This is a genomic window from Pseudomonas sp. RC10-4-2, assembly GCF_050433085.1.
Taxonomy (GTDB): Bacteria; Pseudomonadota; Gammaproteobacteria; order Pseudomonadales; family Pseudomonadaceae; genus Pseudomonas; species Pseudomonas aeruginosa.
This window is the reverse complement of sequence record NZ_JBNPXX010000002.1, coordinates 1509468-1567138: the sequence shown is the minus strand read 5'-3', so window position 1 is coordinate 1567138 and position 57671 is coordinate 1509468. Positions and strand designations below refer to the sequence as shown.

Annotated in this window: 48 protein-coding genes (2 of these 48 cut by a window edge); 20 read left to right on the top strand and 28 right to left on the bottom strand. The window is 65.6% G+C overall.

The window, feature by feature from the left end; translation table 11 throughout:
* Together FHW81_RS15370 and FHW81_RS15365 are read right to left on the bottom strand one after the other, a co-directional pair.
* Window positions 1-2444, bottom strand: partial view of a cation-transporting P-type ATPase gene (locus FHW81_RS15370; RefSeq protein WP_003116553.1) — the 5' portion only. It extends 265 nt beyond the left edge of the window; only the first 2444 of its 2709 coding nucleotides appear in the window; its start codon is at window positions 2442-2444; the stop codon falls past the left edge of the window.
* Between the two features lie 165 nt (window positions 2445-2609).
* Complete coding sequence (locus FHW81_RS15365) at window positions 2610-3041, bottom strand: acetyltransferase (protein WP_003082981.1); 432 nt, start codon at window positions 3039-3041, stop codon at window positions 2610-2612.
* Window positions 3042-3300: 259 nt separating this feature from the next.
* Between FHW81_RS15365 and FHW81_RS15360 the strand changes: the two genes are divergently transcribed.
* The gene (locus FHW81_RS15360; protein ID WP_034054633.1) at window positions 3301-4890 is read left to right on the top strand and encodes an antimicrobial peptide ABC transporter ATPase; all 1590 of its coding nucleotides are present in this window, start codon (window positions 3301-3303) and stop codon (window positions 4888-4890) included.
* Here FHW81_RS15360 and FHW81_RS15355 read toward each other — a convergent pair.
* Window positions 4856-6472 (bottom strand): ATP-binding cassette domain-containing protein, encoded by a 1617-nt coding sequence (locus FHW81_RS15355; protein ID WP_073636995.1) that lies wholly within the window; start codon window positions 6470-6472, stop codon window positions 4856-4858. The genes FHW81_RS15360 and FHW81_RS15355 overlap by 35 nt on opposite strands.
* A 196-nt stretch (window positions 6473-6668) precedes the next feature.
* Here FHW81_RS15355 and FHW81_RS15350 point away from each other — a divergent pair, with 196 nt between their 5' ends.
* Window positions 6669-7004, top strand: a complete 336-nt coding sequence (locus FHW81_RS15350; protein WP_003100463.1) for a hypothetical protein — start codon at window positions 6669-6671, stop codon at window positions 7002-7004.
* Here FHW81_RS15350 and FHW81_RS15345 read toward each other — a convergent pair.
* Entirely contained in the window at window positions 6962-7573 is a 612-nt protein-coding gene (locus FHW81_RS15345) for a tRNA-uridine aminocarboxypropyltransferase (RefSeq protein ID WP_023090705.1), read from the bottom strand. The genes FHW81_RS15350 and FHW81_RS15345 overlap by 43 nt on opposite strands.
* Before the next feature lie 295 nt (window positions 7574-7868).
* Here FHW81_RS15345 and bdlA point away from each other — a divergent pair, with 295 nt between their 5' ends.
* Window positions 7869-9122, top strand: coding sequence for a biofilm dispersion protein BdlA (gene bdlA / locus FHW81_RS15340; protein ID WP_079278975.1), 1254 nt, complete (start codon window positions 7869-7871; stop codon window positions 9120-9122).
* A 3-nt stretch (window positions 9123-9125) separates the two neighbouring features.
* Here the strand turns inward: bdlA and FHW81_RS15335 are convergent, their stop codons facing one another.
* Entirely contained in the window at window positions 9126-10019 is an 894-nt protein-coding gene (locus FHW81_RS15335) for a LysR family transcriptional regulator (RefSeq protein ID WP_003082969.1), read from the bottom strand.
* Window positions 10020-10225: 206 nt separating this feature from the next.
* On the opposite strand from FHW81_RS15335, the gene speB reads away from it, so the two are divergent.
* From speB to FHW81_RS15300, 7 genes are all read left to right on the top strand, one after another.
* Window positions 10226-11185: an agmatinase gene (gene speB, locus FHW81_RS15330; protein WP_003082966.1), complete on the top strand. Its 960-nt coding sequence runs from the start codon at window positions 10226-10228 to the stop codon at window positions 11183-11185.
* A gap of 14 nt (window positions 11186-11199) precedes the next feature.
* A complete protein-coding gene (locus tag FHW81_RS15325; protein WP_003112430.1) occupies window positions 11200-11619 on the top strand; it encodes a YybH family protein in 420 nt (139 codons plus the stop codon).
* An 18-nt stretch (window positions 11620-11637) separates the two neighbouring features.
* Complete coding sequence (locus tag FHW81_RS15320; RefSeq protein ID WP_106120582.1) at window positions 11638-13149, top strand: purine-cytosine permease family protein; 1512 nt, start codon at window positions 11638-11640, stop codon at window positions 13147-13149.
* 93 nt (window positions 13150-13242) lie between these two features.
* The gene (locus tag FHW81_RS15315) at window positions 13243-14634 is read left to right on the top strand and encodes a sodium:solute symporter (RefSeq protein ID WP_003100479.1); all 1392 of its coding nucleotides are present in this window, start codon (window positions 13243-13245) and stop codon (window positions 14632-14634) included.
* 75 nt (window positions 14635-14709) lie between these two features.
* Entirely contained in the window at window positions 14710-16311 is a 1602-nt protein-coding gene (locus tag FHW81_RS15310; protein ID WP_003082958.1) for a 5-guanidino-2-oxopentanoate decarboxylase, read from the top strand.
* 13 nt (window positions 16312-16324) lie between these two features.
* Window positions 16325-17707: an FAD-binding oxidoreductase gene (locus tag FHW81_RS15305; RefSeq protein ID WP_060774261.1), complete on the top strand. Its 1383-nt coding sequence runs from the start codon at window positions 16325-16327 to the stop codon at window positions 17705-17707.
* A gap of 44 nt (window positions 17708-17751) precedes the next feature.
* Entirely contained in the window at window positions 17752-18480 is a 729-nt protein-coding gene (locus FHW81_RS15300; protein WP_003082954.1) for an MBL fold metallo-hydrolase, read from the top strand.
* A 59-nt stretch (window positions 18481-18539) separates the two neighbouring features.
* Here FHW81_RS15300 and FHW81_RS15295 read toward each other — a convergent pair whose 3' ends face one another.
* Both FHW81_RS15295 and ptrR read right to left on the bottom strand, forming a co-directional pair.
* Window positions 18540-18674 carry a PA1414 family protein gene (locus FHW81_RS15295; RefSeq protein ID WP_003087006.1) on the bottom strand — a complete coding sequence of 45 codons (135 nt, stop codon included), beginning with the start codon at window positions 18672-18674 and terminating at the stop codon, window positions 18540-18542.
* A 154-nt stretch (window positions 18675-18828) separates the two neighbouring features.
* Window positions 18829-19701 (bottom strand): putrescine utilization regulator PtrR, encoded by an 873-nt coding sequence (ptrR, locus tag FHW81_RS15290; protein WP_003082949.1) that lies wholly within the window; start codon window positions 19699-19701, stop codon window positions 18829-18831.
* Window positions 19702-19805: 104 nt separating this feature from the next.
* On the opposite strand from ptrR, the gene FHW81_RS15285 reads away from it, so the two are divergent.
* Window positions 19806-20999: an MFS transporter gene (locus tag FHW81_RS15285; protein WP_034041614.1), complete on the top strand. Its 1194-nt coding sequence runs from the start codon at window positions 19806-19808 to the stop codon at window positions 20997-20999.
* Here FHW81_RS15285 and FHW81_RS15280 read toward each other — a convergent pair.
* The 3 genes from FHW81_RS15280 to aphA form a co-directional block, all read right to left on the bottom strand.
* Entirely contained in the window at window positions 20959-21870 is a 912-nt protein-coding gene (locus FHW81_RS15280) for a DMT family transporter (RefSeq protein WP_003082945.1), read from the bottom strand. The two genes, FHW81_RS15285 and FHW81_RS15280, sit on opposite strands and share 41 nt — an antisense overlap.
* Before the next feature lie 210 nt (window positions 21871-22080).
* Complete coding sequence (locus FHW81_RS15275; protein WP_003082943.1) at window positions 22081-23172, bottom strand: extracellular solute-binding protein; 1092 nt, start codon at window positions 23170-23172, stop codon at window positions 22081-22083.
* A 10-nt stretch (window positions 23173-23182) separates the two neighbouring features.
* On the bottom strand, window positions 23183-24223 hold the full coding sequence (gene aphA / locus FHW81_RS15270; protein ID WP_003082940.1) for an acetylpolyamine amidohydrolase AphA: 1041 nt from the start codon (window positions 24221-24223) through the stop codon (window positions 23183-23185).
* Window positions 24224-24432: 209 nt separating this feature from the next.
* Here aphA and FHW81_RS15265 point away from each other — a divergent pair, with 209 nt between their 5' ends.
* The 3 genes from FHW81_RS15265 to FHW81_RS15255 all read left to right on the top strand — a co-directional run bounded on the left by FHW81_RS15265 (window position 24433) and on the right by FHW81_RS15255 (window position 28658).
* Window positions 24433-26856: a DUF3772 domain-containing protein gene (locus FHW81_RS15265; protein ID WP_023090709.1), complete on the top strand. Its 2424-nt coding sequence runs from the start codon at window positions 24433-24435 to the stop codon at window positions 26854-26856.
* A gap of 66 nt (window positions 26857-26922) precedes the next feature.
* A complete protein-coding gene (locus FHW81_RS15260) occupies window positions 26923-27864 on the top strand; it encodes a class I SAM-dependent methyltransferase (RefSeq protein WP_023088978.1) in 942 nt (313 codons plus the stop codon).
* Window positions 27865-27899: 35 nt separating this feature from the next.
* Window positions 27900-28658, top strand: coding sequence for a nucleotidyltransferase domain-containing protein (locus FHW81_RS15255; RefSeq protein WP_003122959.1), 759 nt, complete (start codon window positions 27900-27902; stop codon window positions 28656-28658).
* A 19-nt stretch (window positions 28659-28677) separates the two neighbouring features.
* On the opposite strand, the gene FHW81_RS15250 is transcribed toward FHW81_RS15255, so the two are convergent.
* Window positions 28678-30633, bottom strand: a complete 1956-nt coding sequence (locus FHW81_RS15250) for a UvrD-helicase domain-containing protein (RefSeq protein ID WP_015648466.1) — start codon at window positions 30631-30633, stop codon at window positions 28678-28680.
* A 170-nt stretch (window positions 30634-30803) separates the two neighbouring features.
* On the opposite strand from FHW81_RS15250, the gene FHW81_RS15245 reads away from it, so the two are divergent.
* Window positions 30804-31031, top strand: coding sequence for a hypothetical protein (locus tag FHW81_RS15245; protein WP_003082927.1), 228 nt, complete (start codon window positions 30804-30806; stop codon window positions 31029-31031).
* A gap of 130 nt (window positions 31032-31161) precedes the next feature.
* On the opposite strand, the gene FHW81_RS15240 is transcribed toward FHW81_RS15245, so the two are convergent.
* A complete protein-coding gene (locus tag FHW81_RS15240; RefSeq protein ID WP_003082922.1) occupies window positions 31162-31794 on the bottom strand; it encodes a TetR family transcriptional regulator in 633 nt (210 codons plus the stop codon).
* A gap of 92 nt (window positions 31795-31886) precedes the next feature.
* Between FHW81_RS15240 and FHW81_RS15235 the strand changes: the two genes are divergently transcribed.
* Together FHW81_RS15235 and FHW81_RS15230 are read left to right on the top strand one after the other, a co-directional pair.
* Window positions 31887-32552 carry an O-methyltransferase gene (locus FHW81_RS15235; RefSeq protein WP_003082920.1) on the top strand — a complete coding sequence of 222 codons (666 nt, stop codon included), beginning with the start codon at window positions 31887-31889 and terminating at the stop codon, window positions 32550-32552.
* 77 nt (window positions 32553-32629) lie between these two features.
* Window positions 32630-33037: an ester cyclase gene (locus tag FHW81_RS15230; protein WP_003118664.1), complete on the top strand. Its 408-nt coding sequence runs from the start codon at window positions 32630-32632 to the stop codon at window positions 33035-33037.
* Window positions 33038-33064: 27 nt separating this feature from the next.
* On the opposite strand, the gene FHW81_RS15225 is transcribed toward FHW81_RS15230, so the two are convergent.
* A complete protein-coding gene (locus FHW81_RS15225) occupies window positions 33065-36355 on the bottom strand; it encodes an acetyl-CoA carboxylase family protein (RefSeq protein ID WP_033980614.1) in 3291 nt (1096 codons plus the stop codon).
* A 204-nt stretch (window positions 36356-36559) separates the two neighbouring features.
* Here FHW81_RS15225 and FHW81_RS15220 point away from each other — a divergent pair, with 204 nt between their 5' ends.
* On the top strand, window positions 36560-37480 hold the full coding sequence (locus FHW81_RS15220) for a LysR family transcriptional regulator (protein ID WP_003082907.1): 921 nt from the start codon (window positions 36560-36562) through the stop codon (window positions 37478-37480).
* 15 nt (window positions 37481-37495) lie between these two features.
* Here FHW81_RS15220 and FHW81_RS15215 read toward each other — a convergent pair whose 3' ends face one another.
* Entirely contained in the window at window positions 37496-37837 is a 342-nt protein-coding gene (locus FHW81_RS15215; RefSeq protein ID WP_003082903.1) for a hypothetical protein, read from the bottom strand.
* An 80-nt stretch (window positions 37838-37917) separates the two neighbouring features.
* Window positions 37918-38550 (bottom strand): response regulator, encoded by a 633-nt coding sequence (locus tag FHW81_RS15210; RefSeq protein WP_003082901.1) that lies wholly within the window; start codon window positions 38548-38550, stop codon window positions 37918-37920.
* Window positions 38551-38695: 145 nt separating this feature from the next.
* Here FHW81_RS15210 and FHW81_RS15205 point away from each other — a divergent pair, with 145 nt between their 5' ends.
* Window positions 38696-40318, top strand: coding sequence for a two-component system sensor histidine kinase (locus FHW81_RS15205; protein WP_014603138.1), 1623 nt, complete (start codon window positions 38696-38698; stop codon window positions 40316-40318).
* A 26-nt stretch (window positions 40319-40344) separates the two neighbouring features.
* On the opposite strand, the gene FHW81_RS15200 is transcribed toward FHW81_RS15205, so the two are convergent.
* Window positions 40345-40761, bottom strand: a complete 417-nt coding sequence (locus FHW81_RS15200) for a hypothetical protein (RefSeq protein WP_003082897.1) — start codon at window positions 40759-40761, stop codon at window positions 40345-40347.
* Between the two features lie 15 nt (window positions 40762-40776).
* The gene (locus tag FHW81_RS15195) at window positions 40777-41031 is read right to left on the bottom strand and encodes a hypothetical protein (protein ID WP_009314835.1); all 255 of its coding nucleotides are present in this window, start codon (window positions 41029-41031) and stop codon (window positions 40777-40779) included.
* A 505-nt stretch (window positions 41032-41536) separates the two neighbouring features.
* Here FHW81_RS15195 and cysC point away from each other — a divergent pair.
* Entirely contained in the window at window positions 41537-42127 is a 591-nt protein-coding gene (gene cysC / locus FHW81_RS15190; RefSeq protein WP_017002019.1) for an adenylyl-sulfate kinase, read from the top strand.
* A 56-nt stretch (window positions 42128-42183) separates the two neighbouring features.
* On the opposite strand, the gene FHW81_RS15185 is transcribed toward cysC, so the two are convergent.
* The 11 genes from FHW81_RS15185 to FHW81_RS15135 all read right to left on the bottom strand — a co-directional run.
* A complete protein-coding gene (locus FHW81_RS15185; RefSeq protein WP_031771993.1) occupies window positions 42184-43428 on the bottom strand; it encodes a sulfotransferase family protein in 1245 nt (414 codons plus the stop codon).
* Window positions 43429-45186, bottom strand: coding sequence for a glycosyltransferase family 4 protein (locus FHW81_RS15180; protein ID WP_031771994.1), 1758 nt, complete (start codon window positions 45184-45186; stop codon window positions 43429-43431). It lies immediately after the preceding gene.
* Entirely contained in the window at window positions 45183-46397 is a 1215-nt protein-coding gene (locus FHW81_RS15175; RefSeq protein WP_170869669.1) for a glycosyltransferase family 2 protein, read from the bottom strand. Before FHW81_RS15175 ends, FHW81_RS15180 begins: the two co-directional genes overlap by 4 nt.
* A 5-nt stretch (window positions 46398-46402) precedes the next feature.
* Window positions 46403-47887 carry a glycosyltransferase family 4 protein gene (locus tag FHW81_RS15170; protein ID WP_023090713.1) on the bottom strand — a complete coding sequence of 495 codons (1485 nt, stop codon included), beginning with the start codon at window positions 47885-47887 and terminating at the stop codon, window positions 46403-46405.
* 96 nt (window positions 47888-47983) lie between these two features.
* Window positions 47984-48712 carry a glycosyltransferase family A protein gene (locus FHW81_RS15165; RefSeq protein WP_106120581.1) on the bottom strand — a complete coding sequence of 243 codons (729 nt, stop codon included), beginning with the start codon at window positions 48710-48712 and terminating at the stop codon, window positions 47984-47986.
* A gap of 17 nt (window positions 48713-48729) precedes the next feature.
* Window positions 48730-50286 (bottom strand): sulfotransferase, encoded by a 1557-nt coding sequence (locus FHW81_RS15160; RefSeq protein WP_031634569.1) that lies wholly within the window; start codon window positions 50284-50286, stop codon window positions 48730-48732.
* A gap of 146 nt (window positions 50287-50432) precedes the next feature.
* Window positions 50433-51701, bottom strand: a complete 1269-nt coding sequence (locus FHW81_RS15155) for an ABC transporter ATP-binding protein (protein WP_079278958.1) — start codon at window positions 51699-51701, stop codon at window positions 50433-50435.
* 19 nt (window positions 51702-51720) lie between these two features.
* Window positions 51721-52845, bottom strand: a complete 1125-nt coding sequence (locus tag FHW81_RS15150) for a glycosyltransferase family 4 protein (RefSeq protein WP_010895560.1) — start codon at window positions 52843-52845, stop codon at window positions 51721-51723.
* Between the two features lie 23 nt (window positions 52846-52868).
* Window positions 52869-53882: a UDP-glucose 4-epimerase GalE gene (gene galE / locus FHW81_RS15145; protein ID WP_016263724.1), complete on the bottom strand. Its 1014-nt coding sequence runs from the start codon at window positions 53880-53882 to the stop codon at window positions 52869-52871.
* 147 nt (window positions 53883-54029) lie between these two features.
* Window positions 54030-55835, bottom strand: coding sequence for a hypothetical protein (locus tag FHW81_RS15140; RefSeq protein ID WP_010895559.1), 1806 nt, complete (start codon window positions 55833-55835; stop codon window positions 54030-54032).
* 518 nt (window positions 55836-56353) lie between these two features.
* Window positions 56354-57671, bottom strand: partial view of a type II secretion system protein GspD gene (locus FHW81_RS15135; RefSeq protein ID WP_106120580.1) — the 3' portion only. The gene runs 962 nt beyond the window's last position; 1318 of the gene's 2280 nt are visible here — the last part of the coding sequence; its start codon lies off the right edge, out of view — the gene reads right to left on this strand; the stop codon is at window positions 56354-56356.

The window sequence follows — 57671 nt, the reverse complement described above, 5'->3', positions numbered from 1 at the left end:
AACATCTCGCACACCACCACGCTGTTCACCGCCATGGTCCGCGCGCTCTCCAGCCCGGTGCCATGCTCCAGCTCCCAGAGGAACAGGCCCAGGGCGCCCGCCATCATCAGCAGCGAGACCAGCAGCACCCGCCAGACGAAGAACAGCGACAACAGGGGCTCCGCCGGCGGACGCGGCGGACGCTGCATCAGGCCGCGCTCGGCCGGATCGAAGGCCAGCGCCAGGCCCAGGGTGCTGGAGGTGACCATGTTGATCCAGAGGATCTGCGCCGGCGTCATCGGCAGGGTCAACTGGAACAGGATCGCGGCGATCACGATCAGCGCCTCGCCACCGTTGGTCGGCAGCATGAAGAGGATGAATTTCTTCAGGTTGTCGTAGACCGCCCTTCCCTCGCGCACGGCATTGGCGATGGTGGCGAAATTGTCGTCGGCGAGGACCACCTCAGCCGCCTCCTTGGCCGCCTCGGTGCCCTTGTTGCCCATCGCTACGCCGACGTCGGCGCGCTTCAGCGCCGGCGCATCGTTGACCCCGTCGCCGGTCATCGCCACCACCTCGCCGCTGGCCTGCAGGGCCTGCACCAGGCGCAGCTTGTGCTCAGGGCTGGCGCGGGCGAACACATCGACGCCCGGCAGCACTTCGCGCAGGCGCTGGTCGTCGAGCAACTCGATCTCCGCGCCGGTCAGCGCCGGCCGGTCGATGCCGATCCCGAGCATGGCGCCGATCGCCCGCGCGGTGTCGACGTGGTCGCCGGTGATCATCTTCACCGCGATACCCGCCGCCTGGCATTCGGCGACCGCGGCCACGGCCTCCTCGCGCGGAGGGTCGATGATGCCCACCAGGGCCAGCAGGGTGAAGCCATGTTCCACGTCGGCGAAATCCAGCGTGCGCTGCTCCGCCGGCATCGCCCGTCGGGCGATGGCCAGCAGGCGCAGACCGCGAGCGGCGGTGTCGGTGGCCAGGCGCCGCCAGTAGTCCGGGTCCAGCGGCCGCACCGAGTCGCCCACCCGTTCAGCCTCGCACATGTCGAGGATGCGCTCCGGCGCGCCCTTCAGGTAGACCATCGCCTGGCCTGCGTGGTCGTGGTGCAGGGTGGCCATGAAGCGATGCTCGGACTCGAACGGAATCGCATCGCTGCGTGGCCGTTCCGCCGCCAGCGCCTGCGGATCGAGGCCCAGCTTGAGGCCGAGGCTGAGCAGCGCGCCTTCGGTGGGGTCGCCCTCCAGTTGCCATGCCTCGCCCTCCTGGTGCAGGCGCGCCTCGTTGCACAACAGCGCCGCGCGACCGATCTCCTGCAGATCGTCGCGTCCGGCGGGATCGAGGCCTTCGCCGTTGTGGCTGAAACCACCCAGGGGGGCGTAACCGGCGCCGCTGACCTCGATTACCTGGTCGGCGGTGACGATACGCTGCACGGTCATCTCGTTGCGGGTCAGGGTGCCGGTCTTGTCCGAGCAGATCACCGTCACCGAACCCAGCGTCTCCACCGCCGGCAGGCGGCTGACGATGGCGTTGCGCCGGGCCATGCGCTGTACGCCGAGGGCGAGGATCACCGTCATGATCGCCGGCAGTCCCTCGGGAATCGCCGAGGCGGTCAGCGCCACCACCAGCATGAACATGTCCACCATCGGCTGGCCCTGCCAGAGGGTGCCGAGGACGAAGGTGGCGCCGGCCAGCAACAGGATCGCCAGGGCCAGCCAGCGACTGAAGCTGGCGATCTGTCGCAGCAGCGGAGTGGCCAGGGTGCGGACTTCGCGCAACAGCGTACCGATCCGGCCCAGTTCGGTATCCCCGGCGGTGGCGACCACCACTCCGCGCGCCTGGCCGCTGGTCACCAGGGTGCCGGAATAGGCCATGCAACGGCGGTCGCCGAGCAGCGCGTCGATGGCCACCGCGACGCAGCCCTTCTCCACCGGCACCGACTCACCGGTCAGGGCCGACTCGTCGACATGGAAGTTCTTCGTTTCGAACAGCCGCAGGTCGGCCGGCACCCGGTCGCCGGAGGCCAGCAGCACCACGTCGCCCGGTACCAGGCGTTCGGCGTCCAGCGCCTGGCGCTGGCCGTCGCGCAGGACCAGGGCATGCAGCGAAAGCATGTCGCGGATGGCGTCCAGCGCGTTGGCCGCCTTGCCCTCCTGGACGAAACCGATCAGCGCGTTGACCACCACCGCCAGGAGGATTACCGCACTGTCCACCCAGAAGCCGAGCAGCGCGGTGACCAGCGAGGCGAACAGCATCATGTACAGCAGGACGTTGTGGAACTGCCGCAGCAAGCGCAGCAGCGGCCCCTGGCGTTTCGGCGCGGGCAATCGGTTGTAGCCGTGCGCCGCCAGGCGGCGGGCGGCTTCGTCCGCGTCCAGACCGGCGGCGGAGCTGTGCAATCGTTCCAGCACCCGTTGCGGCGGGCTGGCATGGGCGTCGCGGGAAGACAGGGGTGGGATGCCGTTCATGGGATTCCTGCGCCTCGTTCTGATGAACAGAACTATCGGGCAGGCCTGCGCCGCAACGTTTGACCTGTCTCAAACGGATGCTTGCAGTTGAAAGCATCTGGCCGGGGAAAACTTTTCCGGATGTTGCGCGGCACCTCGCTCCACAGGGCGAGGTGCCGCGTCCTCCTACAGGCTCATGTGCAGCAGCGGGAACGGCCGCCCCGCCGAGTCGGTCGCGGAGCGGCCGGTCTGGCGGAACCCATAGTGTCGATAGAAGCCGCAGGCCTGCGGGTTCTGCTCGTTGACATCGACGCTCAGGCGCGGCCAGGTCGCCCGCGCATGATCGAGCAGGCGTCGGCCGATACCCCGGCCGCGCAGCCCGGGTTCGACGAAGAGCATCTCGACATGCGCCTGGTTCAGGCCGATGAAGCCCTGGGCCACGCCGTCGTCGTCGACCAGCACCCAGACCTCGACGGCCGGCAGGTACAGGTCGCGGACCTGTGGGTAAAGCTCGACGATGTCCGCTTCACTGAGAAAGTCGTGGGTCGCGCGGACGGAACGTTCCCACAGGTCGACCAATGCCGTGTTGTCGGCGTCGACGCGCTTGCGAATGTGCATGCTGGATTCCTTTATCCGAAAGATTCCAGGTAGAACGAAAGGCAGCCGCGACCGCCAGGCCGGGCGCCACGCTGAGGTTCGTCGCCTGGATGCCCGTGGCGCGAATCAACGCATGGACGGTGCACAGCGGCGGCGACGAGGGAGGAAGGGAGCGCCATCCTAGAAGAAAACGACCGGTCGGAACAGCCGCTCTTCCCATGCTTTTCCCGAAACGACGAATGAACGACACTGCGCCCGACTCTTTTTCCCGGTATCGCCCATGCCCAACTCCCCGCTTCCTTCCGGCCGCAGGCTGCCCGCTTGCGCCTTCGCCGACATCGGCGAGCCCTACGCCGTGTTCCAGGCTCCCGGCGGCGCGCTCCTTGCGGTGGCCAGCGCCTTTCATGGGCAACACCCGGGCCGACAGCTCGACGTCTACGAACAGAGCCTGCGCCTGTACCGCGGCGGCGACCTCGAATGCATCGCCGTCCTGCCGGACCTGGGCTTTCCGCTCAACGCCATCGCCTGGCACCCGAGCCGGCCCGTACTGGTGATCGGCGGCGGACGCTACGACGGCGGCGCCTTCTTCGAAGGCGGTCTGCTGGCCTGGGACTACGCGAGCGGCAAGACCCAATCGCTGCTCGCCGACAACCGCGAAGTGCTCGCCTGCGACTTCGAGGACGACGGCCGGCGCCTGACCTTCACCGTCGCCCCCAGCGACGACCTGGAGGACCGACCGTTGTTCCGCCAGCGCCATTCGCTAGCCTTTCAGGTCGACGCCCCACTGGTGCTGGACGACTTGCCCGGCACCCGCCTGCCCTTCGACTGGGCCCTCTACCCTGCCTCGACACAACGCGAAGCAGCGCTGCCGATCCTGGAAAACCTCGCCCTGGGCAAAGATCGGCGGTTCCTGCATCGTCCACCGGTGTGGGACCTGTGCTTTCTCGACGGACAACGCCTGGCCATCGCCCGCGCCAACCCCCGGCTCGAGCTCTGGAATCTGGCCGACGACAGCCTGCGCAGCTTCGAACTGGCCGAACGGGGCCAGTGCCTGCAGGTCTTCCATAACGCCACGGACGACAGCCTGCTGGTCAATCTGCAACTCGGGTATGCCGCCCAGCGACTGTTCAAGGTGCCGCTGACACCGGGACAACCGCTGCTCCTGAGCGACTGCCGCCATCTGCTGGCGCAATCCGCCCAAGGCGGTTTTCTCGCCCGCCAGATCGCCCTCGAGGGCAAAGACCTGGAAGACCTCGTGCTCGACCCGGCCGGCCGGATCATCCACAGGCGCCGTCTCGGACACTACGACCTGTTCAACCATCATCTGCGCATCGACCGTGGCGAAGCCTTCTTCTACCTGGCCGGCAATCCGCCGGAGCAGCACCAGGACAAGGGCCTGTTCCGCCTCGACCCGCAGACCTTCAAGACCTGCGAAGTGCTACGCCTGGAGCGCCACCCGGAGCACTTCAACAATCTGCACGGCTGCCTGCTGGGCAATCGCCTGCTGCTCAACGCCAAGGTCTACAACTCGCCGCATCACGCCTACGGTACCCAGCGCCTGACCTGCTACGACCTGGAGAGCCGCGGCACGCTCTGGGGCGCGACCCTGTCCGCCCAGGTCAGCGCCTTCGCGCCGTTGCCCGGCGGACAATGGATCGCACTGGCGCTGGTCGATGGTCAGGTCGAGGTACGCGACCTCGCCAGCGGCGAATGTCGCTGGCGCTACCGCACGGCAGACGCCATACCGCTGTGCCTGGCAGTCAGCGACAAACTCCTCGCCATCGGTTTCAGCCACGGCGGAGTCAGCCTCCTGCAGGTCGCGGCGGATGGCCAGCTCATCGGTCCTCCAGGCGCCAACCCGCGGCAGTAGCCCGCAGTTCGCCGTCCAGCGCCAGGTGGCGGAGAAACACCGGGTCGTGGGACACCACCAGCAAGGCCCCACGGTACTGCCCGAGCATGCTTTCCAGGGCCTGCCGCGCAGCCAGGTCGAGGTGGTTGTCCGGTTCGTCGAGCAGTAGCAGCTGCGCCGGCCGGTCGGCGTAGAGCACCAGGGCCAGGGCCGCCTTCAGGCGTTCGCCGCCGCTCAGCGTCGCGCACGGCTGGGCGAGCCGTTCAGCCGGCAAGCCGAGTTGCGCCAGGCGCGTGCGCAGCCAGCTTTCGCCGCGACTGCGATTGACCTCCAGCAACTGCTCCAGCACGCCTCGCCCGTGGTCCAGCACGCTCAGCCGCTGGTCGAGATAGGCGGCGCCCACCGTCACCGCGCAGGTTCCCGCCAGCGGCGCCCGTTGCCCGGCCAGAAGCCGCAGCAGGGTCGACTTGCCGCTGCCGTTCGGGCCGACCAGCGCCAGCCGTCGCGGACCGCTCAGGAGCAGGTCGATTTCGCGCAACGGCCCGCACAGATGCGGCAGGACCGCGCCCTTCAACTCGACGATCCGGCGCTGTGCCGCCAGTTCGGCATCGGGCGAATCGAGCAGCAGCGGCGACGCCTCCTCGACCTCCCGGGCAGCCTCGCGCACCTCGCGGTCGAGACGCTCGCGCTCCGCCTGGTGGGCGTTGCGCAGCTTGCCGGCGCTGACCTCGCTACGTTCCCTGAACCCACCGAGCAGGATCTTCGCCTGGTTCGCCGTCTTGCCTTCGCGCCGGCCGCTGGCCTGGCGCCGCTCCTGGCGCTGCTGCTGTTCGCGCATGGCCAGGGTCTGCCGCTTGCGCTCCAGACGACGCTGGTCCAGGCGACGTTCGGCGGCCTCGCGCGCCTCCTCCCGGCTCTGCGCGTAGAAGGAATAGCCGCCGCCATAGCTGCGCAGGCCGAGGGTCGACAGCTCGACGATCCGCTGCATACCCTCCAGCAGTTCGCGGTCATGGCTGACCAGCAGCAGGCCGCCGTCCCATGCCGCCAGGCGCGCCCGCAGCAAAGCGCGTGCCGGCCCGTCGAGAGGGTTGCTCGGTTCGTCGAGGATGAGAAAGTCGGCGTCGTCGAGGAATGCGCCGAGCAGCGCTACGCGCATGCATTCGCCGCCGCTCAGGCGTTCGCTCGGGGTGTCCGCGCGGAGATGGCCGAGCCCCTCGGCGGCCAGGGCGTCGGCCAGGCGTTGGCGGATGTCCCAGCGCTCGCCCAGGCATTCGTAGTCGGCGGCGTCGAGGCTACCCGCCTCGATCCGCGCCAGCGCCTCCAGCCATGGGCGGACGCCGGCCAGATCGGCGACGGTCGGGTAGTCGGCCGGTTCGAGCTGCTGCGCCAGGTAGCGCACGCGCCCCTGGCGCCGGACGCTGCCGCTGGACGGCTGCAAGTGTCCGGCGAGCAGGCGCGCGAGCAGCGACTTGCCGACGCCGTTGCGTCCCACCAGCCCGGTGTGCCGGGTGTCGAAGGTTTCGTCGAGATCGGAAAACAGAAGGCTGCCGTCCGGCAGCTGGAAAGAGACGCCATCGAGCGTCAGGGTCGACGTATTCGTCATGGATACCCCCTTGATGCCATGCATTCCCCCGGGCCCTCGGGCCAGGGACGGAAAACCGGCCGTGCAGACACGGCAGCATCAATTGCGCATCGGACGAACACCTCGTACGGAAGGAAAGACCGCGGCAGTCTACTCCGCCCATGCGGCCCTGCCAATCGGGCATACTTTTCGTTTCCGACAGACACGACCGACCGACATGGCCAGACCGCGCATCTCCGAACTCTTCGAACAGGAACCCTCGCGCTGGGGCGGCCGTGGCGACCCCTACCTCTGGCAGGAAATGGCCGGGCAACTGGCGGACGCGTCCTGGCCGGCTTCCGCAGCGGCCCTGGAACACCTGCTCGGCGAGACCTTCGAGCGCCTCAGCGGCCATCCGCTGGAATACGATGCCTTGATCTACCTCGCGCGCCACGCCCACGGCGGCATGTCCAGCGGCATGGTCAGCCCGGAGTTCTGGCGCGAAACGGCAATCCCGGAACTGCTCGACCGCTATCGGCGGCGGCGCTCCTGGCTGAGATGGTTGCGCCGATAGGTGTCCTCGCCCATCGCCGCGATCTGCCCCTCGATCAGAGCATCGAAGGGTTTCAGCAAGGCTTCGTGGGTACGCGGCGCCTCCAGTTCGTCGAGCGCCGCAGCGATTGCTTCGATGGTCGACAGCGCGCCCTCTCCCGGCGCCTTGCGCAGGCGATAACGCGACGCCATGCCTTCGGCCAGGCTCACCCGCGGCAGGGCCGCCAGGGCCGGGTTCAGGTGCAGGAGCTTGCGCGCCTTGCGCCAGGTGCCGTCCGGCACCACCAGCAGGAGGGGCTCGCCGGCGGCCTCGGCGGCCATCTCTGCCAGCGCACGCGCCTGCTCGCCGGGAAACAGCAGGCAGGCCCGGTAGCCCGGTACCCGCCAGGTCTCCTCGGCGAAACGCTCGCCAACCCGCAGCTCCGCATTGCACAAGCCGAGGACGGCCAATCCTGCGGTATTCAACGCGTGCCCGACCTCGCTGGGGTGCTGCAGGACCAGCACCCGCGTACGCGACGGCAAGGAGGGAATCAGCGCGCAGAGGCAATGGCTGGTGGGGCGAGCGCAACGCTCGCAGCGGATACGTGGCATGGGACGACTCCTGGAAGGGGCCCAGTGTGCCACAGGCGGAGGGGCTTCCTCTCACTCGCAAAAACGTCATATTTCCGACGAATGGCGGTAATTTGTTTCACCCATTAAGAATAACGACGAATTTTTGTCGTTCGATGAAAAAATACAATCGTCCCACCCTCTCAACTCCCGCCCATCGGCGCCGAAGACAGGGATGAGCCCCTCTCTCTATCCAAGGATTTTTCTCATGTTCACTCGCAAGTACCGACAGATGAACGCCGACTTGCAACAGCAACTCGCCGCCGAGCGCCTGCACATGGCGGCCCTGGACCGCTCCATGGCGCGCGTGGAGTTCGATCCGGACGGCAATATCACCGATGCCAATGAGAATTTCCTGACCCTGCTGGGCTACCGCCGCGACGAGATCCTCGGCAAACCGCATCGCCAGCTTTGCGACGGCGCCTACGCGCAATCGGAAGACTACCGGCGCTTCTGGGAACGCCTGCGGCGCGGCGAACACTTTTCCGGCCGCTGCAAGCGCATTACCCGCGAGGGCCGGCCACTCTGGCTGGAAGCCACCTACAACCCCGTACGCGACGGGCAGGGTCGACTGCTCAAGGTGGTCAAGTACGCCAGCGACATCGATGCCATCGTCCACCAGGAACACGAGATGCAGAGCAAGCTGGATGCCCTGTCCCGCTCGATGGCGATGATCGAGTTCGACCTCGACGGCTATGTCCTCGCGGCCAACGACAACTTCCTCGCCACCATGGGCTATGGCCGAGCCGAGCTGGCCAGCGCCAACCACCGTCAGTTCTGCGAACCGGGCTACCGCGACGGCCCGCAGTACGCCGACCTCTGGCGCCGCCTGAACCGCGGCGAGTACGTCACCGGGCAGTTCCGCCGGGTCCACCGCAACGGCCAGCCGGTCTGGCTGGAAGCCAGCTACAACCCGGTCTACGACGCCGACGGCAAGCTCTACAAGGTGGTCAAGTTCGCCAGCGATGTCAGCGACCGCATGCGCCGCTACCAGGCCGAGGCGGACAACGCCCACCAGGCCCATACCCTGTCCACCGAGACCCGCACGGTCGCCGAACACGGCGCGCTGATCATCCAGAGCGCGGTGGAGGAAATGCTCAAGATCGCGAATACCCTGGATGCTTCCTCGCTGAACATCGGCGAACTGTCACAGCACTCGCAACAGATCACCTCGATCGTCAACACCATCCGCGAGATCGCCGAGCAGACCAACCTGCTCGCCCTCAATGCCGCCATCGAGGCCGCCCGCGCCGGCGACCAGGGTCGCGGCTTCGCCGTGGTGGCCGACGAGGTGCGGCAACTGGCGGAACGCACCAGCAAGTCGACCAAGGAGATCGCCGACATGATCGGTCGCATCCAGACCGGCACCCGCAGCGTCATCGACGACATGCAGCACAGCCAGGAACAGGCGCGGCGCGGCGTGGAGCTGGCCAACGAGGCCGGCGCGGCGATCCTCGGCATCCGCGAGAGCACGCACAAGGTGGTAGAAGCGGTGCAGCAGTTCTCGCGCACCCTCAACGCCGATCTCTAGGGCTCAGGCCAGGCTCATCTGCGTCCGCAACTGGTCGCGGAAGGCCTGGATCAGCGGCTCGCGCGAGCGGCCGCGACGGAGGATCAGGGAGAATGGCGCCTGGTAGCCGAAGGTCGCCGGCAGCAGGGCGCGCAGGCGCCCCTGCTCGACCCACGGGTGAGCGTAGTGCTCCGGCAGGTAACCGATGTAGCCGCCGGAAAGGATCAGGATCAGTTGCGCCTCCATGCTCTCCACCGTTCCCGCGCTGTGCTTGAATCCGTGCCGAGCCAGCTCGGCCTGGCTCCAGTAGCCGCGGCCGACCATGCGTTGCTGGGTGATCAGATCGGCGGGAATTCTCCGCCCGTCGAACAGCGGATGCCGGTCGCTGCAGTACAGCCAGTGCTGTTCGCGGTACAGCGGCTGGTAGACCAGTCCGTTCATGCGACTGGAAAAGGCGCCGATAGCCAGGTCCTGGCGGTTCTCCAGCACGCTCAGTTGCAGTTCGTAGGGGCTCTGCACCAGCAGGTGCAGGTGAACCGCCGGGTGTTCGCGGCTGAAGGCGCCGATCACCTCGGCCAGCGGCAGCGCCGGGTCGCTCACCGTGGAATCGAGCACGCCGAGGTTCAGGGTGCCGCGCAGCTCGCCCTTCAACGCCAGCGCGTAGCGTTCGAAGCCTTCCAGTTCGCCGAGGATGCGCAAGGTTTCCTGGTGGAACAGCTCGCCCTTGCTGGTCAGGCTGAAGCCACCGCGGCCACGGTGGCAGAGCACGATGCCGAGCTGGTTCTCCAGTTGGCTCATGTAGGTGCTGATCGCCGAGGTCGACAGGTTCAACTCCTGCTGGGCGGCGGCGAAGCCCTGGTGGCGCACCACCGCGGCGAAGATGCGCAACAGGCGCAGGTCGGGCAAGGCGTTGGACACGGCGACTCCGGTTTGCGGGCGAGGATTTCGAACTGCGGGCCGAGGCAAAGGCCGCCGTCCAGGCTCGGCGGCGAAGTCTAGCCGCTTCGCCGTTAGTTTAGAAATCTCTGAACTGATTATTTGTAGCCAGCGATTTGACTCGCTACCGGCTGTGAAGAGAATCCATCCGACCCCTAAAACAACCACAACGACCGTGAGGCCACCCCGTGGACAAGAATCTCCACCAGCCCCTGGGCGGCAATGAAATGCCCCGCTTCGGCGGCATCGCCACCATGATGCGCCTGCCCCATGTCCAGTCCCCCGCCGAACTCGACGCCCTCGATGCCGCCTTCGTCGGCGTGCCCCTCGACATCGGCACCTCCCTGCGCTCCGGTACCCGCTTCGGCCCCCGCGAGATCCGCGCCGAATCGGTGATGATCCGTCCCTACAACATGGCCACCGGCGCCGCCCCCTTCGACTCGCTGAACGTGGCGGACATCGGCGACGTCGCGATCAACACCTTCAACCTGCTGGAAGCCGTGCGCATCATCGAGCAGGAATACGACCGCATCCTCGGTCACGGCATCCTCCCGCTGACCCTCGGCGGCGACCACACCATCACCCTGCCGATCCTCCGCGCGATCAAGAAGAAGCACGGCAAGGTCGGCCTGGTCCACGTCGACGCCCACGCCGACGTCAACGACCACATGTTCGGCGAGAAGATCGCCCACGGCACCACCTTCCGCCGCGCGGTGGAAGAAGACCTGCTGGATTGCGACCGTGTTGTGCAGATCGGCCTGCGCGCCCAAGGCTACACCGCCGAGGACTTCAACTGGAGCCGCAAGCAGGGCTTCCGCGTGGTGCAGGCCGAGGAGTGCTGGCACAAGTCGCTGGAGCCGCTGATGGCCGAGGTCCGCGAGAAGGTCGGCGGCGGCCCCGTCTACCTGAGCTTCGACATCGACGGCATCGACCCGGCCTGGGCGCCCGGCACCGGCACCCCGGAAATCGGCGGCCTGACCACCATCCAGGCGATGGAAATCATCCGCGGCTGCCAGGGCCTGGACCTGATCGGCTGCGACCTGGTCGAAGTCTCGCCGCCCTACGACACCACCGGCAACACTTCGTTGCTGGGCGCCAACCTGCTCTATGAAATGCTCTGCGTCCTCCCGGGCGTGGTGCGTCGCTGAGCCGTAGCGCGACCATGACCGACGACCGCGTCGAACAGGTGCTGGAGGCCGCCCGCCGACTGGTGGCGGCCTTCGCCCGCAACGATGCCGAGGCCTATTTCGCCGCCTTCAGCGAGGACGCCAGCTTCATCTTCCACAACTGGCCTCAGCCGCTGCGCTCGCGCGCGGCCTACCGCAAGTTGTGGGAGCGCTGGCGACGCGAGGACGGCTTCGAAGTGCTGGCGTGCGAATCCAGCAATACCTGCGTCAGCCTGCAAGGCGACCTGGCGATCTTCAGCCACGATGTCGCCACCCGGCTGCGCCTCCAGGGAACGGAAAGCCTGAACCGGGAACGGGAAACCATCCTGTTCCGCCTAGAACAACAAGAAGGCCGTTGGCTGGCCTGCCATGAGCACTTGTCGGCGATGCCGGAGTACCTGCCATCGACTAGCTAGCTCTCCCGGGAGAACGTCATGGATCACAACAATAACCAACACGCAATCACACGCATCGAAACCTTCGGGGTCGAACAGATTCCCGACCACGAACGCAACGCCACGCCGGTCGATCTGTTCCGCATGATCTTCGGCGGCGCCAATACCTTCGCCACCGCCGTGCTCGGCAGCTTTCCGGTGCTCTTCGGGCTGTCCTTCCAGGCCGGGCTGTGGGCGATCCTGCTGGGCGTCACGCTGGGCGCGCTGATCCTCGCCCCGATGGGCCTGTTCGGCCCGCTCAACGGCACCAACAACGCGGTCTCCTCCGGCGCGCACTTCGGCGTGCACGGGCGCATCGTCGGCTCCTTCCTCTCGCTGCTGACCGCCATCGCCTTCTTCTCGCTCTCGGTGTGGAGTTCCGGCGATGCCCTGGTCGGCGGCGCCCGGCGCCTGGTCGGCCTGGAAGAGAGCGAACTGAACCTGGGCCTGGCCTACGGCCTGTTCGCCGTGCTGGTGCTGACCGTATGCATCTACGGCTTCCGCTTCATGCTGCTGGTCAACAGGATCGCCGTGTGGGCCGCCAGCCTGCTGTTCCTGCTCGGCCTGTTCGCCTTCGCCGGCCCCTTCGACGCCGCCTACGCCGGCAGCGTGCAACTCGGCCAGCCGGGCTTCTGGGCCGCCTTCATCGGCGCCACCCTGCTGGCCATGAGCAACCCGATCTCCTTCGGCGCCTTCCTGGGCGACTGGGCCCGCTACATCCCGCGCCAGACCTCGCAGGCACGGATCATGCTGGCGGTGATCGGCGCGCAGCTGGCGACCCTGGTTCCCTTCCTGTTCGGCCTCGCCACCGCGACCATCGTCGCCGTCCGCGCGCCGGACTACATCGCTGCCAACAACTACGTCGGCGGCCTGCTGGCCATCGCTCCCGGCTGGTTCTTCCTGCCGGTATGCCTGATCGCGGTGATCGGCGGCATGTCCACCGGCACCACTTCGCTGTACGGCACCGGGCTGGACATGTCCAGCGTGTTCCCGCGCCTGCTCTCGCGGGTGCAGGCCACGGTGCTGATCGGGGTCGCCTCGATCGGCTTCATCTTCGTCGGCCGCTTCGCCTTCAACCTGGTGCAGAGCGTCTCTACCTTCGCCGTGCTGATCGTCACCTGCACCACCCCGTGGATGGTGATCATGCTGATCGGCCTGCTGACCCGTCGCGGCTTCTACCGCCCGGACGACCTGCAGGTGTTCACCCGCGGCCAGCGCGGCGGCGCCTACTGGTTCGAGCACGGCTGGAACTGGCGCGGAATGGGTGCCTGGATTCCCAGCGCGGCAGCCGGCCTGGCCTTCGTCAACCTGCCGGGGCAATTCGTCGGTCCGCTCGGCGAACTGGCCGGCGGCATCGACCTCAGCCTGCCGGTCGCCCTCGGCCTGGCCGCCCTGCTCTACCTGGCACTGCTGCGCCTGTTCCCGGAACCGCCTTGCGTCTATGGCCCGCGAGGACCGCGCTGGGTGCGCGCGCACGGCACGCGGAGGGCACCGGCGATAGCCACCGCCTGAGGTGGGGGACACACACGGCGGGACGCCAGCGTCCCGCGCTTCCGGCGCCTCGCCGGATACAACAATGACAATGAGAAACTTGGGAGACCTGATATGGCCCTCGACATATTCGTCGTTCTGATCTACGCCGCGGGCATGATCGCGCTGGGCTGGTACGGCATGCGCCGCGCCAAGACCCGCGACGACTACCTGGTGGCCGGCCGCAACCTCGGCCCCGGCTTCTACCTGGGAACCATGGCCGCCACCGTCCTCGGCGGCGCCTCCACCATCGGCACCGTGCGCCTGGGCTACGTCCATGGCATCTCCGGCTTCTGGCTGTGCGGCGCGATCGGCCTCGGCATCGTCGGCCTCAGCCTGTTCCTGGCCAAGCCGCTGCTGAAGCTGAAGATCTACACCGTCACCCAGGTCCTGGAGCGTCGCTACAACCCCGCCGCGCGCCACGCCAGCGCCCTGATCATGCTGGTCTACGCACTGATGATCGGCGCCACCTCGACCATCGCCATCGGCACCGTCATGCAGGTCCTGTTCGGCCTGCCGTTCTGGGTCTCGATCCTGATCGGCGGCGGCGTCGTGGTGCTCTACTCCACCATCGGCGGCATGTGGTCGCTGACCCTGACCGACATCGTGCAGTTCCTGATCATGACCGTCGGCCTGGTGTTCCTGCTGATGCCGCTGTCGATCAACGACGCCGGCGGCTGGGACGCCCTGGTAGCCAAGCTGCCGGCCAGCTACTTCGACTTCACCGCGATCGGCTGGGACACCATCGTCACCTACTTCCTGATCTACTTCTTCGGCATCTTCATCGGCCAGGACATCTGGCAGCGGGTGTTCACCGCCCGCAGCGAGACCGTGGCCAAGGTCGCCGGCTCCGCCGCCGGTATCTACTGCGTGCTCTACGGCATGGCCGGGGCGCTGATCGGGATGGCCGCCAAGGTCCTGCTGCCGGACCTGGAGAACGTCAACAACGCCTTCGCCAGTGTGGTCGAGCACAGCCTGCCGAACGGCATCCGCGGCCTGGTCATCGCCGCCGCCCTGGCGGCGCTGATGTCCACCGCCAGCGCCGGCCTGCTGGCGGCGTCCACCACCGTCACCCAGGACCTGCTGCCGCGCCTGCGCCGCGGCCGCGGCCAGTCCGACAACGGCGACGTGCACGAGAACCGCATCGCGACCCTGCTGCTGGGCCTGGTAGTGCTCGGCATCGCCCTGGTGGTCAGCGACGTGATCAGCGCCCTGACCGTGGCCTACAACCTGCTGGTAGGCGGCATGCTGATCCCGCTGATCGGCGCGATCTACTGGAAGCGCGCCACCACCGCCGGCGCCATCACCAGCATGACCCTGGGCTTCCTTACCGTGCTGGTGTTCATGATCAAGGACGGCCTCGACGCCAATACGCCGATCTACTACAGCCTGGCGGTCGGCCTGCTCAGCTTCGTCCTGGTCAGCCTGTTCTCGCGGCGCCCGACGGGTGTCGCCAGCGCCGCCTGAACCAGGCACAACCCCGACAGGCGAGGGACTTTCCCTCGCCTTTTCCATTCCCGAGAACATGAAAAAGGAACGGCCATGACCACCTGCGGCGAATTCCTCGTCAAGCAACTCGAAGCCTGGGGCGTCGAGACCGTCTTCGGCATCCCCGGCGTGCATACCGTAGAGCTCTATCGCGGCCTGCCCGGCAGCCGTATCCGCCATGTCACCCCGCGCCACGAGCAGGGCGCCGGCTTCATGGCGGACGGCTACGCACGGGTCACCGGCAAGCCCGGCGTGTGCTTCATCATCACCGGCCCGGGGATGACCAACATCCTCACCGCCATGGCCCAGGCCTACGCCGACTCGATTCCGATGCTGGTGATCTCCAGCGTCAACGAACGCGCGCGCCTGGCCCACGGCAACGGCTACCTGCACGAGCTGCCGAACCAGCGCAACCTGGTAGGCAACGTCTGCGCCTTCAGCCATACCCTGATGAGCGCCGAGGAGCTGCCGGCGGTGCTCGCCCGCGCCTTCGCCGTGTTCGACAGCGAGCGGCCGCGGCCGGTGCACATCGAGCTGCCGCTCGACGTCATCACCGCGCCCGCCGAACACCTGGCCCTGCGCCCACGCACCCTCGCCAGCCGCCCGGCGCCGGCCCTCGCGCCCTTGCGCGAGGCCGCGGCGCGCCTGCGCAACGCGAAAAAGCCACTGCTGCTGCTCGGCGGCGGCTGCGTCGAGGCCGCCGCCGAAGCGCGTGCCCTGGCCGCCGCGCTGGACGCGCCGACCGCCCTGACGATCAACGCCAAGGGCCTGCTACCGGCCGACCACCCGCTGCTGCTGGGCAGCAACCAGTCCTGCGTGCCGGTACGCGAGCTGGCCGCCGAGGCCGACGTGGTGCTGGCCATCGGCACCGAGCTGGGCGAAACCGACTACGACGTGGTGTTCGACGGCGGCTTCGCCCTCGATGGCGAGTTGATCCGCATCGACATCGACCCGCAGCAACTGATGCGCAACTACACGCCGAGCCTGGCCATCCACAGCGACGCCCGGCTGGCCATGCGCGTGCTGCTGGCCGAACTGCCGGGCGGCGAGGCCTCGCCGGACAGCCCCGGGGCCCGGCGCGCCGCCGCCGTGCGCCAGCGCCTGGCCGAAGACTTCGCCGGCTGGTCGCACTATCGCCAGCTGTTCGCCGCGATCCTGGCCGAGTGGCCGGACGCCCGCTTCGTCGGCGATTCGACCCAGACCGTCTACAGCGGCAACCACCTGGTCGATCTCGACGAGCCGCGCCGCTGGTTCAACGCCTCCACCGGCTACGGCACCCTCGGCTATGGCCTGCCCGCCGCCATCGGCGCCAAGCTCGGTGAGCCGGGACGCCCGGTGGTCAGCCTGATGGGCGATGGCGGCCTGCAGTTCACCCTGCCGGAACTGGCCAGCGCGGTGGAAGCCAAGGTCGGCATCGTCGTGCTGCTGTGGAACAACCACGGCTATGGCGAGATCAAGCGCTACATGGAGCGGCGCGAGATCACTCCGCTCGGGGTCGATATCTACACCCCGGACTTCCTCGCCATCGCCCGCGGCTTCGGCTGCGCCGCCGAACGCGCGCGCGATCTCGAACACCTGCGCGAACTGCTGCGCGGCGCCCCGGCGGACCGTCCGCTGATCGTCGAGGTGCTGCAAGCCGCGCCCTTCCATCCCTGACCCGGAGCCCGCCATGGACGATTCCGAACTCTACCGCTCCCTCTGCGAGATCCTCGGCGCCCGTGGCGTGCGCGACAGTGCCGCGCTCGCCGGGCAGGACCCCGGCTACCATCCGCAGAACCTCGACGGAAGCTTCCTGGTCCTGCCGGAAAGCACCGACCAGGTCGCCGCCGTGGTGCGTCTGTGCCGCCAGGCGGGACGCGCCCTGGTACCCCAGGGCGGACTCACCGGCCTGGTCGGCGGCGGCGCCGCACAAGCCGGCGACGTGCTGCTCTCGCTGCGCAGGCTGAACCGCATACACCGGCTGGATGCGGCCAGCCAGACCCTCGACCTCGACGCCGGCGTCACCCTCGAACAGGCCCAGGCGCTGGCCGCCGAGGCCGGACTCGACCCCGGCATCGATCTCGCCGCGCGCGGCAGCGCCAGCGTCGGCGGGCTGGTCGCGACCAACGCCGGCGGCATCCGCGCCTTCCGCTTCGGCACCATGCGCCAGCGCGTGCTCGGCCTGGAAGCGGTACTCGCCGACGGCAGCGTCTACAGCGACCTGCGCGGGCTGCTGAAGAACACCACCGGCTACGACCTCAAGCAGTTGTTCATCGGCGCCGAAGGCACCCTCGGCATCGTCACCCGTGCGGTACTGCGCCTGGAGCCGTTGCAGCGTCCCGGCGCCACCGCCCTGCTAGGCCTGCCCGACGTCGACGCGGCGATCACCATCGCCGCGCGCCTGCGCCGCGAGCACGCCGAACGCCTGTTCGCCTGCGAGATCCTCTGGCACGACTACCTGCAATGCACCGCCGCACCCATGGGCGACAGCGCGCCGAGCCTGGCGCCCTGCCCTCTCTACCTGCTGGTGGAACTGGCCGAGGACCGCCACCTGGATGCCGGCGAGGCGCTCACCGCCCTGCTGGAAGACTGCTTCGAGGACGGGCTGGTGGAAGACGCCCTGCTCGCCGCCAACGAAACCCAGCGCCTGGCCATCTGGCGCCTGCGCGAAGACTCCGACGCGGCCATCCACGCCGGCGTCGACAGCCTGTCCTTCGACGTATCGCTGCCGGTGCCGGCCCTGGCCGGCTACGTCGAGCGCATCCGGCGGCGCCTGGACGACCTGGTGAAGGGCATGCAGGTCTTCCTCTTCGGCCATTTCCTCGACGGCAACCTGCACGTCATGCTCGCCGCCGACGTCCCGCTGCTGCCGCTGCACCAGGCGGTGGAGGAAATCCTCTACGGCGAGTTGGGCGAATGCGCTGGCGTGATCTCCGCCGAGCACGGCATCGGCCTGGAGAAGAAGGAAGCCCTGGGACGCTACGCCGATCCGCTGAAGCTCGCGCTGATGGCGCAGATCAAGGAACTGCTCGACCCCAGCGGGCTGTTCAACCCGGGCAAGGTCATACCCTGAACGCCTATCCTTCTGGGATAGCCTTTCCACCGACAGAGACCGCGATGAGAATCGTCAGCCGCGACCGCTGGTTCGAAACCCGGCACTTCTACAACGGTATCAGCCTGATCCACGAGCCCTACGTGCGCCCCTTCTATCGCTGCAACATGTGGCATGTCCAGGGCCGCGAGCGCGACGTGCTGGTGGACAGCGGCTCCGGTCTGGTCAGCCTGCGCGAGCAACTGCCCTGGCTCACCGAACGACCGCTGCTGGCGGTGGCCAGCCACACCCACTTCGACCATATCGCCGGCCACCACGAATTCGCCGAGCGCCTGGCGCATCCGGCCGAGGCGGAGATCCTCGCCGCGCCGGACGGCGACAACACCCTGGCGCGCGCCTATGTCGGCGACGAGATGTTCGAGGCGCATCCGGAGTGCCCGCTGTGCTACGCCGAATACCGGGTGCGAGCAGCGCCGGCGACCCGACTGATCGACGAAGGCGACGTGCTCGATCTCGGCGACCGCGTGCTGCAAGTGCTGCACACGCCCGGGCACTCGCCGGGCGGCATCAGCCTGTGGGAAGCGGCAACACAGACGCTGTTTTCCGGCGACATCGTCTACGACGGTCCGCTGGTCGAGGACGCCTATCATTCCAACCTCGACGACTATGCCGCCAGCCTCGCGCGCCTGCGCGAGCTACCGGTGCGCACCGTGCATGGCGGGCATTTCGCGAGCTTTTCCGGGGAGCGTTTGAGGGAAATGATCGTCGCCTGGTTCAGGAACCACGATCGATAGACCAAAACCGGGACTCTGGCCAGCGCCGCAGGCGGAGGCCAGAGCGTCGGGGAACCGGCTCAGCGACGTTGCCGCGCGGCGAGGCGCCGGCGTTGCTCGTCGTTTTCCACCGGGATGGGTTGCATGCGCGGGGGCTCGATCAGGCCAAGGGCGACACCGAGTTGCCACGCCAGGTTTTGCAGCCAGAGTTTCATGACACGCCCCTTGTCCAAGGGAAGGAGAATCGGGCGACCTGACAAGTCAGGTCGCCCTAGGAAAGAGTAGACCGGCGTCCCACTCTCCGCACGTTCCACTCCGTCCTTGGAAACAACTTTACTGCGGGAAACCGGCCCCGGACCCTGACCTGAATCAAGCCAACGCCGATTCCCGCCCTTGCAGGAGACCGATCCAGGCCTTCAGGTTGGCGCCGACCATGCCCTTGCGCCAGACCAGCCAGGTATTCGCCCGGGCGAACGGTTCGGCCAGCGCATGCACCGCCACCGACTCCCGCCCCGGCAGGCTTTGCAGCATCGACACCGGCATCAGCGCCACCCCGCCGCCGGCCACCACGCAGGCCAGCATGCTGTGGTAGGACTCGATCTCCATCACCCGGCCCATGCTCACTCGCGCGCTGGCGAACCAGGACTCCAGCAGCAGGCGATAGGAGCAGCGCGGGCGGAAGGCGATCACCGCGCTGCCGGCCACGTCCTCGGGACCGCGCACCGGCGGGTGGCCATTCTCGGTGACCAGCACCATGCGCTCCTCGAACATCGGCAGGCCCTCCAGACCGTCGAAGTCCAGCGGGCCGTCCACCAGCACGGCATCCAGGCGCCCGCCCAGCAGCGACTCGACCAGCTCGCCGCTGGGCGCGGTCTGCAATTGCAGGTTCACCGCCGGATAGCGCCGGTGGTATTCCGCCAGGCGCGGCGGCAGGTGGATCGCCGCGGTGCTGTACATCGAGCCGAGGGCGAAGTCGCCCACCGGTTCGCCCCCCTGCACCGCCGCGCGCGCCTCCTCCTGCAGGGCGAACAGCCGCGCGGCGTAGTCCAGCAGGACCTTGCCGGCCGGCGACAGTTGCAGGCGCTGGCGTTCGCGGAGGAACAGGTCGACGCCAAGCTGTTCCTCCAGTTGCCGCAGGCGCGTCGACAGGTTCGACGGCACCCGGTGCAGGCGCTCGGCGGCGCGGGCGATGGAGCCTTCCTCGGCGACCGCCTGGAAGATCCTCAACTGGCCGAACTCCACGGTTAATTCTCCAAAACAGAACAAGTAATTCACGATTATTCATTTTTACAGAATTGCCGCAAGGCCTAACCTGCTGCCATTCATCCCCCGGCAGGAATCCGCACATGTCCCGTGATTTTCTTCGTTCGCCGCTGGTCGGCCTGCTCGCCTGCCTGCTGGCGCTGGTGGTCGCCATGGGGGTCGGGCGCTTCTCCCTGACCCCGCAACTGCCGCACCTGATCCGCGAAGGCCAGCTCGACCTGACCGGCGCCGGCCTGCTGGCCGCCGCCAACTACCTCGGCTACCTGGTCGGCGCGCTGGACGCGCTGTTCGCCCGCGAAGCGCGGCAGGCGCGCTTGCGCCTGCTGGTCGGGCTATGGGCCTGCTTCGGCCTGACCCTGGCCTCGGTCTGGGCCGAGGGCTTCTGGCCGCACGCGCTGCTGCGCTTCGGTCTTGGCGTGGCCAGCGCCTGGGTACTGATCATGGTCACCGCCCTCAGCCAGCGCCTCGCCTCGGAAAGCGGTCGGGCCCGGCTGGGCGCGCTGGTGTTCGCCGGCCCCGGCATCGGGGTGATGGTCACCGGCCTGCTGGCGGCATTGGGCAACGCCCTGGGCCAGGACTCGGTGTTCATCTGGAAGCTCTTCGCCGACCTCGCGCTGGTCCTGATCCTCATGCTCCTGCCGCTGCTGCCGCGCCCGGCCGCACGCAGCGCCGGCCACGACGCGCCTGCCACGGCGAGCGAGAACGCCGGCCTCGGCCGCCTGACCTGGGCCTACGGACTGGTCGGCCTCGGCTACATCATCCCGGCCACCTTTCTCTCGCAGATGGCCGCGGCGCGTTTCCACGGGCAATGGCAGGCCGACCTGTTCTGGCCCTGCTTCGGCCTGGCCTCGGCCACCGGGGTAGTGCTGATCAGCCTGCGCCGGCAGCGCCCGGACGGCACCCGCCGCTGGCTGGTCGGCGCGCTCTGGCTACAGGCCCTCGGCGTGCTCGCCTGCCTGCTGCCGGGGATCGGCGGACTGGCCCTGGGGGTAGTGCTGACCGGCCTGCCGTTCCTCGCCGGCATGCAACTGGTGATGCAATACGCCCGCGAACTGGCGCCGCATACGCCGCAGCGCAACGCCGGCCAACTGACCACCGGTTTCGCCCTCGGCCAGTTGCTCGGCCCGCTGCTGGCGGCGCTCAGCACGCATTTCGCCGGCGGCCTGCAACCGGCGCTGGCGCTCGCCGGGCTCGGCCTGGTCTTCGCCGGCCTGCTGTTGCGCCGGCCGCACTCGCTCAGCGTCGCAGCAGGCGTCGCAGCCACTGCTCGCCGCTGACCAGGGTGATGCCGGCGAGGACCAGCGCCGCGCCGGCGACGAAGTTCAGGCTGAGCGGCTCGCCCAGCAGCAATACACCGAAGGTGACGCCGAACAGGGGGGTCATGAAGGAGAAGATCGCCAGGTTGTTCGCCAGGTAGCGACGCAGTAGCCAGAACCAGCAGAAGTAGCTGGCGAACGACACCACCACGCCCTGGAACAGCACGCTGGCGGTGCTCACCGGGGTCCAGCGGACCTCGCCGAACTGGCCGCTGAAAAGAGCAATCAGCAATAACCCGGCGCATGCCACGAACAATTGGTAGAACAGCGTCAGGCTTGGCGGTGCCTCGGACAGCCGGGTGCCGCGCACTGCCACCGTGGTCGCGCCCCAGGACATCCCGGCGAGCAGGCCGAAAGCGTCGCCGAGCAGCATCCGCCCATCCATTTCCGCCCACGACAGGCCTCCGCCGAAGGCCACCGCTATGCCGCCGAAGCACACCGCCACGCCCAGCCACTGCAAGGGCCGCAGGCGTTCGCTGGGAAGCAGGAAGTGCAGCCCGAGGGCAGAGAAGATCGGCGCGGTATAGAGGAACACCGACATGTGCGAAGCCGTGGTGTATTGCAGGCCGAGGGCGATGAACAGGAACTCCAGGGCGAACAGCGTGCCGGTCAGCAGGCCGGCGCCCAGGGTGCCCTGGCGCAAGCCCTCCCAGCCGCCGCGCCAGCACATCAGCAGGCCGACCAGGGCGGCGGCGATGCCGGAACGGATGGCCGCCTGCATGACCGGCGCGATGTCCGTCGCCGCCCACTTGATGGTCACCTGCTGGATGCCCCAGATCACGCAGAGCAACAGCATGGTCTGGAAGGCGAAGGCATCGGCGGACTTACGCATGGCGGACTCACAGGCAGGCATGGAAGGAAGCGGCCGCCAGCGGCGACCGTCGGGCAGCGCCATTATGGACAAGCCGGCGCGCCCGGTCGAAGCCTGGAAGCGACCTCCAGCGGGCCGTGGGCGGCGGTTCCGGCCTGCTTGCCTGGCCTGGCCTGGCCTGGCCTGGGGGACGCTATCCGTCCTGCGAACCCGCCATCTGGCCGCGGCCGCTCACTTGCCGGTCTTGATCTTGCTCCAGGTCCGCGTGCGCAGCCGCTCCAGCTTCGGCGGCAGCATTTCCACCGAATACAGCCTGGCCTGCACTTCTTCCGGCGGGTAGACGTTCGGGTTGTCGCGCAACTCCGCCGAGATCAGGCCGTCCGCCGCCTTGTTCGGGTTGGCGTAGGCCACGTAGTCGGAGATCGGCGCCACTACCTCCGGGCGCAGCAGGTAGTCGAGGAAGGCGTGCGCCTGCTCGACGTTCTTCGCGTCGCGCGGAATCGCCAGCACGTCGAACCAGGCCGCGGCGCCCTCCTTCGGGATGCGGTACTCGATGCGTATGCCGTTCTTCGCTTCCCTGGCCCGGTTGGCCGCCTGCATCGCTCCGCCGGACCAGGCGATGGCCACGCAGACGTTGCCGTTGGCCAGGTCGCTGACGAACTTCGAGGAACTGAAGTAGGTGATGTACGGGCGCAGCTTCGCCAGGTGCTCCTCGGCTCGGCGGTAGTCTTCCGGCTGGTGGCTGTTGGGCGACAGGCCGAGATAGTGCAGCACCTCGGGGATCACCTCGGTGGGCGAGTCGAGGAAGGCCACGCCGCACTGTTGCAGCTTCGCCAGGTTCTCCGGCTTGAACACCAGGTCCCAGGAGTCCAGCGGCGCATCGTCGCCGAGCACCGCGCGGACCTTGTCGAGGTTGTAGGCGATGCCGTTGGTGCCCCACATGTAGGGCATCACGTAGCGGTTGCCGGGGTCCTTGCCGGCGAGCACCTTGAGCAGGGCCGGGTTGAGGTTCTTCCAGTTCGGCAGCTTGCTCTTGTCCAGCGGCTGGAACACCTCGGCCTTCAGGTAGTTGGGCAGGAAGCTGTCGCTGGGCACCACCAGGTCGTAGCCGGAATGCCCGGACAGCAGCTTGGCCTCGAGCACCTCGTTGCTGTCGTAGACGTCGTACTTCGGCGCGATGCCGGTCTGCGCCTGGAAGTTCTTCAGGGTGTCCGGGGCGATGTAGTCGAACCAGTTGTAGATCCGTACTTCCGGCGCGGCCTGGACCAGCCCGGCGGAAACGGCCAGCGCGAGGCCGGCCAGCAGCTTGCGAGTCGATTGCATGCTTCGCTCCTCAGCGGGCCGCGCCTTCGTAGCCCTGCAGCACGTTGACCGCGTTGATGCCGATGGCTTCCACCGCATAGCCGCCTTCCATGATGAACAGGGTCGGCAGGCCCAGCCGGGCGATGCGCTCGCCCATCCGCAGGTAGTCCGGCGAATCCAGCTTGAACTGGGAGATCGGGTCTTCCTTGTAGGTGTCCACGCCAAGGGAAATCACCAGGGCATCCGGGGCGTAGCCGGCGATCCGCACGCAGGCGTCGTCGAGCGCCGCCGACCAGAGGTCCCAGCCGCTGCCATGGGCCAGCGGATAGTTGTGGTTGCAGCCCTCGCCGGCGCCTTCGCCGCGCTCGTCTGCGTAGCCGAGGAAGTACGGGTATTCGACCCGCGGATCGCCATGGATCGAGGCGAACAGAACATCGTCGCGGCGGTAGAAAATGTCCTGGGTGCCGTTGCCATGGTGATAGTCGACATCAAGGATCGCCACGCGCCGGGCACCCTGGTCGAGGAACGCCTGGGTGGCGATGGCGGCATTGTTGAGGAAGCAGTAACCGCCCATGAAGTCGCCACCGGCGTGATGGCCCGGCGGACGGCAGAGGGCGAAGGCGCTGCGGGCGCCCTGGCGCATATGCTCCTGGGCGGTCAGCGCGACCTGGGCGGAGCTGTAGATGGCCTGCCAGGTGCCGGCGGTGATCGGCGCCTCGGTGTCGAAGCTGTAGTAGCCCAGTTCGCCCATCAGCGCCGTGGGGATCGGCCCGTCGCGGCGCAGGCGGCGGCCGGGGAAGGTGGTGGACACCAGGTCGCCGCTGTGGCCTTCGGCGGTCCAGCGGGCCCAGGCGCCCTGGAGGAAGTCCAGGTAGGCGGCGTCGTGGATGCGCAGCAGCGGCTCGCGGCCGAAATCCTTCGGCGCGATCACCTCGCCAAGGTTCTGCGACTTCACCCGGGCCAGCACGGTGTCGGCCCGGCTGGGCATTTCGAAACAGGGTTGCAGCTTGCCGTCGACCAGTTCCGACTGGCCGAAGTGCAGACGATGATCGTCGCTGTAGACGCTCAGCATGGAGAGACCTCGCAGGTTTCTTGTTCTTGGTGGAGGGATTCTGCCCAGCGCGCGGTCGCGGCAAAACGGCGGCGGCGGCCAAAAAGGGATCGATATGGCCAGAATCTATGTCCCTTTAGCGCCGCCTGGCGATTATCGACGCGGGGAATTACTCGGCGCCCGCGCCGGTCCATACTGCTTGAGCCAGTCAGGATCGAAAGGGGGATTCGATGAGGCGCGCCAGCCTGCATATGTTGCTCTGCCAGTTCGCCATGGCCCTGGGCCTGCTCCTGAGCCTGGGCAGCGAGGCCTGGGCCGCCAGGCCGGCTCCGCAGGCGGCCGTCGACCTGGAAGCGCCGGCCGCCCTGGCCGAGGACGCCAGCCTCGACCAGCTCAACGCGCAACTCGACCTGATCCGCCAGCGCGTCACCGCCGACGCCAGCGACGACCTCCTCGCCGAGTTGCGCCAGAGCGCGCTGCAAGTCCAGCGCCAGGCCGACGCCCTGCTCGCGCTGCGGGTGGCCGACATCGAGCGGCTCGACGATCAGTTGAAAGTGATCGGCCCGCCGCAGCCCGACGAGGCGGAAAGCCTCGCCGCCCAGCGCCAGGCCCTGACCCGGCAGAAGAACGCCCTGCTCGATGACGAACGCCAGGCCACCCAGCTCGGCCAGTCGTCCCGCGACCTGGCGGCACAGATCGTCAACCTGCGCCGCAGCCTGTTCAACTCGCAGATCAGCAGCCGCGCGGCGACACCGTTCAGCCCGAGCTTCTGGTCGACCCTGATCCGTCCCACCGACGACGACCTGCGCCGGCTGGACAAGCTGAAGGCGGAGGCCCTGGTCGCCTTCGACAGCGCCATCGCGCCCGGACACCGCTGGGCCTTCGCCGGAACCCTGCTGGCCACCGTGCTGGTCTGGAGCTTCGGCCGCCGCCTGCTGGAGCGCATGCTTACCTGGGCGATGATCCGCTGGCTGCCGGAAGGCCGCCTGCGGCGCAGCGCCCTGGCCCTGGCGGTCGGGCTGGCGACCATCCTGACCATCGTCGGCGCGGTGTCGCTGATGCGCTGGGGCCTGGAAAGCAACGCCAGCCTGAGCCCCGACATGGCCAGCCTGACCGATCAACTGGTGAGCCTGGCGACCTTCTGCGCCTTCATCGCCGGCCTCGGCCGCGCCCTGCTGATGCTGCCGCGACCATCCTGGCGGCTGCCGGCGATCCCGGACAGGATCGCCAGCGCCCTCGGCCCGTTCCCGGCGATCCTCGCGGTGGCGCTGATGCTGGTGGCCACCGAGGAACGGATCAACAGCGTCACCGGCACCAGCCTGGCCCTGACCGTCGCCCTCAACGGCCTGACCGCGCTGGTCACCGCGCTGATCTTCGCCGCCGCCCTGCTGCGCTACCACCATGTGCGGCGCAAGCACGACCTGGAGCGGCCAGGCGGGATCGCCGGGCTGATCCCCTTCGTCGCCTCGGTATGGATCGCAGCGATCCTCCTCGCCCTGTTCACCGGCTACCTGTCGCTGGCCTACTTCCTCACCGGCAAGCTGCTGTGGATCAGCGTGATCGCGGCCACCACCTACCTGCTGATCGCTTTCTTCGGCGACATCTGCGAAACCCTGCTCTCGCCCAAGCATCCCAGCGGCCTGGCGCTGGCCAATGCGCTCGGCCTGTCGCCGCGCCACCAGGCCCAGGCCAGCACGGTGCTGGCCGGGGTCGGCCGCACCCTGCTGCTGCTCACCGCGCTGCTGCTGGCCTTCCTTCCGGTCGGCTCGAGCCCCAGCGAACTGCTGCAGGGCTTCGCCCAACTGGGCGAAAGCAGCAAGACCCTGGGCAACCTGAACATCGTCCCGCAGGACATCCTGGTCGCCCTGATGCTGTTCGTCGGCGGCCTGTTCGCCCTGCGCATCGTCAAGCGCTGGCTGAGCGAGCGGTTGCTGCCGGAAACCAACATGGACGCCGGCATGCGCGCCTCGCTGGTGACCCTGGTCGGCTACCTCGGCTTCGTGCTCCTGGCGATGCTGGTGATGTCCACCCTGCGCATCAACCTGACCAGCCTGACCTGGGTGGTCAGCGCCCTCTCGGTAGGCATCGGCTTCGGCCTGCAGGCCATCGTGCAGAACTTCATTTCCGGCCTGATCCTGCTGACCGAGCGGCCGGTGAAGGTCGGCGACTGGGTCAGCCTGGGCGGGGTCGAGGGCGATATCCGGCGGATCAACGTGCGCGCCACCGAGATCCAGATGGGCGACCGCTCCACGGTGATCGTGCCGAACTCGCAGTTCATCTCCCAGACCGTGCGCAACGTGACCATGGGCAATGCCCTCGGGGTGGTCGGGGTGAACCTGACCCTGCCGCTGGACACCGACGCGATGAAGGTCCGCGAACTGCTCTTGCAGGCCTTCGCCGAACACCCGGCGATCCTCGACGCACCGGCGCCCTCGGTGACGTTCAAGGATCTCGCCAGCAACGGCCTGGTGCTCAACGCCAGCGGCTTCGTCAACAGCCCGCGTTCGGTGGCCGGCGCGCGCAGCGACCTGCTCTTCACCATCCTCGACCGCTTGCGCAGCGAAGGCATCGCGCTGTCCTCGCCGCAGAGCCTGCTGATGATCCAGGATGGCGGCCCGGCCAGCGCCGCGCCTGCGCCCGCGACGCCCGATTGAAGCGAAGGGGCGGACTGGCCGTCACGCAACGGGTAGAATCCGCCCCTTTTTCAACGCCGAACCGCCATGAATCGCGAAGCCCTCGATACCCTCCTCCAGCACCTGCTCGCCGCGCTGTCCCCGGCGCCGGCGGAGACCCGCCGTCTGTTCCATGGTCGCGGCCGCTGCTGGCCGGGCCTGGAACAATTGACCGCGGACTGGCTGCAGGGCGTCCTGCTGGTGACTCTGTTCAAGGAGCCGCAGCCGGAGGAACTGCAGGCCTTGCGCCGGACCCTGGAGCAACTGACCACGGCGCCGGCCTGGGCTGCGAGCCAGGGCCGGCACCTGGTCCTGCAGCACCGCTACCGCCCAGACAGCGCCTGCGAATGGCTTTCGGGCGAGCCGCTGGAAACCTGGGACATCGTGGAAAACGGACTGCGCTTCCGCCTCGACCTGGGGCGCAACCAGAACACCGGGCTGTTCCTCGACATGCGCCTGGGCCGCCGCTGGGTGCAGGAGCAGGCCGCCGGCCGCCGCGTGCTCAACCTGTTCGCCTACACCTGCGGCTTCTCGGTGGCGGCCATTGCCGGCGGCGCCAGCCAGGTGGTCAACCTGGACATGGCCCGCGGCCCGCTCAACCGCGGCCGCGACAATCACCGCCTGAACGGCCACGACCTCGGCCGGGTGAGCTTCCTCGGCCACGAACTGTTCAAGTCCTGGGGCAAGCTGCGCAAGCTCGGCCCGTACGACCTGGTGATCGTCGATCCGCCGAGCTTCCAGAAAGGCAGCTTCGTCCTGACCCAGGACTACCGCAGGATCCTCCGCCGCCTGCCGGAACTGCTGGTGCCCGGCGGCACCCTGCTGGCCTGTATCAATGACCCGGCCATCGGCCCCGACTTCCTCCTCGAGGAAACCGCCCGCGAGGCGCCGTCGCTGCACTTCGTCGAACGCCTGGAGAATCCGCCGGAGTTCCCCGATGTCGACCCCGCGGCGGGCCTCAAGGCGCTGCTGTTCCGCAACGCAGGCTGATCGACGCGCGGGCGGCGTGTCGCTAGGCTGTCGGCATGGACATGCCCGATGGCTTCATCCCCCTGCCGCCACGCGTCGAACCGCAGGCGGCCTTTCGCCCCCTGCTCGACGACCTGCGCCGGACCCTGGCCCGGCCTCCGTTCGAGCGGGCCGTGCACAGCGTCTACCTGTACGGCAGCGTCGCCCGCGGCGAGGCCATCACGGGGCGCTCCGACCTCGACCTGACCCTGGTCCTGCGCGACCCGCCCAGCCCCGAACTGGCCGCGCAACTGGAAACCGCGCGCCTGGCATTGCAGGCGCGCCACCCGGAAGTCAGCAAGATCGATTTCGATATCGGCCACCTGGACCAGGCCCGCGATCCGGCCAACCGCGATAGCTGGGGCTATTGGCTCAAGCACCGCTGCCGCTGCCTGTGGGGCGAAGACCTGGCCAGCGACCTGCCGCCCTTGCGTCCGGCGAAAGCCATCGCCCTGGCCCTCAACGGCGACTATGCGCAGGTGCTGGAAGACTATGCGCGACGCCTGGAAAGCGCGTCCTCGGAGGAGGAGCGCCGCCGCCTGCAACGAGAAGCGGCGAAGAAGCTGATCCGCTCCAGCGACATCCTTCGCGGGGAGACGGAAAGCGTCTGGCCGGAAACCCTGGAGCATTACCTGGCGCTGTTTCGCGCGCGGCACCCCGGACAGGCGCCGGCCCTGGAATATTTCAAGGCCGTACTGGACGACCAGGTCACCGACCCGGCGGTGTTCATCGAGCGCCTGCGCGCATTCAGCGCCTGGATGCAGCGCCAGGCGTAGCCCGCCGAGACGGTCGTCCTCAGCGTCGGGCCAACAGGGCCGTGGCGCCCTGGGCCTTGCGCGTGTACCAGAGCACCCGGCTGACGCCACGGGTAATCGCCACGTAGGCCAGGCGCAGGCTTTCGTCCTCCATGGCCTGGTCGTAGCTGTTGCGGAAGAAACCCGAAGCCGCGTACAGCGCGTTGCGCAACGGATGCTTCTCGCCCGGCAGGCAGTCGTCGACGACGATCGCCACTTCGGCCTGGAGGCCCTTGGCGCGATGGATGGTCATGCCCTTCACCGGCAGCGCGCGATCCAACTCCGCCTGGATCGCCTGCAACGGCTCGTTGCGCCGGCTCAGCAACAGCACCGCGGTGCGCTCGCTGCTCTCGCGAGCGGCGGCGTGCTCGCACTGGGCGCGGATTTCCGCCAGTAGCTTCGGCAGTTGCGCACGCAGGTCGAAACGCTGCACCAGCTTCACGCCATGGTCGCCCGGCTGGATCGGGCGGAACGCGCGGCAGGTCTTGTCCTGCTTGAAACGCACCCCGGCCAGCACCTTCTCGCCGTCGCGAATGATCGGTTCGACGGAGCGGTAGTTGGTTTCCAGCACCAGCAGCGCGCTCTTGCGTCCCCGCCCACGCGAGGGGAAGTGCCGGTCGAAGTCGATGAACAGCTCCGGCGAACTGCCGCGCCAGCCGTAGATCGACTGCCAGTCGTCGCCGATGGCCATCAGGCTCGGCGCGGTGCCCTGGGTCGCCAGGCGGCGGTGCAACGCCTGTAGCCAGAGGACGATCTGCGGCGAGACATCTTGGAACTCGTCGATCAGCAGATGGGTGAACGGCGCCAGCGCCGTTTCCGCCAGGGCCCCGCCGGCCATCCGCTCGCCGAGCTGCTGGAACGCGGCGTCGAAGGTCATCAGGCCCTCCTCGCGCAACAGCGCCTGGAACCTCGCCCAGAACAGTGCCATGGCTTCGACGAAGATCTTCTCGCGCAACCCGCATTCCAGCTTGCCGCTGTCCAGGCGTTCGACGCGCAGGCCCAGGCTCTCGGCGAACCCGGCCTGGGCATGGAAGGCTTCGTACAGCGGCAGCGCCTGGAACTCGCCGGCCAGCTTGAACGGCTCCAGCGGCGCCTTCGGCTGCCGCCGCGCGCCCTCTTCCGGCTCCGCCGGCGGCGGCAGTTCCAGCAGCTTGTGGATCTTGGCGCGGAACGCCGGGCTTTCCGCGTAGCACTGCTGGTAGGCCTGCTTCAGCAGGCGCTGCTGGGCCGGACGCAGGCGTCCGGCGGCAAGGGGGTTGTCCGGCTCGGCGGCGGGGTCGCGGTCGTCCAGTTGTTCGAACCAGCGCGGATTGCCGAGCACCTCGCGGGCCAGGCTGCCGAGCGCCGAATGGAAAGTGCGCACGCACTGCCGCGCCTGGGCCGCGTCGAACGGGTACTGCCAGTGCGCGAGCAGCCGCAGCAATTGTTCGCGCAACTGCGTACAGGAGGCGTTGGTGAAGGAAATCACTGTCAGCCGCTGCGGCTCGACGCCCAGGTGGCAGAGCATGAACACCACCCGCAGGACCAGGGTGGTCGACTTGCCCGAGCCGGCACCGGCAAAGATCCGCGCCAGCGGCTGGCGGCAGAGGATCATCGCCCACTGTTCCTCGGACGGCGGGCTGACCACACCGAGCGTCACGGCCTGCGCCACCTGCTCGCGCATGGTGCGCTCCTGGGATTCGTCGACCTTCAGTGCGGCAGCCGGATAGATTCCCTGCGGCGCGCCCTGCGAGGCGGCAGCGGGCTTGCGTGGGGTCCCCCGAACGGCGCCCTTCGCAGGCTTGCCGGCGGCCTTGGCCGGAGCCTTCGCGGCGTTCTTCCTGGAGCGGGCCTTGGCCGGCTGCAACAAGGCTTCGCGAGCCTCGCGCTCGGCCTGCAGGTAGGCGGTGGTACGCGGGAAACAACGCGCCAGGGCGCTGGAGAGCATCGACTTGTAGCGCCGTACGGCAGACAGCATCGGGGACCGGTCCAGACAAAGCATGTGGCTGAATCATAAGTGTTTTCCGCCCTCGGCCGACAGTCGGACGCGGACCGCCCATCGCGCCAGGGCAACCCTTGCGCGACCGCGCCGGTCTACCCTTCGGGCCCTGCCGGCCTGCCAACTCAGCGAAAACAAGGAGCCTACCCATGAGCGATTGGGCAATCACCTACAGCAAGGACGAAGCCACCGAGCGCCAAGTCCTGCCGTTCCCCCACAAGCCGAGCCCCGAAGAGGTCGCCGAGCACCTGCTGGAATGGGCCGAGGCCAACCTCAAGCCGGGCCACTACAGCACCGGCAAGCTGGAAAGCGACGAGCCGGCGGAACTGCTGCTGCGCCGCTTCGGCATCGTCGTCACCGGCATCGCCGAAGCCTGATCCCTCCCGCGACCGGCAGGCGCCGGTCGCTTCCGCCGATACAGCCTGCTCCGCCAAGCCTACGAACGGGCCAGCCGCGCACCTGGGGCCGCTGGGCCAAGCGACGGTTTTGCTCCGGCCACACGGCACCTCAGCGCTCGTCAAGGGCGGCGAGATAGGCGCAGAGCATATCGGCCAGGGCCTCAGCGTAACGCTCGATCTCCGCCTCGCTGCGCGGCTGTTCGGAGAACTGCTTGCCGACCGCGCCGAGGGTGGTGGTGAGCAAGTCGCCGGCCAGGCTGCGCTCGGCCTCGGCGACCTCCGGCAAGGCCTCCCGGAGAAACGCCTGGAACACCCGCGCGCCCTCCGCCTTCACCTCCCGCGCCTCGTCGGCGTCGCGATACAGCGGCGCCGCGTCGCTCAGCGCCACGCGTATCGCCGCCTCTTCGCACTCCGAGCGCACGAATGCCAGCACCAGCCGGCGCAAGCGCTCCAGCGGCGGCCGGGTGGTGTCCTCGAGGATCTCGCCGAGCAGACGCGTGGTGCGCCGCCACTCGTCGCTTTGCAGGCGGAAGAGGATCGCCGCCTTGTTCGGAAAATACTGGTACAGCGAACCGATGCTCACCCCGGCGCGCTCCGCCACCCGCGCGGTGGTGAAACGTTGCGCGCCTTCGCTGGCCAGAACCTGAACAGCCGCCTCCAGGATGCTCGCCACCAACTCACTGGAACGGGCCTGCTGCGGCTGCTTGCGCGAGGAAATACGCGGGTTTCGCTTGTCGCTCATGGAAGGCTCCGGAATGCGAATGGCGGAATGCGATGAATCCGTCGCATTCTAGGTCCACGCACTTACGCGCTCAAACATTCCCGGAGCCATCCATGAATACCCTCACCAACGCCCCGCTCGCCGATCTCCTGCAACGCCTGTTCGCCGAAGCCGAAGCCAGCGCACCGGGCGACAGTCCCGCCCTCGCCGACCTCTCGGAGGCCGAACTGAAGCGCCTCATGGGCAGCAAGACCGAATACCGCGAGTTCTACGGTCGCCTGAAGGACCTGGCGCTGCCCGTCTCCCGCGAAACCGGCTGCCTGCTCTACATGCTGGCGCGCAGCAGCTCGGCGCGCAGCATCGTCGAGTTCGGCACGTCCTTCGGCCTGTCCACCCTGCACCTCGCCGCAGCGCTGCGGGACAACGGCGGTGGCCGCCTGATCGGCAGCGAGTTCGAACCCTCCAAGGCCGAGCGGGCACGGCGCAACCTGGCCGCCGGGGGGCTGCTCGACCTGGTGGAACTGCGCGAGGGCGACGCCCTGCAAACCCTCGCCAAGGACCTGCCGGACAGCATCGACCTGGTCCTGCTGGACGGCGCCAAGGCGCTCTACCCGGAGGTCCTCGCCCTGCTGGAAAGCCGCCTGCGCCCCGGCGCGCTGGTGATCGCCGACAACGCCGAGCATAGTCCCGAGTACCTGGCCCATGTCCGCTCGCCGGCCAACGGCTACCTGTCGACGCCCTTCGCCGAGGATGTCGAGCTGTCCATGCGCCTGGGCTGAAGCCTAGCGACTGACGGCGTCTCGCGGGTTTGCTAGGGTCTGACTCACGCCGCCCGGACAGCTCGAAGGAGACCCGCATGACCCGTGACCGACTCGCCGAGCGCTACCGCGCCTACATCGACTGCCTGAACCGTCAGGACTGGGCGCGCCTGGGCGACTTCGTCCATGACCGGGTGCGCTACAACGACGTGCAGATCGGACTCGACGGCTACCTGCGGATGCTCGAAGGCGACTTCCTGGCAATCCCCGACCTGCGCTTCGAGATCGAACGCCTGCTCGTCGATCCGCCGGGCGTCGCCTGCCGCCTGCACTTCGACTGCACACCCAGCGGCCGGCTGTTCGGCATCCCGGTCAACGGCCAGCGGGTACGCTTCGCCGAGAACGTCTTCTACGAATTCGAAGACGAGCGCATCGCCGGCGTCTGGTCGGTGATCGACAAGGCGGCGGTCGCCGCGCAGGTTCAGGCGACGCCGCCGTCGTCCTGAGGCGCCAGGGCACTGCGGGCCGACCATCTACCAGGTATCCACGAACGGCCGCTTGCGCCCCGCCCTCGGCGCCGGTTCTCCGGCGACGGCCAGGCCGCGCAGGAGCCAGGCGCGGGTCTCCGCCGGGTCGATCACCGCGTCGATCTCCAGGTAGCTGGCCATGTTCAGCGCCTTGCCGTTGCGGTAGGCCTTGTCCACCATGCCGCGGAACAGCGCCTCGCGCCGCTGGGGATCTTCCTCGGCCGCCAGCTCCTTGGCGAAGCCCAGCCGCACCGCGCCTTCCAGGCCCATGGCGCCGAACTCGCCGCTGGGCCAGGCGACGGTGAACAGCGGCGAATGGAAGCTGCCCGCCGCCATGGCCTGGGCTCCCAGTCCGTAGCCCTTGCGCAGGACCACGGTGAAGAACGGCACCGTCAGGCTGGCGGCGCTGACGAACATCCGCGAGACGTGGCGCACCGTGGCCTGTTTTTCCGCCTCCGGGCCGACCATGAAGCCAGGGGTGTCGCAGAGCGAGACGATCGGGATGTCGAAGGCGTCGCACAACTGCATGAAGCGCGCGGCCTTGTCGCCAGCCGCGGCCTCGATGGCGCCGCCGAGATGGCCAGGGTTGTTGGCGATCAGGCCGAACGCCCGGCCCTCGATGCGCAGCAGCGCGGTGACCAGGCCGGGAGCGAACTGGCGCCGCAGTTCCAGCACGCTGCCCCGGTCGGCCAGGACCTCGATCGCCTGGCGGATGTCGTAGGCACGCAGGCGGTTCTCCGGCACCAGGTGGCGCAACTCGCGCTGGTCGGCGCAACTCCAGTCGGGCAGCGGGCCCTGGAAATAGCCGAGATAGCGCCTGGCCACCGCGACCGCTTCGGCCTCGTCCTCCACCAGTACGTCGATCACTCCGTTGGGCCCCTGCACGCCCGTCGGACCGACCTCCTCGGCGGCGAAACGGCCCAGGCCGCCGCCCTCGATCATCGCCGGGCCGGCCATGCCGATGGTGGCGTCGCGGGTGGCGATGATCACATCGCAGCAGCCCAGCAACGCGGCATTGCCGGCGAAGCAGCGACCGGAGACCACTCCCACCAGCGGCACCAGCCCGGAGAGCCGGGCCATGCCGACGAAGGTATGGCAATCGAGGCCGGCGACGCCGACGAAATCGGTATCGCCCGGGCGCCCGCCGCCGCCCTCGGCGAACAGCACCAGCGGCAAGCGCCACTGTTCGGCCAGGCCGAGCAGGCGGTCGGTCTTCTTGTGGTTCATCACCCCCTGGGTGCCGGCGAACACCGTGTAGTCGTAGGCCAGTACCAGGCAACGCGCGGCCTGCACGCCGAAGCTGGCGGCCCCCACCGTACCGGTGCCGGCGACCAGGCCATCGGCGGGGCTCAGCTCCAGCAACTCCTCGGCGGAGCGCCGGCGACGCTGGGCGGCCAGGGCGAAACCGCCATATTCGCTGAAGCTGCCCTCGTCCAGCAGGTCGAGCACGTTCTCCCGCGCGGTACGCTGTCCGGTCTTGCGCCGCCTGGCCAGCGCCTGCGGACGACGCTCGTCGCCCAGCGCTGCCTGGCGCTCGAGTACCTCGGCGAGATCGGCGCGGATATGCGCCAGGTCCAGCGCCTGTTCGGTCGGTGCCTGCTCGTCGTCATCCTCCGTCGGTTCGAGGAACAGCAGCGTCGCGCCCTCCTCCAGAGGCTCCCCGAGGCTCGCCGCGAGTCGCCGGACGATACCGCCGCCGGGTGCCTTGACCTCGAATTCCATCTTCATCGCTTCCAGGATCGCGACCCGCTGGCCGGCACGCACCCGTTCGCCCTCGGCCACTTCCAGGGCCACCAGCACCCCGCTGCTCGGCGCAGACAGCGGCAGGCTGCCGAGTGGCGCCTCGACCCGCGCAGGCGCGGCGTCCTCGGCGAGCGGGCACTCGGCGCGGAGCCGCGGATGGCTCGCCGGGATAGGCGCCAGCAGTGTCTCCAGGTGGCTTTCGACGAAGCGGGTGTCGACCCGGTTGGCCTGTACCGCCGGATGCAGCAGAAGGTTGCGCAGCAGATCCAGGTTGCTCGCCACGCCCTCCAGGCGGAATTCGCAGAGCGCCCGGTAGGCCCGACGCAACGCGGCGGGATAATCCGCACCACGCACGACCAGCTTGGCCAGCAGCGAATCGTAGCTGGGGCTGACCCGATAGCCGGCATAGCCGTAGCCGTCCACCCGCAGGCCGGGACCGCTGGGCGGTTCGTAGGCGCCGATAGTGCCCACCGCCGGACGGGCGCTGCCGTCGGCCGCCAGGGTCTCCAGGTTGATCCGCAGTTGCACCGCGCAGCCGCCGATCGCCGGCGGTCGCTCCAGGCCGAGGGCGGCAAGCTCCATGCCGGCGGCGAGACGCAACTGGGCGTGCAGCAGGTCGACCCCGGTGACTTCCTCGGTGACGGTGTGCTCCACCTGGATGCGCGGATTGGCTTCCATGAAATAGAAGCGCCCGGGGCGCTCGTCGTCGACCAGGAACTCGAAGGTACCGATCCCCCGATAGCGCACCGCGCCGGCCATGCGCAGGGCGCAATCGATCAGCGCCTCGCGAGTGGCCTCCGGCAGGTCCGGGCTGGGGGCGATCTCCAGCAGCTTCTGCTGGCGCCGTTGCAGGCTGCAATCGCGCTCCCAGAGGTGGCTGACCGCACCGCTGCCGTCGCCGAGCACCTGCACCTCGATGTGCCGCGCCCGCGCTACCCGTTGCTCGACGTATAACTCGTCCCGGCCGAACGCCGCCTGCGCCTCGGCACGGCAGCGGCGGTAGGCATCGGCCAGTTGCGCAACCTCCTCCACCGCGCGCATGCCACGTCCGCCGCCGCCGGCAAGGGCCTTGAGCATCACCGCGGCGCCATCGCCCAGCCCTTCCAGGAACGCCTCGGCCTCTTCGACGCTGACCGCACGGTTGATCCCGGCCACCAGCGGCACCTCCAGGCGCTCGGCCAGGGCGCGCGCGGCAGCCTTGTCGCCGAACAGGTCGAGCACTTCCGCTTGCGGCCCGACGAAGTGGATGCCCGCGCGCTGGCAGCGACGGGCGAATTCGCCGTTCTCGGCGAGGAAACCGTAGCCCGGATGGATCGCCTCGCAGCCCTGCTCCAGGGCCAGCGCGACCAGCCGATCCATGTCGAGATAGGCCGCCACGCCACGGCCGGCCAGCGGCAGCGCGACATCGGCCTTGCGCACGTGCAGGGACGCGGCATCGTCTTCCGCGAACACCGCCACCGAGCGGATACCCAGGTCGGCGCAGGCGCGGGCGATGCGAATGGCGATCTCGCCGCGGTTGGCGATCAGCAAGGCGTTGAAGGGGGGAGCGGTCACGGCAGGTTCTCCGGGGAGCGGGTCAGGCGGCCGGCGAAAGGAGCTGGCCCGGCGGCGCGTTGGTCATCGTCGCAGGCATCTTAGGCAGCCGAAGGAAGCGGCAGAACTGAGGCTTATTCATCGACATCCATGAAGCCTATACATGGTTCTATCGGCGAGCATGCCTGCTAGGCTGGCGCCTTCCCCAGACAGGCGCGCGCAAACATGAATCAGCCACATGAATGGTCGCCCCTCAGCCGTTTCGATCTGAACCTGTTCCGGGTCTTCGAAGTGGTCTATCGAGAACGCAACCTGACCCGCGCGGCGGGCCTCCTGCATCTCAGCCAGTCGGCCGTCAGCCACGCCCTGGCGCGCCTGCGCGACCAGCTCGGCGACCCGCTGTTCGTCCGCCAGGGGCGCGGGGTTGCGCCGACGCCGCTGGCCGAGCGACTGGCGCCGGGCATCCATGACGCCCTCGCCGGCCTGCACCGCAGCATGAATCGCTGCCAGACGTTCGACCCTCGGCGCGACGCGCGGACCTTCCAACTGAACATGCCGGAGCAACTGGAGCCGCTGGTGCTCCCGGCGATCCTCGCCCACCTGCGCCAGGCCGCGCCACGCATCGAGATACGCTGCAACAGCCTGCACTGGGCGGACCTGAAGGCGGAACTGGGCGCCGGACGCATCGACCTCGCCATCGAGATCGCCCGGCCCACCGACGCCGCCCTGCGCCGCCAGCACCTGCTCGACGACAGCCTGTGCGTGATGGCCGGGCCGGGCTTCGCCGGCGACCTGAGTGCGGAGGAGTACCTGGCGGCGGACCATGTCGCGGTGACCTCGCGGCGACGCGGCATTTGCATCGAAGACCTGGCCCTCGGCCACCTCGGCCTGACCCGCCAGGTGCGCCAGCGCTGCCAGCACTACCTGTCGGCGGCGTTGCTGGTGGCCCAGGGCGGCTACCTGCTGACCCTGACCCGAGGCTACGCCGAACTGATCAACCGCGGCCTGGGCAACCGCCTGCTGCCGATGCCGCTGGCCCTGCCAGCGGTGACTCTGAATCTCTACTGGTCGCGCCAGGCCGACGACGAAGCCGGCAGCCTCTGGCTGCGCGGCGAACTGGCGGAGCTGGCGACGCGCCTGCGCTGAGCGCGGGCGCTGCGACTAGGGCTTCGCCGCCTTGGCGCGGGCCTTCTGCAGCCACTGCCCGGCCTTCGCCGAACACTCCGTGACATAGGTCGTATCGATCGCGCAGCGCTCCCCGGTGGCCTTGAGCAGGTAAGCGGCATCGGCTACCTCGTAGTCGGTGTGCCGGCGCGGCGTACCGTTCGCCTGGGATTCGCGTTCGTCCTCGCGGATGTCGCAGTACAGCGCATTGCTGCGGGCGAACAGTTCGAGGCACTCGGCATCCTTGCCCAGCAATGGGTTGGCGCTGTCCTCGGCGGACTTGGAGCAGCCGCCGAGCAGCAGGCAGGCGCAGGCGATCGTGGCAAGCGGGCTACGCATGTGTCCGTTTCCTTGGCCATGGAGAGTGCGCCATTAAAACAGCCCCGGCGCCTCGGCGCACCCGCGGCGTGCCCATGGTGCTACTCCGCATCCCCCTGCCCCAGCAGCGCCCGATACTTCACCGCCGCCGCGGTCCGCGACGGCACGTCCAGCGCCCGCAGCAGCGACGACACATGGATGCGCACCGTGTAGTGGGAGATGTCCAGGGCGCGGCCGATCTCCTTGTTGCTCTTGCCCTGGGCCAGCAGGCGCAGGACATCCAGTTGGCGCTCGGTGAGCCCCTCCAGGCGCGGGCTGGGCTGCAGCGGCAGGAGGCCGGAGGGTTCGTAGCGCACCAGCACTTCCCCGGCGCGGATGGCCAGAATCGCCTGGCCGAGTTCCTCGGGCGCGATGCTCTTGCCGAGGAAGCCGTCGGCCCCTGCATTCATCACTTCGCCGATGAGCTGCGGGTCGTCGACCATCGAGACGACGATCAGGGTGGTGCGCGGGAACTGGCGGCGCAGGTCGGCGAGCATCTCGATGCGGGTCAGGCCGGGGAAACGCAGGTCGAGGATCAGCGAATCGGGCTGCTCGCCTTCGCCAGCCAGGCGCAGGACCCCGGCGAGGTCGCCGGCCTCCTCGATCCTGGCCTCGGGCAGCAGGCGCTGGAGGATACTCAGCATGCCCTCGCGAAACAGCGGATGATCATCGGCGACGATGATGCGGCCAGTCATTCTTGTAGTCTCCAGGAGTCGCAGTTTCCGCCGCGCATGCTACCTTAGCCCGCTACCGCCGCGCCCACCCTTCGTCCGTCTTCGTGACGAAGGGGGCGAAACAGAGGAAAAGGCGCGCGGCGCTCCCATGCACACGGAGGTGCACATGAAGTTCGAGAAGAATACCGAGCTGGACCAGGCCAACCTGCGACTGATCGTGGCCACCTGCGCGATCCTCTACGTGGTGCTGATCGGCCTGCTGCCCGGCCTGAAGGTCGAGACCTACCTGCCGATCGTTGCCTACTACGGCCTGTTCCTGATCGCCTCCATACTGCTGCGCCAGGCCATCGTGCGCTGGCCGGGGCACTACCCGGCGCGGCGGATCTTCTGCATGCTGCACGACTACGCCGGCACCTCGTTCGGCCTGATCGTGGGCGGCGAGGCAGCGCTGCCGCTGTACGCGGTGATGGTCTGGATCAACCTGGGCAACGGCATGCGCTACGGCTCGCGCTACCTGGCCATCGCCACCGCCCTGGCGCTGCTCGCGCTACTGGTCATCTATCGACTGACCCCGGCCTGGCAGGCTCAGCCGTTCATGGTGCTGATGCTGATGACCACCAGTACCGTCATTCCCTTCTACGCGCACCTCCTGCTGGAGCGCACGCGCAAGGCCACCGAGGAAGCGTTGCAGGCGAACCAGGAGAAATCGCGCCTGCTGGCCCAGGCCAGCCACGACCTGCGCCAGCCGATCCACTCCATCGGCCTGTTCACCGCCTGCCTGCGCGACGCCCGCCTGGGCGACGAGGAACGGCGCCTGGTGGACAACATCGACCGCTCGCTGCTCAACGTCTCGCAACTGTTCCGCTCCATCCTCGATCTCTACACCCTCGACAACGGCCGGCTCCAGCCCAAGCAGGAGAACGTCCACCTGGGCGAGTTGCTGCGCGACCTGGTCCGGCGCAACGCCGAGGCGGCGCGCTGGGCCGGGGTGGAACTGCGCCTGCGCCCTTGCCGCCTGTGGACGCGAACCGATCCGGGGCTGCTGTCGACCATGCTGCAGAACCTGCTCTCCAACAGCCTCAAGTACGCCGCCGAGCGCCCGCTGCTGATCGGCGTGCGGCGGCGAGGCGACGGCCTGGCCGTAGCCATCTACGACCAAGGCCGGGGGATCGCGGAGGAACACCTGCCGCGGGTGTTCGAGGAGTTCTACCGGGTACGCGAGACGCGCGACCGCGACGTCGAGGGAATCGGCCTGGGGCTGTCCATCGTCCGCCGCCTGGGGCAGTTGACCGGGATCGAGGTGACGCTGCGCTCGCGGGTCGGACGCGGCACCGCGGTGACCCTGCACGGCCTGCCGGCGGTCGCCGCGCAAGCCCTGCCCCGCCGCGACGATCCCCTGCAGGCCGGCCTGCTCACCGGCTTGCGGGTGTGCCTGGTGGAAGATGATCGCAACGTCCTGCGCGCCACCTCGGCGTTGCTCGAACGCTGGGGCTGTACGGTCCAGGCGGAAACCGAGGCGGACGGCTGGCGAACCGATTGCGACATCCTGGTCGTCGACTACGACCTCGGCCCCCACGCCTCCGGCGTCGAGTGCATCGAGCGGGTACGGCGGCAACGCGGAGAGGCGATACCGGCGCTGGTGATCAGCGGCCACGACATCGAGCGTATCCAGGCCAGCGTCGAAGACACCGACATCGCCCTGCTCTCCAAGCCCGTGCGCCCCACGGAATTGCGCGCCACCCTGCGCGCCCTGCGCGAGCGCCCGGTGGCCGCCAGCCACGCTTCCTGAGACAAGGCAGGTCGAGGAGCTCAGGCCTACGGCGGGCCGTACTTGATGCCAGCGCAGCCGTGGGACAGCAGCAACTCGCCGTCGTCGGCCTCGAACTGGGTGATCCGCTTGCTCTTGTCGACGGTGACGGAAATGATGCAGCGATTGGGGTGGTTGACGGTATCCCAGTAGTTGGTGTTCACCATCACGTTGCCCTGCATCTCCGAGCTGGAGCCCACCACTTCATAGCGGGAATAGCTGGTGTCGGTGTACCACTGCATCACCACCTGCGAGCCGTCAGCGGTGCGCTCCATGTTCTGCGGCGTACCGAAGAAGGCTATCGCTTCCTCGGCGGAACGGCCCTTCCACTGGCTGCGGGCGTAGACCTCGGGCAGCGTGTCCATCTGGATACAGCCGCCCAGGGAAAGCGACGCCAGTAACGGCGCGATGAATATCCGGCGCATGGGTTGACTCCGTGTCTAGGGGTTCTTCGGCGGGTTGCCAGGCAGCAGGTCGAAGGCTCGCAGGCCCGGCGCGGCGTCCTGCCCGGACGCTTGCGCGCGGTTCGCCTGCTCGGCCACGGCCATTCCGCTCTGTGCGCCGACGGGTTTCCTCGACGCCGCAAGCGAACGCCCACCGGCAGAGAACGACTCGCGCGCCGGCTCGTCGCCGCTGCCGAAGCACCACCAATCGCTGGCCTCCGGGCCGGTGGCGAGTACGGATTGCCGAGTCATGGTTCCTTCCAAGTCGCGTGCGTCCTGCACAACCGGTTTCCGCGAAACGCGGGGATCAAGGGCGGGACTATAGCGTCGCGGCGAAGAAGCTCGAATAGCACAGAGGTACTATTTTCTCGGCTCGTCCGATCGGGAAGTCACCTGCGGTGAGTTCCGGTCGAAGCTGCGCCATTCCATCGACCAACTCTGCGCCCCGGAAAACGCTGGATGCGTTCCCCTGCTTTCTCGGTCTCCAACAGCACCCTCGCGACCGAACACTGCACGGCCATGGCTGGAAGACAAGTGAAACCAGCCACTTGCTTAAATACCTAAGGGAAAGAACATCCTACTGAAAATAAAGAAATTTCTTATACGCACTTATTTGGCGCAACGTTAACTTAACTAACTGCACAAACACGCCCTGACCGCGCATTAGAAGAAGTACCGGCCCCCAACGGAATCCAAGTCCAACTTCGGGAGGCCCCCCTTCCCATGCAGTTAACCAATCCTCCAGGCAGAAACAGCGATGAACCCTCGTGAACATGGAAAACGATCGATCGATAACGAGACACGCAGTGCGCTCAAGCACCAACGCCCAGCGGTCGTCTGGCTGACCGGGTTGAGTGGTGCTGGAAAATCCACTATTGCGAATGCCCTGGAACTAGCGCTTTTCGAACAGAAGAAACATACGTTTCTCCTGGACGGCGACGATCTGCGCCTTGGCCTGTGCCGAAACCTTGGCTACAGCGACGAAGATCGCACCGAGAACATTCGAAGAATCGCGGAAGTGGCAAAAATCCTGCTGAAAGCCGGCCTTATCGTGATCGTGGCAACCATCTCGCCATTTTCGCGAGACAGGAACCTCTCTCGGGAACTTATCGGCATCGAGCATTTCATTGAGGTCTTTGTCGATACGCCGCTCTCGGAATGCGAGAGAAGAGATCCCAAAGGCCTGTACAGGAAAGCACGCTCGGGCAAGATCGAAAACTTCACCGGGATCGACTCGATCTACGAAACGCCCGCACAGCCGAACATAACGATCGATACACTTTCAGAAGACCCCGACCTGGCGGTGAAGCGAATCATTTCCTACCTGGAGACGAACCAGCCAGCCTGACAAGATGACTGGGCCTGGAGGCACGAACCGTCCGCAGCCCCACTTCCAGCTTGCGCTCAGGGGCACCCTGTCTCGCTGCCGAACAGACGGGACAGGTTTCGCAAGGGTTTCGTGAAACGCCAGAAGCGACTGTCCAATATAGCCAACAAACGGGCGTGAGTATCATCGCGATCTACCTGCGTGCGCCGTAGCAAGTTGTCCGTTTCGGCGAGATTGCGCTGAGCGGAAGCAAGCTCTTCGCGACACGCCGACAATCGCCGAGAAAGTTCCCGCATGGCTCGTTCGTTCTGTTCGATCCGAGCACCGGCCTCAAGCAAGCGATCTCTCAGTCCATCATTCAGTTGCCTCTGTGCGGTACAGCTCATGGCCAGGTCAGCCACCTGCTCGCTGAACCGCGTCATGCTCTCGTTGTGGGACGAAGCCGATTGCCAGAGTTGCCTGTCCAGTTCCCCCACGTACTCCAGCAACGGCATCGCTCTGCTGAATTCCCGCTCCAGGCCCTTCCACCCTTCGATGTCGAACCGGTCCACGGCAAGCTGCTGCAGTGCCTCGTGCACCTCGAGCAGCGCCTGAAAGCTTCCCGCTGCGGCAGCCAACGCGCTCGCATCATGGGATGAGTGACGCAATTCGACATCCAGGACATCACCGACGAAGCGGGCGCAAGCCGACTCGTCCACCGGCAAGGAAAGTCGATGGCCAATACGGCCCAGTTCCTGTCGCGGCAGAGCCAGCAATCGATCGTAGTCGACCACCACGGCCCCCTTGTGGAGCGCCCACTGCATCGAGCGACAGGAATGTTCGTACCAGAGCATCAGGCTCTTTTCCCGACTCAAGTGGTCACGGGCAGCAAGAGACTCCGCGACGCTAAGAGGATGGCGAGCCGCAATGACATAGTCGACCCATAGCCCCAATGCATCGAACGCGGCTTGCCAGATCGGCATCAGACGCGGCATACGCGGATCCTTGATACCCAGCAGCGCCTTGCCTGCCAGTAGCTCAGTCAAAAGCGCCATGGCCTGCTGGACGATCTCTTCGAATCGCTCGACGCCCAACACCCGGCGACTGGACAACCCGACGTCGCCCGACGAAAACCCGCACAGGGACAGGACTCTGTCATTGAAAGCCACCAGGCGGGCATCTTCCCAGTATCCCTTGGGGTTGTCCGGCCTGGGTGGGATCAGATTCTCGCCAAACTCGACCCCGAGCGCCTCGAGTCCGGCGGAAAGTACGCTCGTACCGGAGCGATGCATGCCGAGAATCACCACCACCCTGGGCGTCATGGATGAAACCTCCCTATTCATTCAGTGCTTCCTGATCTTTTGCCAAAGCGCCTTCGCCCCGAATGTGCGCAAGAAGAACACCCCCTTCGCGCATCGCTCCAGGAATCTTGAAAAACGGCCGTGCTTCTGGATATCCAGCCGGCAGCGCAATCCGTTTGCCAGTCGGTAGGACGCCCATTGCATGGACAGCCTGGCCGCCCCCAGGGCAGGCACCGGACTATCCGTGCAAACGCCGCATGGAGTCGAAACCGGCACGCGTTCCAGCAACCCCCGCAAACGCCGCTCGAAAAGAGACAAGGTGAATGCTTCGCGGATGCGGCGTGCGGAGTTCTGCCCCATCCGCCTCAGCATTTCCGGTTCGCGCATGAGGCTCTCGAGCCTAGCGGCGTAATCCCTGGCCTCTCGTTCGGCATCGCGCCGCGGAACAAGGAAGCCGCAGTGGGCAGAGACCAGTTCTGCGTGACCGCCGACATCGGCTGCGACTATGGCCATTCCGCACGCCATCGCCTCGTAGAGAACCAGTGCGATACCTTCGCCGGCCGATGGCAGGAAAAATATATCGGAGGCCTGGAACAACTCGCGCAACGCAGCCTCGTCCTGCCAGCCCAGCATCCGCACCCGCCCGGCCAAGCCATGGCGCCGGAGGTCGTTCCGCAGCTCCCCTGCCAGCTCGCCATCGCCCAGTACCAACGCGACGAAATCACTACCACGGCGCGCCAACTCGCCAAGGCTGGCGGCAAACAGCTCCGGTCGCTTCTGCGCGCAGAGCCGCCCCGCATAGGCGATCACTACGCACTGCGGAGCTATTCCCAGGCGCGCCCGGACCTTCGCGCGCGTCAGGCTGTCGGGTTTCCACGAGTCCACATCGGCGAACCAGTGCAACACCTCGACCTTGCTCGCCTCGACGCCACGGTCGAGCAGCCAGTGGCGCAGTTGCCCGGATACGACCCAGTGCCTGTCCAGCAAGGCAGTGCATCGAGCGGCTCTACCCGGATGGCCGCCATCGTCCCAGCCCTCCTCCATATGATTGAGGTCGACCACGGGCAGGCCCGGGTAGCGGGTCCGGACGTACCCCAGCACGTCATAGGCGAATGCAGAGTTGGAAAGCAGCATCAGGTCGGGTTGTCGACTGTCCACCAGATAGGCAAGGAAGGCGCAAGCTTTCTCGGCAGCCAGAAAGTCCGGAAGCACCCAGACATCCGCAGTGAGCGCGGTAAAACGATCCCGCCACCGATGCTCGGCCGCCAGGCTGGCGACCACCGTCAGCATCCAGCCCTCCCGGGCCAAGGCTCGAAGCATATCCAGATTGCAACGATCCGCTCCGCCTGGTTCAAGCCAGGGCGCCAGCAGTAACAGGCGCTTTCTCGGGGCATTAGGCAAGCCGGCCGACGAGCAAGGCTGCCTGCGCCCGTTCAGCCTTGCGCCAATACGGCCCTCGGGCAACGACCTGCGACTGACGAAGAGGTCGCCGCGTCGCGCATCTTCGCGGAGTTCGACCCACGGCAGGGTCGGTCGGGACAGCAGGAACCAGATCGCCTCTTCCAGAGCAGTCGCCCTCAGGGCTGCCGGTGCTCGCGGCAAGTACAGTACCGCCATCCCCTCTACCGGAAGACAGTCACTGTCCACTCCTGGGCAATGAATCCAGCGCCAGCGTTTCAGCGTCTGCGTCTCGAGAAATGCGGCGATTCGTTCGAGCTCCTCCACGCTGCAATCGCAGGCCGTGAGGATGGACAGCAACGGCACGGCATCGGCGACGGGACCTCGCGAAAGAACCTTCACCACGCCGTCCTGCCCACGGAAAACACCTTGGAGATTCCGCGGGTCCGCCTGAAGTTATCGATGAAAGCCGACCATTGCCGCTCGTGCAGCAGGTCGTCCAGCCAGTAGATGGCGCTCGCCCTCTCCAGCAGCCAGCCCGGGAGTTTTCGGCACCCACCGGCAATGACGAAAACCGTCGAGGACGCTGGCAGCTCATCGAATTGTCGACGCCATGCGTTCCAGTCCTCGGTGAGCGGCGCGTCGGCCACCACGGCTACCGCATCGGATATGACGGCGTTGTATTGGTCGGCGCGGGAGAGGTTGAGCAGAGGAGGATATGCCCAGCAGTCGTAATAGCCTTGCCGCTGCGCTCGAAGAAATGGACTCCCTCGATAGAAGCGAGGATGGCGAGTCCGCATGCGCTTGTAAGAACTCAAGGCATGACGTTTGCCGGTCTCCAGTCTGGAGCCGACCTGGCGGTGATAGAACAACAGGGGTTCCCTGATCAGCCTGCCTCGCACCCCACATCCGACCAGGGCGATCCAGAAATCCCAATCCTCGAACTGTGCCTCCCTGGCTTCGTCGAAACCTCCTACCGCCAGCCAGTTATCGCGATGAAAGATCGCGGAGACACAGAACGGATTGAAGTAACGCAACAGTCCGGGATGAAAGCCGGCGGAACGATGCAGCCGATGCTCCTCTCCCACCACCTGGACCCAGCTGTACGCCAGGCGGACGCCAGAGTTTCCCTCCAGCAAGACCAGGCACTTTTCCAAATAGGTGGACGCCAGCCAGTCATCCGCATCCAGGCAGCAGATATAACGCCCCCTCGCCCGCGCCACACCGGCATTCCGCGCGGCGGATGGCCCACGATTGGGCTGGCGCAGGATCGTCATGCCGGGCTCCTGGAGAGCCTCGAGGAGGCTCAGGGTCGAAGGGTCATCAGAACCATCGTCGACCAGAATGATCTCGAAGTCCTGGAAGCTCTGCCGAGCCAGGCTATCAAGCGCGCGCCTCAAATACCTCCCATGGTTGAAGCAGGGAATGACCACGCTCAGCAGGGGCTTTTGCGGATCCCACGGAGTGGCGTGCCCGGAATCCTGCCGGAGCGCCGAGGCCGAACCGATATCGAGGACAAGATGGACCAGGTGCCTTCCCTTCTCTCCCAGCCACGAACGAAAAGCAGGCGGTAGGGAAAATATCAAGCGCTGCAGAAAATGGGCCGACCTCACGCCCTTCACCTGGACACCGGTTCGGTTTCCATGGAGACCTCTTGCTCAGGCCGCACGCCCCCAGGCAGGTAGCCGGGTATGTTCCTGGCCGCATCCCTGAATGCGGCCCAGCCATGACGTCGCGTCAGCAACTCGCGGGCGCGTTTCACCCGTCTCGCCGTCTCCCCGGGATTGCCCAGCGCACTCCTGATTGCCCTTGCGAACTCGCCGGCATCGGCGTCAGCGCCGACCAGATAGCCCGTTTCGGTATTCAGGAACTCAGCGATACCCCCGACGTCGGGGGCGACTATGGGCAGCCCTGCAGCAGTGGCTTCGAGCAGGATGTTCGGCAAGCCGTCATAGCGAGAGGTATACAGCAACATCGCATATCGCCCCTGCCGAGCCAGGGCCTGGAAGGAGTCGTAACGCCCATGAAGCCTGACATTCGGCAGGCGTCGCAGCTTCCTCTGGGTTTCTCCCCTGCAAGCAGGATCGACCTCGCCGTGGACTTCGAACAGGTATTCGGGAAGCGCCAGGGCAATCTCGTAGAGCAGGTCCGGCCTTTTCTGCGGCGAGATACGGCTGGCCCAAAGAATCGTCGAGCCTGCGGTCGGAATCGCCTCTGCATGGTCGCTGGCGGGAAAGTAGAGCCCATGCATGAGCTCCGGCGGAATGCCGTCCCGCTCGTGAATCTGTTGGAGGAAGGTCCGGTTATCCGAAAGCAGGCCCGCCAGGTGCATCCAGGACCGTGGGAGGAACTCGCTGGCATAGCCGCAGCGAACCGCATTGCCGTCCAGGTCGTCGCAAAAGACGCTGGCGTAAATCCGCTTACCCTCGAACGTCAACGTCTTGCCATGCCGCTCGAGCAGTTCCCAGGCCAGTTGCGAGTTGATGATGTGGATACTCCTGGCAGGACATTGCAGCAAAAGGCGCAGCAGTACCAGGCGCCGGTCCTCCTCGCCAAGCAGATTGCCCAGGCGTCCGAACTCCACCACCCGAACCTCCGCCGGAAGCCGGTTGAGCCAGGGAGACACCACATCCCGCGTGACCACTACCGTCACCTTCACGCCCATCTCGGCGCATAACCGCACATGATGCAGGATTCCCAGGTCAGCGCCACCACGCTGCAAATGCGGGACGAGGAAGACCATATCCGGCGCATATTCGATGAAGTCCGCCAGACATCCCCGGTACAGTTGCGCCGGTCCGTTATCTATCGGGGCCTTCCAGGAAGTGTAAACGCGCAGCTTCGCCGCCGTGGGATACAGGGCAGGCTCGATCCGGGCCAACGCCTTCATTTCGTCGACTATCCATGGCGGCAGCGCCATCGGAGAGGGTGACGGTACGACGACTGCCTCCTTGAGCAACCAGCCCTTCAAACGGTCGCAGACCAGTATGAAGCGCTGTAGTTGGCGCTCGGAGAGCACCCGCCGCAACGATCCAAGAATAGGTGGATAGGCTGTGCGAGCGAAGCTGGCCGCACGAGCTTTCAGTCTGCCGTTCAGGCTCATCAGGAAAGTTCCACTTGGTAGAAGTGCTGGATGCTCGGCTCATCGATGCGGGGCTGCCGCGGCAGGCATGTGCCTCCCCGGCCCCGGAGAAGCCGGCTAATGATCGAAACACCGTCCATCGAAGAATCGTCCCGGGCGAACCACTGCGTTCAGCGTGCCCATGATGGCCAACATCGATGCTTCCTGGCGGCGATAGAACAGGCAGGTGCCGCTAGCCAGGGTGTGCTTCCGACCGGACGCAATCACCTCGAGATTCCAATGCCAATCTTCATAACCGAAGCCGGATTTCCCGACTCGGGTCTCCAGGTATGGAAGCTCCTGGAATACGGCTTTCTCGGCTACGGCAACGGAGACCCATGGGTGATGCTTGAAGCAACTTTCCACGGGATAGTCTTCGCTCAGTTGATCTACCGAACGCCCCAGCAAATGGCAGGCTCCATGGCTCACCGTGTACTCGGGATGGACCACGACACCATTGCCCTTCTCGGATACCACCTGCAGGGCTTCGACCAACCAGTTCGCCGAGCAGTAGTCGTCGCCATCCAACACCCCCACCGTGGACGCATCCGCGCTATCGATCCCGGAGTTCCGGGAAAGCCCGAGATCGCCATGCTCGACCTGAAGGACCTTGTCGCCCTCGCGTAGGACCGGATGCTGCCTGACGATTCGCCGAGTCGTTTGCGAGGCGCGGTCGAGCACCGCCACCAACTGCACGGAAACCCCATGGTGCGACGCGAATTCACGCATGCGTTGAAAACCCAGCAGGCTCCAATGCGCCAGCACGTCTTCCGCATGGAAATTCATGATTAAACTGATATCCGGCATAAGGCGTTCTCCCGGTTCTACAAGACGTAGTGGAATCGCTCGGCAACGTCGCAGACTATGTTGGCAACCAGCTCCTGCTCGTCCGGCGCCAGCCCCTTGCTCCACACCGCAGGCTCGTCGAAAGGCAAGGGGCGGTTGTTTCGCAGAGCGGCCAAGGTCGTTTGCGGCGCCTCGACGAAATCCTCGTAGCGCAACAACTGGACGTAATCCCCGGCGTCCTCCAGTTGCAGTGCCAGGTAACGCCACCACAGAGCACGCCGGACAGCTAGGTGGTCGGTATCGGCAATGGCCAGCAGTGCCTTGCGCTGCCATCCCGTGAGGGCCAGGTCATCGGGACATCCGAACGGCTGGCGTTCGACGGCAGCCTGGCGCAGGTGCTCGAAGGTGTTCGCCCAGGAGTTCAGGCTGTCGTAGGGATGACGGATGGTTGCGATCAGCAACGCCGTCGGCATGACCTTGCGAATCAGGGGCAGCCGGGCGATATAGGCAAGCGTGTTCTTCGTTCCCAGGTGAAACGAAGCCCCCCGCACCTCAGCGAAATAGTCGCTGGACTGATCGTTGCCCCTGGCAGTGTCGTCGACCAGGCGGCCATTCACATGCTTGTTCGGCACGGGCCTGCCCGCCAGGATGTCGCGACGTAACTCTGCGTAGTAGCGTGGCAGTCCCCAAGGAAGAGGCGAGAGTTTCAGCGCTTCGAATACCTGAGGAGGTTCATTGAGCACCACGGTGTCGGGCTGCTGGGAGAGCAGACGGCATAGATGGCTGGTTCCGCTCCGGGGAATCCCGGTGATCACCAGGTCCTGTCCGGCCTCGACAGTGCCGGTGGAATCACCTTCCGAAAAAGCCAGCCGAGGTGCAGGAGCCAGGATCGCCTTCTTCCAGTTGGCATCCAGCGCAAGCACTTCGCGCAGCTCAGGGAAACGCTTGGCCAGTTCGTCCAGTTCGGCCCATAGCGAACGCTCGCTGACAAGTGTGTCGAGAGAATGGTAGTGGCAGAAGAAGGGTGGTAGGGACGCAGCGGATAGCGGCTTGATATGAAGCGGATAATTGAACCGTTCGCTGAGCGCTCTCGTCTTGTAGTTCAACGCGTGCAGAGCGACGGGTAGCGTCAGCTGGTCCAGCCAGGGCATCTTGTTGGTGATCAGCGGATCCGCATGGACGCGTTCGGCGAGCCTGTACCAGACTTCGGCGAAACGCCTGGCATCACGTACCAGGATAAAGCCAGCGTTATAGTACGCAGGCATCGCTTCCCCGGAACAAGTGGTCACTACCCGATCTCCAGGCAATGCCGATCCCGCATGGGCGTATATGCGTTCCCAGTAATCGTTCTGTTTTGCCACCAATGCCATATCGGCAGGTTTGAGTGCCGCATCGAAACGACAAAGCATGTCAGCTTCGAATGCATCGACACAGATCATGTCACTGTCGAGAAACAACGTATGCCCAACAGCCGGCCCCAGCGCCAACGCCGCGAACTTGTTGCCTATTGGATACGCTGGCCCGAAAGGACTATCCATAGGCAAAAGAGGAATGCCCAAACGCTCATATAAGCGCCGGGATGCATCGCTTGGCACACCCCAGTCAGCCTTTCCCGATGGACATGCGGCAATGATATCCATGGAAAAGCCAAAGCGTTTGCGTAGAGAAGCCGCCAACACGGCAGACTTGATTTCCAGCTCGCCGGCGTGGACGACGAATACCATGGTCAAAGACGATGACTTCATTGGGTAGCCCGGGTCTCGCAGCAGAACGGAACCGGCTCGAATGCTCCATGCAGATTCACCACTGCATCGAAGCACTTGGGCGAATTGAAGACCCTGAATATCGCCGCATTGACCTTTTTATCCATGAGTTCGCAAACGGACTCCGACAAAGAGTTCTCCAGACGAAACGTCAAGGCGTATTCGCCGGCCTGCAAGTCGCAGTCGAAGCTGATACGTGTTCTCAAGCGTCCGTCAGGCTCGACATTCAGAGCCTTGCCCAGCAATAAATTGTTTATGCCATAGAGGTTGTAACCGCGCTGGTCACGGATAGTCAGGGTGATTTTTGGGTGCTCCGGGACGGGTAGGTCAAGTTGCACAAGTACCTCGACCCAGACACGTTCGCCCGAATCGAAGTAATCCCGGGCTTCGTCAAGTACACCCATGCGGATGGATAGAAACCTGCCCTGCCCATTTCCATATGCAATTACCGAGTTCCCGTGTTCGCCAGAAGCGATCAGGTTTCCTGAGCGGACTTCCGCCCGCTGTGTCTCTATACTGTCCCGCAGATAGAGTTCCGTGGCTGTTTCACAGTCGCCATCGAATATCACTCTACCTTTGGATAGATAGATCGCTCGACTACAATAACTCTTGATCAACTGTATATCGTGGGAGACCAGCAGGATGGTGATGCCTTTCAGCAGCAGTTCTTCAAGCCGGTTCAGGCATTTGAACTGAAACGCGGCGTCACCTACCGCCAGGGCCTCGTCCACGATCAGCACATCGGCATCGACATATGCCGCAATGGAGAAAGCCAAACGCACGAACATACCGCTCGAATATGTTCTAACCGGACGATCGATGAACTCACCGATATCGGCAAACTGGATTATCTCGTCGAGGCGTTCAGAAATCTCCTGCTCGCCCAATCCAAGAAGCATGGCATTGAAGATTATGTTTTCCCTGCCGGTGTACTCCATGTTGAAACCGGCCCCCAGCTCCAACAATGCCGCTACCCTTTCTGGGCGAACCACCTGTCCACTCGTAGGGCGCAAGGTACCCGCAAGTATCTGCAGCAAGGTGGACTTCCCGGAGCCGTTGCAGCCGATTACTCCAACAACCTCCCCAGGAAAAACCTGGAAACTCACATTCCGCAGAGCCCAGAATTCCGAATAAAATTTCTTTCTCTCACCCCAGATGGCCTGCAACATCCTTTGATGAGGAGCCCTGTAGACTCTAAAACCCTTGCTTATATCTACGGCCGCAAGTACCGGCGCATTACCCTTCATACAACTCACAGCCAGATCCCTACAACGCAGAAAGCATCGTATTGTTTATCCTGAAAACGTCATAGCGCTGTTCCGCCAGCGATCTACTGGCTTCTCCCATACGTGCGATGAGCGAAGGCGACTCGATGAACTTCAACATTGCCGCGGCTAAACTCTGCGGACTCTTGATCGGTACCAGAAATCCATTGAAACCATCCAGTACCGTTTCACGACATCCCGTCCAGTCAGTCGTTATCACAGGCTTCCCCAGGGACATGGCCTCCTGACTACTTCTCGGCACACCTTCTCTATAATAGGAGGGCAGCACGAATACACTCGTATTGGCCACCCATGCCTTGATGTCATGCACATGGCCAGGCCACTCCAACAAGCCTTCGGCTACCCACTGGTTCATTTCCTCCCGTGAAACCTTTCCTGGATTACTGTCGACGCCTCCCAAGACCAGAAAACGCGCGAGCGGACTACGTTTTCTAACGATTCTCGCGGCTTCCACAAAATCATAGATACCTTTCTCCTTGAGAAGACGAGCGACAAACACGAAAGTAATAGGCCGCAACACGGGAGAACTCGCGGCAAAATAATCAAGATCGACGCCTATACCCGGCAATATCAAGGCACGTCCCGTCTTGGCCAGCCGAGGGCTCACAAACAGGTCATAGTCATCCTGATTGAGCAGAAATACACGAGACGAGAACCGAAGGACCAACCTGATCGAACAGGTCACGACATGCCTAAGCAGCTTCCGTAGAAAATGGGTATAGCCTTCTTCCGAATAGATGAAACCAGCGCCTTCGATCATCGAATAGCGTAATCTGACGCCCGTCAAAAAAGCCGCGATACCACCGTAGATAACGGGCTTTATAAAGTAACTGAACACGGCATCGATCTTCAGCGCCCGCAGCTTGCAGATCAGGCTCAGGAGCGCGTGCAACTCCTGAAAGGGATTCATGCCCGCACGTTTCAAGCTGTAGGAAACCGGAATTGCTCCAAGCTCCGAAACTTGACGGCTTGTCACCTCGTCATAGTCTGGAGCGAAAGCGTAGACCTTCGCTCCTCGACGTACGACCTCACGAATGAAATCGCCACGAAAATTGTAGATTGAAAAAGCCTGATTGGAGATCAGCGCAAGGTTGCTAAAAGGCAACCCATCGACAACAGCGGCGTGATTCATGAATACCCACTCGGATTGGAAACCTGCCAGCGCCAGGCATCCGCAATCATGCATTCGAGGCCCAGCCCCGCCTTCCAGCCCAACTCTCGCTCCGCCTTGGAAACATCCGCCCAGCACTCGGCCACATCACCTGGGCGGCGACCGGACACCGTAAAGGGAATGCGCCTGCCAGAGACTCGCTCGAAAGCTTCGATGATCTGCAAGACCGAATAGCCGGTGCCCGTCCCAAGATTCCAAACGTGGTAGCCGTGCCCCTGCCGCAGGTACTCGAGCGCCCTGGTATGTCCTGCTGCCAGGTCGCAAACATGGATGTAGTCCCGGACTCCCGTCCCGTCGATAGTCGGATAGTCGCCGCCATGTACCGTCAACCGACTCAAACGTCCGACTGCAACCTGGGCGATATAGGGCAGCAGATTGTTTGGGGTACCGCATGGGTCCTCACCGATGAGGCCGCTTTCATGAGCACCGATGGGGTTGAAGTATCTGAGCACCGCGATGGACCAACGCGCATCGGAGCGAGCCAGGTCATCGAGCATGTGCTCGGCAGTCAGTTTTGTCCGGCCATAGGGACTGGCCACGCCTCCCACTTTCGAACTCTCGGATATAGGCAAGGTGCCAGGCATCTGATAGATCGTTGCGGAAGAACTGAAGACAATCTTGAATACCCCGACCCTCTGCATGGCGCGTAGCAGCGAAATAGTTCCCTGAACGTTGCTCTCGTAATACTCCAGCGGGTCATCAACGCTTTCTCCAACAGCTTTCAACCCCGCCAGATGAATGACCGCATCAACCTTCTCATCGATCAGCAGGCGCTCAACAAGAAGACTGTCTCTAATATCTCCCAGTACGAAGCCAACCGGATGCCCGGTTATTCTTTCCACTCGCTTTAGAGATTCCGAAGAACCGTTGACAAGATTATCCAGAACCACAACCTTGGCGCCTTGGCCTAAGAGTTCGACCAACACATGAGAGCCAATGAATCCTGCACCTCCTGTGACCAATACGCGCATCTCGCCTCACCTTGATACGTACAGAGCTGGGTTTTCAGGGGTAAGAACTCCCATCGAGCCCGTCTGTAACGCACTCTCTTTCTACTTACCCAGTGGAAAAGGAGGCGATCGAGGAGATCGCCTCCTTTGGCCTGCAGCTAAAGCGACTTAGTTGCGGTTGTTACCAGCCTTGTGGTTCTCCGAGGTGGACGAGCCATCTTCGTTGAAGTTGCCTTGGGTGGTGGAGGTCATGTTGGTGATGGTGCCATTGGCAGAGCGGATCAGGCCGAGCGCCTCGCAAGTTGGGAACTCGCCTTCCAGGACCAGACGTGCGCGACCGTTGGCACCGTTCCAGTTGGTGCCGTCGATACCGAAGGCCTTGGCTACTTCGGTTACGGTGTACACACCGGTTTCGTGCGCTTTCAGGGCGGTCTTCCCGCTCGAGTCGGTCAGGTAGGTGCTGCCAGTCGCCGGATAACGCTTACCGTTCTGGTCGAACAGTACCCCGCGCACCTTGCCGTCCCGACCATCGTCGCTGGTGTTGGTCAGACGAATGAAGAACTGGTCGGAAACATTGGAGCCAGGCAGATTGAACAGACTGGCGACGCAACTGTTCTTCCAGAACTCGTCGAGACGGTTGCCTGCAATGGTACGGTCGACATAGCGTACGTTCTCGAAGTCGACCTTCAGATCACCCACGTCGAAACGTTGCAGCGCCTGCATCGGCACGGTGCCGGAAGCCTTCACGCAGACGTTGTAGGTCTGGTTGATATTCGAGTTGTCGAACGATACCGGCAAAGTACCGTTGCCCTGCGCATCCACTACACCTTCGATGGCGGCAGAATTCCAGAGCTTGGCGGCAGACCCCGGATTGGCGGCAAAGGCGGAGCAGTTCCCGGTGGTCAGGCCGATGTCGCTGATCCCGTTGAAGTTACCCGACAGGGTGCTGGTCACCTTGTCGCCACCGGCGAAACCAAACACGGTTCGACCCGCCTCGTTGAGCACATCCGTATTGATGCCGAGCCGTACGGCGCCCAGACGCGCATAGTTGGCACCATAATAATCGGTGTTATCGCCACCGACGGACACCGTGGTATCGAAGGAGCGATCCTGATTGTTCAGGTTCAACGGATGCAGGACGCGATTCTGCCCATACTGGTTGGTGTTGAGAACGTCCCAGTAAACCGCGGGCAGCGAAGTGAAAATGGTCAGGGGCGGTGCAGAATCGTTATTCGCAGGGTTGCCGGCATCGGCGCCAGTGGTGGTATCGAACTGTGCGGAAACCGTGACCTGGAAACGCAATTCGTTCAGCGGGTCGTTCTGCAGGCTCACTTTCGGATTCCAGGATCCAGCCACGAAGGTGGCATCGCCCTGAAGCGGAGCGCGCATGTTGGTGACCTTGGCAGGCTGGCTGTCCTGGCTGCTCGGCTCGCGGAAGTTGAAGAACACCACGTTGCCGCCGGTCGCGGTCTGCTTGATCATGTCGGCACCCGCCTGGTCGAGGCGCAGCTCAAGCGTGTTGTCGGTGGCGCCAGTGCCGCTGGTGATGACGAAGCCGCTACCCGCAGCCAGGGCGCCGATCTTGATCTGGTTGGCGGTCACGGCCTTGGCGAAGCGCACGACGGTACGACCAAGGGTCAGCTTGATGGTGTGGCCCGCAGCGGCATTTCCAGCCTTCACTGGATCGATGGTGTAGGTAACGCTGGGTAGGTCAAAGGTAGTTTCTTCGGACTTGTTGCCGAAAATCTCCTGAGCCAGGGTGATGTTGGCCGCCTTGCTGTCGAGGTTGGCACCATTTTCCACACTCTTGCCGACGACATAGTTGGCCTGTCCTGGCCCGTACTGCTCGGTTGCACCAGGCGAGTTCGCCTCCAGAGTGGGGCTTGTGGCAATAGCAACCACTCCGGCAGCGTTCGCGACTCCAGCAAACAGTGCCGAAGCTACAGCGGCGCTGAGTAGTGTTCTTTTGAGCATGAGAAAATAACTCCTTGAAGCGTTTATATTGAGCATTCCAGTCAAGTGTCCATCTTTGGACGACACGCTAATGATCATGTATCGGTAATCAACCAACACATCGACAGGCCTGACACCATGAATACTTCCAATCATTCCGGTGACACCGATCGAATTGACGCCCAGCCACTACCTGAAGTGGCCACACAGGCACCAACGGATGGCTTTATATAATTGCCAAAGCACCTCAGCAATAGCAAAAAGTGCGTTTTCACCTCTTCCTATTTAATAAATGAATTTTCCTACGGAAGAAGGTAAAAACAAAAACCGTAAATTAGAGAAAATTCTTAAGAATATCCAAGTGATCACGGATAAACGCTTCTAAAAACCGGGTCACACCCAGAAGTAAAAGGCTACTTCTGAGCATTTAGAAAGAAGATTCGCAATAGATTTTTATGGATGGATACGGCCCGGAAAGTTCCAGGCCTATCGGGGATCACGACGAGAGTCGTCTAGATGAGTGTTGCAGGCGACCGACCTCATTCCATACGGCAGGCGCCCGGTCTATCGGAGCAGGCCAGTGTCTTGCTCAGCATGCCGCGCAGCTTTTCCGTCACTTCCCTGGCATCGGCATCACTTTCCAGCACGTAAGGCTGGATCAACATGATGACTTCTTCACGGGTCTTCACGGCTTTCTGGCGTCCGAAGAGGAAACCGATCCCGGGAATGTCCTTCAGGAGAGGCACGCCAGCGTTGGAGTCCGTTATGTTGTCCCGAATCAGCCCCCCCATCAGCACCGACCCACCGCTTTTCAACGTAAGCGATGTTTCCAGCGACGTCCTGGAAATCTCCGGAGCGCTGATTCCTCCTCCACTGGCCTTGCCACCGCCGCCGGAAGAACCGCCACTGTCGCTCAACTCCTGGCTGACCGTAAGATCGACCCGACTATCCGAGTAGACTACGGGGGCGACATTCAGAATTGTGCCGGTAGAGCGGTAGGCAATTTCATTGCGCAGGTTGGTGCTTCCAGCAGTGGTGCTGTCGTCATTGACCTGGGCCGTTGGGATAGGAATATCCCGACCGACATTGATGTTGGCCTGCTCGCCGCTCTTGACCAAGATACGGGGAGTGGCGAGTACCCGGACTCGTTGATTGTCCGCCATTGCCTGGATGGCTGCGGTATTGCCTCCGGCGGTGTTGATGACGTAGTTGAAACCTCCTTTCCCGGCGCTGCCCTTGCTTCCGGTCGAGGTCGCGCTATTGAAGCTGCCGTTGAGCATCTCCCACTCCACGCCCAACTCCTGGGTGTCGCTGAGACTTACGCTGGCCACCGTCACCTCGATCAATACCTGGCGGGCCGGCTTGTCCATTTCCCGGAGCAAGCCCTGCATCTGCTGCCAGGTACGCGCCGCTCCTCGGAACAAGATGGCGTTTCGATTCTCGTCCTCCACTATGGTGCCGCTGCCGCTGATACCGGCCGCCAAGCCACCGAGCAAACCGTTAGCACCATCGCCCCCCACCAACGCGGCGGCACCTGCGGCTTGCAGCAAGGGAGCCACCGCCGGCGCCGCACCATCGTCTCCGGCGCGCCTGCCACCGCCAGATCGCTTGGAAGCGCTGCTTTGCAGTCCGGAGGTGATCCCGTAGGCACCCTCCCCGGCGAACCCCGATACCAATGCCCGCAACGACTTGGCCAGTTCGGTGACACGGGTATTGCGAGCTTCGTAGAAGAACAGTCCTTCCTTCTCCTCGCCGATACCTGCGGCAACCGCCATCGGAGCCCTGTCGACCTGCTGCGCCCACTCGCGCACCAAGTCGAGAAGTTGGCCATCGTTGGCGAAGACGATGAGGCCATTG

Bases quoted from the DNA above. Each gene is read 5' to 3' on its own strand.
- FHW81_RS15260 (WP_023088978.1), top strand. From the start codon at position 26,923: ATGAATCGCGAAGCCCTCGATACCCTCCTCCAGCACCTGCTCGCCGCG.
- FHW81_RS15325 (WP_003112430.1), top strand. From the start codon at position 11,200: ATGACCGACGACCGCGTCGAACAGGTGCTGGAGGCCGCCCGCCGACTG.
- FHW81_RS15205 (WP_014603138.1), top strand. From the start codon at position 38,696: ATGAAGTTCGAGAAGAATACCGAGCTGGACCAGGCCAACCTGCGACTG.
- FHW81_RS15360 (WP_034054633.1), top strand. From the start codon at position 3,301: ATGCCCAACTCCCCGCTTCCTTCCGGCCGCAGGCTGCCCGCTTGCGCC.
- FHW81_RS15250 (WP_015648466.1), bottom strand. From the start codon at position 30,633: ATGCTGTCTGCCGTACGGCGCTACAAGTCGATGCTCTCCAGCGCCCTG.
- FHW81_RS15350 (WP_003100463.1), top strand. From the start codon at position 6,669: ATGGCCAGACCGCGCATCTCCGAACTCTTCGAACAGGAACCCTCGCGC.
- FHW81_RS15365 (WP_003082981.1), bottom strand. From the start codon at position 3,041: ATGCACATTCGCAAGCGCGTCGACGCCGACAACACGGCATTGGTCGAC.
- FHW81_RS15210 (WP_003082901.1), bottom strand. From the start codon at position 38,550: ATGACTGGCCGCATCATCGTCGCCGATGATCATCCGCTGTTTCGCGAG.
- FHW81_RS15300 (WP_003082954.1), top strand. From the start codon at position 17,752: ATGAGAATCGTCAGCCGCGACCGCTGGTTCGAAACCCGGCACTTCTAC.
- FHW81_RS15200 (WP_003082897.1), bottom strand. From the start codon at position 40,761: ATGCGCCGGATATTCATCGCGCCGTTACTGGCGTCGCTTTCCCTGGGC.
- FHW81_RS15255 (WP_003122959.1), top strand. From the start codon at position 27,900: ATGGACATGCCCGATGGCTTCATCCCCCTGCCGCCACGCGTCGAACCG.
- cysC (WP_017002019.1), top strand. From the start codon at position 41,537: ATGAACCCTCGTGAACATGGAAAACGATCGATCGATAACGAGACACGC.
- galE (WP_016263724.1), bottom strand. From the start codon at position 53,882: ATGCGCGTATTGGTCACAGGAGGTGCAGGATTCATTGGCTCTCATGTG.
- FHW81_RS15280 (WP_003082945.1), bottom strand. From the start codon at position 21,870: ATGCGTAAGTCCGCCGATGCCTTCGCCTTCCAGACCATGCTGTTGCTC.
- FHW81_RS15240 (WP_003082922.1), bottom strand. From the start codon at position 31,794: ATGAGCGACAAGCGAAACCCGCGTATTTCCTCGCGCAAGCAGCCGCAG.
- FHW81_RS15275 (WP_003082943.1), bottom strand. From the start codon at position 23,172: ATGCAATCGACTCGCAAGCTGCTGGCCGGCCTCGCGCTGGCCGTTTCC.
- FHW81_RS15155 (WP_079278958.1), bottom strand. From the start codon at position 51,701: ATGAAGGGTAATGCGCCGGTACTTGCGGCCGTAGATATAAGCAAGGGT.
- FHW81_RS15345 (WP_023090705.1), bottom strand. From the start codon at position 7,573: ATGCCACGTATCCGCTGCGAGCGTTGCGCTCGCCCCACCAGCCATTGC.
- FHW81_RS15195 (WP_009314835.1), bottom strand. From the start codon at position 41,031: ATGACTCGGCAATCCGTACTCGCCACCGGCCCGGAGGCCAGCGATTGG.
- FHW81_RS15185 (WP_031771993.1), bottom strand. From the start codon at position 43,428: ATGAATAGGGAGGTTTCATCCATGACGCCCAGGGTGGTGGTGATTCTC.
- FHW81_RS15170 (WP_023090713.1), bottom strand. From the start codon at position 47,887: ATGAGCCTGAACGGCAGACTGAAAGCTCGTGCGGCCAGCTTCGCTCGC.
- FHW81_RS15220 (WP_003082907.1), top strand. From the start codon at position 36,560: ATGAATCAGCCACATGAATGGTCGCCCCTCAGCCGTTTCGATCTGAAC.
- FHW81_RS15235 (WP_003082920.1), top strand. From the start codon at position 31,887: ATGAATACCCTCACCAACGCCCCGCTCGCCGATCTCCTGCAACGCCTG.
- FHW81_RS15315 (WP_003100479.1), top strand. From the start codon at position 13,243: ATGGCCCTCGACATATTCGTCGTTCTGATCTACGCCGCGGGCATGATC.
- FHW81_RS15265 (WP_023090709.1), top strand. From the start codon at position 24,433: ATGAGGCGCGCCAGCCTGCATATGTTGCTCTGCCAGTTCGCCATGGCC.
- FHW81_RS15295 (WP_003087006.1), bottom strand. From the start codon at position 18,674: ATGAAACTCTGGCTGCAAAACCTGGCGTGGCAACTCGGTGTCGCCCTT.
- FHW81_RS15285 (WP_034041614.1), top strand. From the start codon at position 19,806: ATGTCCCGTGATTTTCTTCGTTCGCCGCTGGTCGGCCTGCTCGCCTGC.
- FHW81_RS15245 (WP_003082927.1), top strand. From the start codon at position 30,804: ATGAGCGATTGGGCAATCACCTACAGCAAGGACGAAGCCACCGAGCGC.
- FHW81_RS15305 (WP_060774261.1), top strand. From the start codon at position 16,325: ATGGACGATTCCGAACTCTACCGCTCCCTCTGCGAGATCCTCGGCGCC.
- FHW81_RS15165 (WP_106120581.1), bottom strand. From the start codon at position 48,712: ATGCCGGATATCAGTTTAATCATGAATTTCCATGCGGAAGACGTGCTG.
- FHW81_RS15355 (WP_073636995.1), bottom strand. From the start codon at position 6,472: ATGACGAATACGTCGACCCTGACGCTCGATGGCGTCTCTTTCCAGCTG.
- aphA (WP_003082940.1), bottom strand. From the start codon at position 24,223: ATGCTGAGCGTCTACAGCGACGATCATCGTCTGCACTTCGGCCAGTCG.
- bdlA (WP_079278975.1), top strand. From the start codon at position 7,869: ATGGCGGCCCTGGACCGCTCCATGGCGCGCGTGGAGTTCGATCCGGAC.
- FHW81_RS15310 (WP_003082958.1), top strand. From the start codon at position 14,710: ATGACCACCTGCGGCGAATTCCTCGTCAAGCAACTCGAAGCCTGGGGC.
- FHW81_RS15140 (WP_010895559.1), bottom strand. From the start codon at position 55,835: ATGCTCAAAAGAACACTACTCAGCGCCGCTGTAGCTTCGGCACTGTTT.
- FHW81_RS15230 (WP_003118664.1), top strand. From the start codon at position 32,630: ATGACCCGTGACCGACTCGCCGAGCGCTACCGCGCCTACATCGACTGC.
- FHW81_RS15320 (WP_106120582.1), top strand. From the start codon at position 11,638: ATGGATCACAACAATAACCAACACGCAATCACACGCATCGAAACCTTC.
- FHW81_RS15215 (WP_003082903.1), bottom strand. From the start codon at position 37,837: ATGCGTAGCCCGCTTGCCACGATCGCCTGCGCCTGCCTGCTGCTCGGC.